Consider the following 57,671-nt stretch of genomic DNA (forward strand, 5'->3'; position numbering starts at 1 on the left):
GGGTTTGTTGGCTTTTGGGCAAATCCTTCTTAAATTTGTTCAAAAGCGATGGGAGTAGTTTTTCTTCTTTTTTCACACATTGATAACTACTACTGCCTCGCTTTTATTCCGTTTGTCCAGCAGTCAGATTTTATACATTGTCAAACTTCCTAGAAGAACACAAAAGCTCTTTTCTCTTATATACTATATATAATATATTATAGTATACACGTGAGAGTTTACTGTAACAACTGTAACACGCTTCATTTACAGATACTTACAACTGTAACACCTACTGTAACATACTGTAACAGGTCTCAGTATGAGCTCTTTATGTTATGGTAGAACATTGATGGTCTGTTACGGCATGGTGTAAATTGCTCTGGTTTAGGTAGGTGATTTTTGTCCCATATCTTTTGAGGATTTGTAAGAAGAGAACGCTGGTGCGAACATCCGTTTGGACTCACATTGAGTGTAATGCCCGTTACTTTCGTTATAGACACGGGGTAGACACCCACACCGACTTTCTAGTTTAGTCAAAGATCTCTTTTCCAGAAAAGATATGGGACAGAATATGTGGCTTGCTGGGTGGTTAGTACACAAGAATAGTTTTCCATGAGTTATGCGCATCAGCAAAACTGATCGGAATTGTGGTTAGAATAAAAATATTGTGAATAATATGTAATCTGCTTAAGAATGAGATAGAAGAGTTTGAGTTTTCCAGTGAGACCGCAGTGAACCATACACAAAAAAAGAAAATTTTTAAAAGTTGCTATATTCCTTTATGTAAGAGTGGAATGACTCTAGTTGCTAAATTGTTTAACTAGGTGTTTAGTTATGCGGGTCGAAAATGGGTAGCAGGAGGGAGGCCGTGTTTTCTTTTTGGGGTGTTCTATCGCTTTAAAGATAACTCCAGAGGACAGTCGTCTGACGGCTTTTAAACTGCCCATAGCAACGACATACAGGATACAGAACCAATACCACACCAATCCAGAACAGGTAGATAATGCTTAACGAAAACCCTACATTCGGAGGGATTCCGGCCATGTTTTTCTGAAAGTTAATCTCCTGCCAGGAAATACCCTGTACGAGCAAACAAACTACTGAGAGGCTATGAATCAGATAAAAGTGAATAACATAGTAGAACAAAGGTACCTTACCATATACTTTGAAAAAGTAAGTCCACCGAAACTCCTTGCCTTCCAATACGGATAATAAAAGAATGCCGGGTGCCAGGGTAATCAGGGTATATAACAGAGAAGGTGGATACTTGGTAACGTTAAAGAATGAAAGAATCGTAAATACTGTATCCTTCTGAATTTTCCATGGTGTAGGATCTCCATATACATTTAGAAACCGCAACAACATAAAGCTGACAATTGCGCCAATCCCGAGTTGAAGCAGAATCTTTTTTCGTGTTGCAGAAAGCACCTGTGGACGATACAACATTCCAAAACAATACCCTATGAGCAATATGCCCAGCCAGGATAAGAATGGGTAAAGAATTCCAAAATTGAAGTGTGGAGTTAGAGGCGTAAAGCTAAGCTGGTGTAGCAATGACCACAGAAAACTAGCCGGTGTTCCAGAAGGAAAAGATATGGGATCAAGTAGGTTATGCCCAACTACAATCAGAATGGCAAGTGCCAGTATCCATATAACAGGTAGAAATACCAGCCCACTCAAAATAATCATACTGATTCCAATAGCCCATATAACCTGTAAAACAATAGTTGAGAAAGTTATATCAAACCAAAGTCCAAAGTTTACAATTGTAATTTCTAGTATTATGAGCCATAATCCTCTGGTTAGAAGAAAAAGGCTCAGTTGTTTTTTGGTTTTCTTTAGTCCGTATAGATAGGCAGAAGTGCCTGCCAGAAAAACAAAAGTAGGAGCACACAGGTGAGTAATCCATCTCGTAAAGAACAAGATTGGAGTTGTTGTTGTCAGATTGGTGGGGTCTGTATAAAATCCATTCAACAACAGATATTCACGTGTATGATCCAATGCCATGATCACCATAACAATACCCCGTAGCACATCAAGACTACTGATCCGGGAAGTTGTGAGAGAGAGTACTTGTGATTGTGTCATGGATTGGATGGGTATATCAGAGACTCATCATGTCTTTAAAGCGAATAGCCTGCCGACGTGAGATCTCAATCTTCTCGCCACCTTTCAGTGTAACCAGCAAGCCACCGCTAAACCAGGGCTCAATTTTTTCGACCCACTGTAAATTAATGATATGTTTGCGGTTAGCACGAAAGAAGGAGTGAGGGTCCAGTTTTTCATCCAACGCATTCAATGATTTTAATATCAATGGCTTCTGGTCATCAAAGTGCAGTCTCACATAATTACCCATTGACTCAAACAGGCGTATCTTTCCTAGTTTTACAAACCAGCACTTTTCTCCGTCTTTCACAAATACCTGATCTTCCGCAGTGAGTAACTTAGCATTCTCCCGTTTAAATTCCTCATGGCGAATGTCTTCCTCCAGTCGGTTAATCGCTTCTGCCAGACGGTTAGGGTCAATAGGTTTTAACAGATAATCGAGAGCGTTGTATTCAAATGCCTTCAACGCATATTCATCATAGGCTGTGGTAAATATCACGTCAGGCACACTTCCTTCTATTTCCGTCAGCAATTCAAACCCTGTCTTACCTGGCATCTGAATATCAAGAAACAATAAATCCGGATGTAGTTTGTCTACCAGGTCCAGGGCTTCTTCTGCATTCGCGGCTTCTCCTATGATTTCAATTTTGGGAAAGTTTTCCAGTAAACGGCGTAATTCATTACGAGCTAAGCGTTCGTCATCAACAATAAGTGCTTTCATATTTGCGGTCATACAATTCAATAGTAAGTTTGGTGTCCTTAAGAGCAAATAACTTACTATTTGAAAATTATAAAGAGAAAATTCGTTATACGGAGGTATTTGTATGTAAACGGATATTATTTTTTACATAGAGATTTGTAAATTGGGCGCAAAATACCCTTATACTATTCGTAATATCTTTTCAAATCTAGGAAATATATGCCAAAAATAATTTTAGGACTTCTCTTTTTTACAGTTTGTCTGTTTGCACAGGCTCAGTCAAGTGGTTCAAAAGAAGAAACCGAAATCAAGCAAGTGATAGGACAACTATTTGATGGAATGCGCAAAGGAGATAGTGCCATGGTAAGAAGCGTGTTCTATTCAGGGGCACGCCTGCAAACAACCTATGTAGATAAGAAAACAGGCAAACCCGCTTTACGGGAAGAAAGTATCACTGATTTTGCCAAAGCTGTGGGTACACCACACAAAGAAGTCTGGGATGAAAGACTTTCCGGATATGATATCAAAGTAGATGATAACCTGGCCATTGCCTGGACTCCGTATGAGTTTTACCTGGATGGAAAATTTAGCCACAAAGGAGTGAATGTATTTCAGTTATTTAAATCTGAAAAAGGGTGGAAGGTGATAAGCATTGCAGATACAAGAAGGAAGTAAGTAGAGAATGGAGAGAATAGTAAAACAAAGACTTTGGTGGTTAGTTGCATGTTTAGTGTGGGGGTGTTATTGTGCTGTGTCTGCTCAAACGAGTGAGTATGAAAAGCGTATTCTGGAAGATCGAAAGACCAAAGACAAGAATTTTCGTAAAGGAAAAGATTCTCCCATTCCCAAAAAAGAGAGAAGTGATTTTACTGGATTAGTCTATTTTCCTATAGATTCGATGTATCGGGTACAGGCAAAGCTGGTTAGGGATACATTACAGAAGACTTTTGAAATGAAGACATCAACAACCCGATTGCCAGTGTATCGGGTATATGGGAAACTCGTTTTCAGAGTAAAGGGTGAAGAATGTGTGTTGACTGTGTACCAAAGTATGGATCTGTTGCGCAATCCAATGTATAAGGATTATTTGTTTGTTCCATTTACAGATCTCACCACAGACGAAAGTTCTTATGGCGCAGGTCGGTATATGGATATGCGTATTTCTGATAACGAGATGGTTTGGATTGATTTCAATAAATCCTATAATCCTTATTGTGCCTACAACAATCAATATTCCTGCCCAATTACTCCAGCCGAAAATAAACTTCCTGTAAGAATAGAGGCAGGCGAGAAAATTTACAAAGAACATTAAATAGCAATTTGAAGCAATAGAGTAGGAGAGAAGGCATCTTTGTAATACCTATTTCACTACTTGTTCACTAATAATTTAGACAACCTCTTAAACTTTTTGTAATTCTTTCCGATAAGGCGCAGACGATTGTGCTCCCATTCGGGTAACCGATATCGCAGACGCCTGACATGCATAGTGAATCGTTTCGGGTAGTGAATAGCCTTCTGCCAGAAATACACAAAGCACTCCATTAAAAATATCTCCGGCACCTGTTGTATCTATGGCGTCCACCTTAGGTGCTGGAATAAGTTGAGAGTCTGTTCCTGAATACCAGAAGGCTCCAGACGCTCCCATAGTAACAATGATATTCTTTACTCCTCTTTTATGAAGTATCTGGGCTGCTCGTTCCGCTGATGGAATATCGTTAACTGTTATGTTTGTTAACAAGCTTAACTCTGTTTCATTTGGAGTTAATAAATATAAATAATTGTAAATTTCTTTATGTAAACTATTTGCGGGAGCCGGATTTAGAATAACCTGAGCCCCTCGTGAGTTGCTTTGTTCAATAATATATTCAACAGTCGGAATCGGAATCTCCAGTTGTAACAGAACTACCGTATCCGAATCAATTAATTCAATAGCGGCAGAGACATCAGAAGGAGAGAGTGTAGCATTGGAGCCGGAAGCAACCACAATGGAGTTTTCCCCTTTGTTATCTACTGTGATTAACGCTACTCCGGACGGATGATCAGGATCAGTAAGGATATAGTCCGTAGTGATGCCTTCGGTTACAAATTGTTGCCTGGCTTGTTGTCCAAAGAGATCATTACCCACCTTGGCTATAAAGGTGACATTTCCACCCATACGAGCGGCAGCTACAGCCTGATTCGCTCCTTTGCCACCTGCATGCATTGTAAATTTACCACCTAGTATCGTTTCGCCTGGTAAGGGAAGATGCTCGGCCTGTATGACCATATCTGTATTGGAACTTCCAAAAACCAAAATCTTTTTCATTAATTATTATGTTAAGTAGTAACTAGTGGTGTACTTTTAGAGCCAATATAGCAAATATATAATCACATACTAAGATGAAAGCTGTAGTCATAACACAACCCGGAGGCCCTGATGTACTATCTGTGGTAAATCGTTCTATGCCAGAAGTTGGTGAAGGAGAAGTATTGGTGAAAGTACTGGCTGCTGGTATAAACAGACCAGATATTGCACAGCGTAAAGGATATTATCCGGCACCCGCAGGAGCACCCGTCGATATTCCAGGTTTGGAAATTGCCGGTATTGTAGAGTATACAGGAGGACAGGTGAGGCGTTTTAAGGTAGGAGATGTCGTATGTGCATTGGTAAGTGGTGGTGGATATGCCGAATATTGTATGGTACCCGAAGGACAATGTTTGCCCATTCCGGAAGGATTGAATTTTGTAGAGGCTGCTGCCTTACCTGAAACTTTCTTTACCGTTTGGAGCAATGTATTTGATAGAGGGAATCTCAAGCCAGGTGAAAGTTTACTGGTACATGGAGGATCAAGTGGCATAGGAACTACTGCCATACAAATGGCAACAGCTATGGGTAACACTGTGTATGTAACCGCAGGAACGGAAGAAAAATGTCTTTTTTGTGAAGAATTGGGAGCCGTGAAAGCTTTTAATTATAAAAAAGAAAGTTTTAAAGATCGTATTCTGGATAGCACTGAAGGAAAGGGTGTCGATGTAATTCTGGATATGATTGGAGGGAATTACACATCAGACAATCTGCAAGTACTTGCAGAGGATGGCCGATTAGTACTAATAAATGTAATGAATGGACGGGAGGCAACTATTGATCTGCTTGAAGTAATGAGACGGCGACTAACTATTACCGGATCAACATTGCGTAACCGGGATATAGCTTTTAAATCAGCCATTGCTCAAAACCTGGAGAAACATATATGGCCATTAATTTCTGCTGGAAAAATAAAACCCGTAATTTATCAGGAGTTTCCAGTTGAGGAGGTGAGTAAAGCCCATCTGTTAATGGAGAGCAGTGAACACATGGGTAAGATTGTACTCACATTTACCTAAGCAGAGTGATAATAAGGAGAGGTATCGTTATACATCAGGTAAATTTCAAATGCATTACAGAAATTTTGATTCTGAAAAAAGTCCTAATAATACATATGGTACTAAATAAGATTATCTATTTCTTTATAGGAGTTACTTTACTAAGTTGTAATTCGGAGGACTCTTCAGAGTGTAGAGACATAGTAGAACTTGAAGAAAATGAGGAAAAAGATTTCAAGTGGAAACATGATTATATGGTTGGAGGTCTTAAACGAAATGGAAACAAAATAAATATTGATATACTATGTTCTTGTAAAGATGGAGACCTAAATCTCTACAAGAAAAGAATCAATGACACTCTTAATCTATATGCTGACTTTGAATGTGGTTCTTATTTAAAGTCAGATGAATTTATGTACCGATATTGTTATCATAATCTAGATAGTTTGCTACCAATTAAAGTTGTCTATCCAAACAAACGTGTCTATCCAAAATGACATTCTGATAAAATATTAAGGGTATGTCGAATAGAGGAGATACCTTATCAGACTTAATAACATAAGGCAACTGCGATGGGTAGCACTGTATAACCTGATGCATAGTGAAATAAGAAGAGGTATAGTGTATAATAGGTGAATTTAAAAATGTTACTTAACATAATGTAAATTATTAAACTAAGATTTTTATCTTTTTGCTGGTATGCTTTTTTAACCGTAAAAAGAATATATAGGATGATGAAAAGAATAAGCATGCTTATGTAACTTTTTGATTAAAAGCGAGTTGTATGATGATTGGTGTTTTGTCATCTTTCGGAAAATAGTTACTAATCATTTTGATGGTGAGTTATGGAGAATCTTCAGTTTAATTTAGGCAGCCAGTCGACAAATCAGCATGTGTGTCAGTCTCAACGTGAAGGTGACTGGATTATTTTTACCTGTAGCAAATGTCCGGATTATGAACGACGTGTGAATTGGCGTACCGGTCAGATGTCTGTTAGACATGGTTTGTTGGATGTAGCTCATATTGGAACGCATTTACCCTCTGAGATTGCATATGCGCTCCGGCACATCAATTAATAGGACGGATTACCTATAGCAGACTCTAACAATTAGGTAATAGAGTTTATAGATTCAGTGACTTTAGTTGAGGAGGATAATCCGAAAAAATCAGTTTTGATAGTGAGCCATAATCAATAGTTAATCTGAACGCATTAACTAGCGGAATTCCTAGACTATCACATAGTATACTTCGGATAACTCCAGCATGGGTAATCACTATAACCTTGTCAAAGTCGTTTTGTTGAAGTTCTGTAATAAATTCTTTTACTCTGGTGTGTAGATCCTGAAAGCTTTCACCATTGGGTGGCTGTATTGTCACAAAGTCTTCCATCCATGGTGTTAGTTGTAGTTGAGGAATATCCTGCCATGGCGTATTTTCCCAGTCTCCAAAATTTACTTCCTGCAAACGAGTATCTACTTTGTATGTGGAAGTTATAGTTTCTGCCAATCTGGTACAACGTTGTGCAGGGCTGCTATAAACAGTGAATTGACCTGTAAGGGTAAGTTTAGAAATAATATTATCTTTTTCGTTTTCAAATGATGAAGCTAACCCAATATCTGATTGACCATAACACACTGATCTTGGGTTATGGACTTTGGTATGACGAATCAGAATGACTTCCATGATATTCCTGCAAAAAATAGGTAAATAGCGATCTCTGTTACTTGTTGGAGTGCCCCCAGACAATCCCCTGTATATCCCCCTATCCATTTTTGATAGTATCTTCCAATCCCTATTTTGATTAACAGGATAGGAATAGGAAGCAGCATAATATACAGGTTGGTAGTTTGATAGATATATAGTATAAAAGGTATAATAACCCACACAGATGCAAACAATACTTGCTTAGCTGATAATGGCCTGGCTATTGATGCAATCTTACTATCAGGAGTATTTCTTGCATAACTGTGTGTATACATCAGTGTAAGAGCCGTAAAACGGCTTAGTGTATGTGCCAGTATAAATATAAAGAACAGATGAACATATAAATTTGAAGCTTTGAAAGTATCAATCAACTGATCTACTAATGCGTATTTCAAGGTAAATAAACCTATCAGACCTATCACTCCATATACACCAACTCTACTATCCTTCATAATTTCCAGTATCTTTTCTTTTGTCCAGCCCCCTCCAAATCCATCACATACATCTGCAAACCCATCCTCATGCAATGCACCTGTAAGCAGAATGCCCAGTATAAGCGTTATAATCAGAGAAATAGATTCACTATAGACCAGATGAGAAACAAAAAATACAAGTATTGAAAATCCGGCAGTGATCCATCCTATAAAAGGAAAATATACTGAGGATTCTTTTTGTGCTTGCTCTGTATAGTTTATCCAGGAAGATACAGGTATTCTGGTGTAAAACATAACTGCGACCAATAGCAAATGCAGTTGTTTTTTCATTAATTTACTTTTATTTATTTATATAGTTAAATTTAGTTATCTGTTTTCTCTGTAGATACCCCGGCACTCTGGAAAGAAGCCATTTCATTCATAAAGTTGACGGAAGATTGAATAATAGGATATGCCAGTGCACAGCCCGTTCCTTCACCCAGCCGAAGATCCAGATTCAATATAGGCTCTGCTTTTAAATAGTCCAGCATAGCCTTATGGCCATGCTCCTCAGACTGATGACAAAATAAACAGTAATCCAGGATAGCCGGATAAAACTGGCAGGCACTTAGTAATGCAGCTGTAGCAATAAATCCATCAATGAGTAAACACATCTTATTTTCTGCTGCCTGGAGCATGGCTCCACACATCTGTGCTATCTCAAATCCGCCAAAGGTTGCTAGTGTTTCCAGTGGGTCTTTTATATCCGGATAGTGATTGACAGCCTTTTGAAGAACCTGTAACTTGTGTTGCATTTGTTCTGTATTCAGGCCAGTGCCTTTACCTACACATTCATTCAGAGGAAGATTTGTGAATTTATGCATTAGAACGGCTGCTGAAGATGTATTTCCGATACCCATTTCACCAAAGCCCACTATATTACATCCTTTCTGCAAAATTTGTTTTGTTATAGTTGATCCCATTTCAATTGCCAGATTACATTCATCAACAGTCATCGCTGGCTCCTTGGCAAAGTTGCGAGTCCCTTTTCCAATCTTCTGATGTATGAGTTTGGGTGTATTATAGACATCCGCATTAATCCCTGCATCAATCACTTTGAGTGCAATATCATGTTGTCTGCAAAATACATTAATAGCTGCTCCTTCCTGCAGGAAGTTTAGTACCATCTGGTGAGTCACTTCAGAGGGGTATTTACTCACATTCTCCTGAGTGATTCCATGATCTGCTGCAAATACAAGTATATGTGGGTTATTTAGTTCTGGGCTTAGTGTTTGTTGTATCAGACATACTCTGGAAACTATATTTTCCAGTTTACCTAATGATCCAATGGGTTTGGTTTTGTTATTTAATTTATCCTGAATTTGTGATATAATTCTTTTATCTGTATTATCTATTTTAAATTGTTTCATATCATTAATTTATATTTTGATATTCTTGTAGGAGCGTTATTTTACTTTTAATGGAATACCAGAAACCATAAGAGTGACCTGATCTGCCTGACGGGCTATGTATTGATTCGTCCAGCCCTGAAGCTCAACAAATCTTCTCGCACTCTCAGTTTGAGCGTGTACGCCCATACCTATTTCGTTAGATATAATAATCAGATGGGTATTGTTCTGTTTGAACAGGTGAGTTAATTCATCTTTTGCTTCCTGTAAGGATAAATGCAAATCGTACTGGTTATCTGTGTAAAAGTTAGTAAGCCATAACGTAACACAGTCTATTACTACAACCTTTTGAGATAGATCTAGTTTGCTGAGGTGTTTCTCTTCTTCCATGTTTTGCCATTCGGGACCCCTCTCCTGCTGATGGCGTTTAATCCTTTGCTCAAAACTTTCATCCCATTTTCGGGCTGTAGCGACATAAACAGGATTGGTAGATAGGCTTAACGCTAATTCTTGCGCATAGCGGCTTTTTCCGGAGCGTTCTCCTCCTGTTATAAAATATAACATAGTATGGGCTGACGTAGAATATTCAGCTGCAAGGTAAGATACATTTGGTAGTTAACGCAACTTCCTCATAGATTTAATGGTTGGGAGTATATTCTTCAAAGGTTTTATCTGTATAAAATACCAGTATTTTTTCTATCTTCTTTGTATTATTTATAGGAGATACAGTAGCTTGTGAAGGGATGGTGACAGAGGGAATAGATACAGGAGGCTCCTCTGTACTACTATTCTCTGTTATTGTATTGTTAAGAAGAGGAATGAACGGATTTGCTGAAAGAGGATTGATTGGGTTCGTTTGAGCAGAGGAAGTCTTTTCTATGCTTGCAGTGATTTCGGAGATGCCAATGGGTAATTTTGTTTCATCTAATATCCATTCGGTACCTAGTTCTGGAAAACGTCTGGCAATTTTTTGTATCATGTCCAGACTAGGTTTGTTTCGGCCTGCCAATATGTGTGAAATAATGGGACGTGGTACTCCTATCTCATCCGCAAAACGCGAAGGAGTAAGATTTTTCATATCCATAATTGCTTTTATAACATCATTCATACATACATCTGCATTTTAATTCTGCAAATATAGGTTTTTAAATATATACATGTAGTTTAAAAAAGGAAATAGATGTTAGGATAAAGCTGTTTTTAATTTTTCAACTATCTGATAGGCTGCAGGACAGATGAAAGTATTCTTAAGAGTAAGATCTAATATCTGATGGAACCGCTTACGGTCTGTATGAGGGTACTCCCGACAGGCTGCAGGCCTATGGTGATAGATAGAACAGGTATTATCTTCATTTAAAAAGGAACAAGGTGCCAGATTTAATACATAATCTCCATCTTCATCTATATGCAGATACGAATCAATAAACTGCTTAGGTTTTACTTTTAGAAATTTGGCTATCCTATCTATATCTCTATCATAAAATATAGGGCTGGTAGTTTTACAGCAGTTAGCACATTGTAAACAGTCTGTCACTTCAAACACTTCCTCATGGATTTCCTGTACTACTATATCTAAATTCCGGGGCGGTTGCTTTTTCCACTTCTGAAATAACTTTTTTGTGTCTTGTTCACTTTTCTTTGCTTGTAATTTCAGATTCTTAATAGTTTCGGATTCTAAATTATTGCTCATATCTGTGCTTATTCACTTTCGGTATATCATTGTAACTGTTTTCTGTATGGCTTTATATATACACTACAAAGGCAGTTAGTCCTTTTAGTATAGAATAGATTAGTATGATTCAGTCATCAATAGGTTGAACCATCAAAGAAATCTATTTAGTATAAATTTTCAAGTTTAGTGAGGGTATGATTGTGTTCCCACACTCAGGCTGAATGAATATTCAATTTTTTGCAAAGGTAGTAAGAGTTAGCTGATATAGCATTTTATCACTAATTGTTACATGTTTGTTTTCAGCGAATCTGGTAAGATGTAGACTCTAATATGACAAACATTCAGACCTTATATGGAGTTTTTCGTTCGAACTAACTGCGGTGTAGGCTTATGTTGTTTGTCTAAATCTGAGCCATGAGAGGAGTTGATGACTATTATTTTTTTGCCTGTTTGATGCACCTACTATATGGTGGATCATATTGTGAGGCAAGTCGTTAAATAGAGCATTATAATTGGTTCCGAATAAAGTTTTGAAAGCGCATACAGAAGGATGTTTCTACTTTGTTACAACACAAACGAATGGATCGAACATATATGTGTATTATGTTTCTGAGTTGTTTTATTTAAAAAATAATACCTCTTTTGAGTTGATTTTACTTCACAAACATACTTCAATGCAAAATATAGCTGTTATTGGTAGTGGAACTATGGGCAATGGGATTGCTCATGTCTTTGCCCAAAAAGGATTTCAGGTTTCCTTGATTGATATTTCTGAAAGTGCTCTTGCCCGTGGAATTCAGAATATTACTGTTAATCTCGATCGCCAGATAAAAAAAGGGCTTCTGACAGAGAGTGATAAAAACGAAACCCTGCAAAGAATTAAAACATTTACATCTGTGGCCGATGGCGTTGCCAATGCCGAACTAGTGGTTGAAGCTGCTTCAGAGAACATAGAAGTGAAACTCGAAATTTTCAGACAACTTGATAAACTAGCTCCTTCTGGAGCAATTCTGGCTACCAATACGTCATCTATTTCTATTACCAAAATTGGCTCCGTCACTCAGCGACCTGAACAGGTAATCGGAATGCACTTTATGAATCCTGTTCCAGTCATGAAACTGGTTGAAGTAATTCGCGGATATGCTACATCTAATGAGGTAACTGCCTCTATTATGGATATTTCGAGAGTATTGGATAAAGTACCGGTTGAAGTAAATGATTATCCTGGATTTGTATCAAATCGTATTCTGATGCCTATGATAAATGAAGCCATTGAAACTTTATTTGAAGGTGTGGCAGGAGTTGAAGAAATTGACACCGTAATGAAATTAGGTATGGCTCATCCTATGGGACCTTTACAACTAGCGGACTTTATTGGGTTGGATGTTTGTTTGGCCATTCTACGGGTTTTGCAAGAAGGATTTGGCAATCCTAAATATGCTCCATGTCCTTTGTTGGTTAACATGGTACAGGCTGGTCATTTAGGTAGTAAAACAGGAAAGGGATTTTATCTATGGTCTAAAGATAGTAAAGAGTTAGTAGTTGCTGATCGATTCCGGAAGTAACAAAAAAGGCCTTTGAGAAAAGGCCTTTTAATTTATACTGTATTATTTTATACACTTACATTATTTTCCCGTAGGGCATCATTGAGGGATGTTTTAAGATCTGTACTGGCTTTTCTGCGTCCGATAATAAGGGCACATGGAACCTGGTACTCCCCTGCCGGGAACTTTTTGGTATAACTGCCTGGTATAACAACCGCTCTTTCGGGTACTTCTCCCACGTAAGTAATGGGCTCTGGACCTGTTACATCAATAATTTTAGAACTGCCTGTTAGTGTGACCCCTGCTCCCAGTACTGCTTCTTTACGAACACGTGTTCCTTCCACTACAATACAACGAGAGCCTATAAATGCACCATCTTCAATAATTACAGGAGCTGCCTGAACAGGCTCAAGGACTCCCCCGATGCCCACTCCCCCACTTAAATGGACATTTTTACCTATTTGAGCACAACTTCCAACTGTAGCCCATGTATCAACCATCGTTCCTTCATCAACATATGCTCCAATATTTACGTAGGATGGCATTAGAATAACTCCTTTGCTGATATAGGCTCCATATCTGGCTACTGCCGGAGGTACTACACGAACACCTAATTCTTTGTAACCTCTTTTTAGCTCCATTTTGTCGTGATACTCATATGGACCAACTTCTATTTCTTTCATTTGTTGAAGTGGAAAGTAAAGAATAACTGCTTTTTTTACCCAGTCATTTACAATCCAGTTTCCACCTTCCAGAGGTTCTGCTACTCTACGAATACCTTTGTCGAGTTCTTCTATAATGGTTCTAATTGCTACTTGTGTTTCGTGTTGTTGGAGAAGTTCTCTGTTTAGCCAGGCACTTTCGATAAGTTGTTTGATTTCCATTTGATAAATTAGAGTTGATTCGTTTCAGAGAAGTAAAATATCTGCTTAACTTCCCGCAAAAATATAGCTTATCCTTAGATTCGCTTGTTTTTTAGTTTAGTTTTTACTGTTTAGTAAAATACTAAGCATTTAGTAAGTGATTATGACTATATGAAACTAGATACAACAAGAAGAATTGTGATTGGTTCTGTGTTGAGACCAGTAGATGATCATCGAATGTATGAAAAGCTGGGACTTGGGTTGTTAGCTTGTCACAAACATGAGATTCATATCGTAGGTTCTTTGGGAAAAAAGGGTGTTCGATCTAAAAACATAGCTTTTCATGAGTTATTTAATTTCGAACGTTTGTCTGGGCGGAGATTTTTGGCTCCTATATCTTTCTTTAGAAAGCTTATTCAACTAAAACCTGAGGTAGTTATAGTTAACTCTCCTGATATTCTGATAGTTAGCTGTGCTTACAAAATAATATTTGGTTCTTTATTGGTGTATGATGTACTGGAGAATTATTACGCAAACGTAATGTTCGCGAACACTTATAGAGCGTTCGTTAGGCATATTCTAGCTCATGGCGTTCGTTTTGTCGAACAGGTGACCCGCCCCTTCATTGATGAGTATTGGATTGCTGAGCGCGCCTATAAAGAAGAATTGCCTTTTGTAAGAAGTAAGTTTAGGATCATTGAAAACAAATTTGCTTTGGTTTCTGATGTGCTTGTTCGACCCCGCCGGGGTATCTATCGTCTCCTTTATTCTGGAACTATAGCTGAATCATATGGAATATTTAATGCTATAGCTTTAGTAAAGTACCTCCACTCAATAGACCCTCGTTTTGAGTTGACTATTGTTGGTTTTGCTGGCCAGTTATCTGTTCGGAAGCGATTAGTGGAAGAAGTATCTGGGTGTAATTTTATTTCTTTAGTTGGAATAGACCGCTATGTTGGGCATCAGGATATTATTAGATATATTCAAAATGCTGATATAGGTTTGTTGCCCTATCAGGTTAATCAGGCTACAGTAAACAGAATTCCTACTAAATTTTACGAGTATTTGGCTCTTTTGCTTCCTTTTGTTGTTGCTAAAGAGCCTTTTTGGGAGAAGGAACTCCTTCCCTATTCTTCTCAGGTTCGTTTTTATAACTTTTCACAAGTTTGTTATGATGGTTTTATAAGTTTATTAAGAGACTTATATATAAATACTAATACTATTAACTTTAGATCATCTTATTATACTACTATTTTTAGTAATTATAAGAAATTTTATTGCTAATATATTTAGCATAATTTTTCATTAAATTACTAATTTATATAGTAACTAAATACTAAACATATATACATGCGTACAGATACAATAGTAGCTTTATCAACAGCTCCCGGTATTTCTGCCATTGCAGTTATTCGTTTATCAGGGAAAGAAGCTATCACCATTACAAATTCACTATTTAAAGGGAAAGATCTTAGTCAACAACCTTCACACACAATCCATTATGGATCATTACAAGAAAATGGTGAAATTCTGGACGAAGTTCTGATATCAGTTTTCAAGGAACCGACATCCTTTACGAAAGAAAATATCATCGAAATTTCCTGTCATGGTTCAGAATTTATCATTCAAAAAATCATTAAAGCCCTTATAAGAAACGGAGCCAGATTAGCAGAAGCGGGAGAGTTTACCAAAAGAGCATTCATAAACGGTCAATTTGATTTAACGCAAGCAGAAGCAATCGCAGACCTTATTCATTCCGACTCAGAAGCCTCACATCATGCAGCATTAAATCAAATGCGAGGAGGTTTCTCAAAAAAAATAGCAGCGTTAAGAGAACAATTAATACACTTTGCCTCTCTAATTGAACTAGAATTAGACTTTGGTGAAGAAGATGTAGAATTTGCCAATAGAGACGATTTACAGAAGCTATTACAGGAGTTATTAGTAACAATAACTAAGCTTACCGATTCTTTTCAAATGGGTAATGCAATAAAAAATGGAGTTCCTACTGTTATAGCAGGAAAACCGAATGCAGGTAAATCAACCCTTCTAAATGCATTATTGAATGAGGAGAAAGCCATAGTTTCTGATATTCCAGGAACAACACGTGACTTTATAGAAGATGAAATACACATTGAAGGAATACGGTTCAGATTCATTGATACAGCCGGTTTACGTAACACGACAGATACAGTGGAAGCTATTGGAGTCCAAAGAACAAAGGAAAAGCTCAAGCAGGCCTCTATTATCATCTATTTATTTGATGTATCACAAACAACACAAGCCGATTTAGAAGAGGAACTAACAGAGATAAACGCTTTATCTATTCCATATTTGCTTGTAGGTAATAAAGCAGATCAGAAGCATAGTACGTTTACAATGCCAGTCCATTACATATCTGCCACTACAGGAGAGGGAATCGAAGAACTAAAACAACTTCTTACCAGGAGTATTCATACAAAAGCCTATAAAGCTTCAGATACGATTGTTACGAATCTACGCCATTACCAAAACCTTAAGCTTGCACAGGATTCTCTTTCACAAGCATTGTTAAGTCTCTCACAAGGGATTACAGGGGACTTGCTGGCAATGGATATCCGACAAGCTTTATTCTATTTAGGTCAGATAACAGGAGAGATTACAACTGATGATCTACTTTCCAATATATTTTCCAAGTTCTGTATTGGAAAGTAAGTCACCTAACTAGTCTCCTACTATTTTCTACAAAACCAAGTTTAAAGCCCTGAAAGGGGCTTTTTTCTTTCCTCTTAATAGTGAGATGTTTATATAAAAATATAAATTAACATCTTTAAACTATTAAAATTAATAAATATAAACAAATCATCTCAAGAAAATGATCCATTCTATCCTACTCTTCATTCAATTTTAAAATCTTTATTACCTATGGAAATGGAAGTTATTTCGTCTCTATTTTTTCAGCCTGTAGACTCCTTCCTTCCCAATAGCTTTCCTGTTACTCACCTCCTATTTTTTTATCAACATATACTACTTCAAAAAATTATCTATATATTGTTTACATACAGTATAAGGTAAAAACTAATATACCAAGTCCCTCTTTACATCCTTTAACTACCACATTATGGAATACATATACCGATAAAAATCACTTTACACTTACACTCATTAAGTGGACCGGTACAGGCGCCATCATCAGCATTAAGTTTGCTAAAACATCTCAAAATCAGAAGAAATCAGATTCAGATACAGAAATTTGAGGTAGGAAATAAGGTCAAGCTCATATATGATTGCGAAGCTTTCCCTTGTCCTGAAATGATTGTAAAAAACATTGAGAGTGATATAATTACCTGTATCTGGTTTGTAGATCCTACCCAGATTAAAGCAGCAGAATTTTCAATTGATCATTTGAAAAAAATTTGAGTGCCCTATAAAGGCAATCTCTGATCACACTGCATCACCAGCTATGTCTATCACTTTAAATTTTAAAAAATATGTGCTTTCGATAGAGAAACTCACACATTTTCCACTCAAGTAAAAATATAACCATAGAGGCAATAATTCCTGAAAATACAGAAGTGATACCTGAAATATGTCCAATCAGTCCTTCAACAATAACTTCTATATAGCCATTAAACCAGCGACTACCCACAATTTCAAAGAAGAGGTAAATAAACAGTGAGTTCATTCCAACAATCAGAAAGAAAGATATAAAACGTCTATGTTTTAATATATCAATCCACCAATACAAGAACGCCAGACCAATCAGGCAATATCCTCCAGATACACAAACAAATGAACTTGTCGCAATACGTTTAATAACAGGTGTAGTGGTATAATCTAATAGGATGCCAATACATAAAGCAATTACTCCACCTACAAGTATTTTTTTGATCTTGGTATGATCACTTTCAGTTGATAGCAAAACCCGACCAACCATTGCACCCCATAAAGTATGGACAGCTGTAGGAATGCAATTGATAGCAACCCATCCACCTGTGTTTATTTTATTCATCAAAAGCAAATCCACATAATTACCAAAGTTATGCTGATCCGTAAATGGTTGGTCAAAACCAGGTATGTTGGTAAACCGATACAGGAACTCTGTCAGCAGTAGGATAGCTGCACTCAACGCTAATTGATATATTACAGGCCATTGGATAACAAGGAAGGTTACAATAGTTGTAAATGACAATTGTGTTAATACATCCCACAACTCAAAGGACAAACCGGAAGGTCTGACAGCATAGTCCAGGACACCCCAGAAAAATAACCATCCGGATCTCTTTACAACTTTATAAAAAGAGGATTTCCATTTAATGCCTTTTCTTTGTTGAGCATCTATGGAAAAAGCAAGTGCTGTGCCTGCAATAAACATAAACCCTGGTTGAATCAAATCCCAAAATCGCAGTCCATGCCAGGGATGGTGAGTGAATTGCAGCATAAAATTGTGAAATAGCCCCTCAGATTGCCACTCCAGCAGATGATCAAACAAACGAGAGCCTTCCAACATAAGCAGGACCATAATAAATCCACGCATGAAGTCTAGTGAGAGCAGCCTTTGCTTTTCTTGTAAAGAGGTATCTATAGATAAATTTTCAGTACTAACCAATGTCATAACAGAACAGGGAGATTAAAGAGTCCCCTTGTAAGTTAGCCTAAATTTACACAAAACCAATCTACAACTGAATAGACCTCCTTTATAACTTGCGTGTTTCTATAATCCCTACATCAGCCAGAAATACATCCCACATTTTCTTTCCTTGTCCTTCTACTACTTTTTCGTACAACTTTAATATAACCGTTATATTACGTTGTGTGATGTCACCATAAACTACTTTTCCATCTACAAAGCCCTTAAAAGTCTGTACAAATGATACCACCCCATAATAGTTTCCATCCGGACCTTTAATGAATTCAGAGGCATATCCGATATCAGCATACGATACATCCACTTCCTGGTAATCTGCGCCCTTTAATTTCAGTCGCTTCAGGTAGTCTTTAATTTTGTACTTGTTTTTTGATCCAGTATTTACATTTGAAACCTCAACTCGGACATCTGCATTGACAAACAAGGTAAATGCCAAATCAATGGTTGAGTTGGATTGGTCGGCTGGTGTACGAGGATCTACAATAGTGGCAATGTATCTCCCAAACTCGTCGACCTTTGAAATAGCCTTCTGCCGAAAGCTTTCAAACTCCTCTGGACCACCAGGAAAAGCCATCTCATCATGGATGTCTGTTGTGGTAGTTCGGGTAGACTCTCCTTTATTGGCATTAGCCTCTTCTTTCAGATGTATATTTTGGCCTACTCCAGTCAGCTGATCAATCTGAGTCTTAGCCATTCGAATAGGAACAGTGGCCTGTGCCGGATTGACACCAAATTCATGGTGTCCATCTTTATACAATATAACGGCTACATCTTCCCGTGAAATTTTTTCTTCTTTTCCCTTTTTGGCATCTAGTTTCTGAAAACGAACATCTTTCTTTCCCAAAGAAACATTCTCACATTCTATCACACTGTTATCCATCTTCACAAGAATGTCATGTGATTTGTGAGTGGGTGGATTTAGAAAACCTGTTATCTCGGATTTTCCATCTTTTATTGGGAAGGTAATTACATTTCCATTCTGGTTAAATGCTACCAAAACATCTGTTACATCAATAGAATAAGCAGGGCCTGGATTTTTAGGCATTGCATATTTAATTTTGTCACCATCAAGTCCGGTAATCTTCCCAGTAATCACAGAACCATTACTAGTATAAATCACATCCTGAGAAAAAGCACATGTAACTATAAAGCAAAAGCTCCATAAAGTTACGCAGATACATCTGCCCATAAGTATATAAGTAGTTTGTCAAATTGATACAATCTTAAAATAACTAACTGGTTCCTAAACTGTTAGTGTATCTAGCCCTCCTACTCGTAACCATTCATTGGGTAGAAAGTGAAATTATTGTATACTTTTAACCTCTCAAACTGTTAACTAAACTATCCCATCGTATTCAAATCATGAGAAACCAATTCATTTTTTTTAGCTTATTACTCATCCTCATAATCCTTGATGCCTGGCTTCTGGCACATCCCAACCTTCTGGGAAAAATAGGTGTATGGATATATAAATACTCGTATCTCAAAACATTCCCCAGGGCTTTAGGTACAGTAGTGCTTCTCTCCTCTTTGACCTTACTCCTAACCTGGCTGATCAAACATTATTTTTCTTTGGGTACAGCCAAATTTATAATGGGAATACTATTGGCGGGTACGACCTATATACTGATTCAGACCATAGTTCAGTTTTCGGGGGGAACGTATGCACATACAGGTGCTGGGTTTAAAACCGGAGCTATTCTATTACCCTTTATTCTTATTATCATCGTAGTGAAAAACCTTGTAGAAGTATTCTTACAAAAAGAATCTTCGGATAGTGGCAGGGATGGTTTAAAAACTTTACCAGAAGAATAATCCACAGGAAATTTGGAATTTAGTTTATAAAAAAGAATATCTTTCCGAACTTTATTGAACTGGTACAAATTCTCTTTGAAATAAATCGTTTCTTTTTACTCAGAATCACTATGAAACAGGAACTTATCCGCGAATTGTTTGAAAAGTTTGAAGCAGCAAGCAGGGAAATCCATGGTATTGAATGCTGGAGCGCACGGGAGTTACAGGAACTATTTGGATATAAAGACTGGAATATATTCTTAAAAACAGTAGAAAAGGCAAAAAATGCGTGTGAAAACTCAGGTGAATTAGTCACAAACCATTTTGTTAATGTGGAGCGAACTACCACAAACGAAAATGGTGAAACTATTCCATTTGAAGATATTGCCCTAACCCGATATGGTTGTTATCTGGTAACCCAGAATGGAGATTCGAGCAAAAGCGAAATTGCCTTTGCACAAACGTACTATGCAGTCCAGACCCGTAAACAGGAAATTATAGAACAACGGTTACTGGATATTTCGAGAGTTGCGGCACGGGATAAACTTTCCAAATCCGAGAAAAAGCTTTCAGGCATCTTATATGAAAGAAATGTGGATGATAAAGGCTTTTCCAATATTCGATCTGAAGGTGATAAAGCATTTTTTGGAGGGTATAGTACTCAGGAAATGAAGAAAAAGCTAAATGTCCCGGATAACAGGCCTTTGGCAGACTTTCTTCCTACCTTAACTATTAAGGCAAAAGACTTTGCCATTGAGCTAACAAGTTACAATGTCGTAGAGAAAGATTTACATGGTGAAAATGATATTGTAAAAGAACATGTTGATAACAATCAGGCTATTCGCAAAATGCTGGAAGAAAGAGGGATTACTCCAGAAAGCCTTCCCGCCGCCGAAGATGTCAAGAAAGTAAAACGTAAGCTCGAAAATGAAAATAAAAAGGTGCTGAAAGAAGTAAAGAAAATGAATACTCAAAAGAAGAAATAATCAAAATCCCCGCCAAATGGTGGGGATTTTGATTTATATACGATTCTACTTTGCCCTTTTGCCTCACTACTCCCTACTGTTACCAACCACCGGTTTCCTCCTCTACAATAAATCCTGGGTATTTCTTCATTATAAAACGGGAAAAATACGGTAAATAAAGGGTAAAAACACCCTGTATATCTTATTAAGTAAAATAATTATTTATTTCTAAATTGTTGCATGTTTACATATAGTCAGTTTCATTAATTAAAGACTAATAACCGTCTTCTAATGAGCCACTTATCAACAAAACCAGCCCCTATAACAGTATGATTCTCTGTAACCACCCTCATCTTCACGTTTATGCTATCTACAAAATTCCGGCCTGCAAAAGCCAGCCTGGGAGTTGAATATGAAGTCACCCCACTTAGAGAACCAGTGTCTAGTATTCCAAATGTGTTTCAGTTTAAAACCTGGACTCATTTTCTAATTAACAGGGAAATTTGCTGTTACTTTCTGATAAACCACGCCCAAAGTAAAATTATATGTGCAGGCGGAAGTATTGAGAAGGTAACAGGCTATCATGAAACACTATATACCGACCTGCCTTTTACTCACTTTCTGAATTTTGTCCATCCGGATGACCTGTATGCCTTACGGACACTGCAGGCTTTACAGAAAGAAATGTCTCAGAACTTATCTCAAACAAGAAAAATCAATGGTTGTAGCAGTTTTTCATTCAGGTTTAAGAAAAACAATGAATCTTTTATCCAGATGCTCCGACAAGACATTGTGCTACAATTAGATGTAACAGGAAATCCAGAATATGGTATCTGGTTTATATCAGACATATCACACCTTAAGTCTGACAACCGGGTAACAGCCACTATGACCGATGAAAATGGAGATCAAAAAATATTGACCCTTCCTGAAAAATCTCTTATGCAAGAAAACATTCGTCTCAGTAATCGTGAAAAAGAGATTATTTATTTAGTAGCCCAGGGATTGAGCAGTAAACAAATTGCCTGTCGCCTCAACCTTTCATTCCACACCGTTACTACACATAAACGCAATATATTCGAAAAGACAAGTAGTCCTAATTCTAATGCGCTTATACAATTTGCTATTCGTAAAGGTATAATCTGAAACAATAGAATGCTTTAAAGATCCAATAGTAAAATAACCAACTGATTTTCAATCTCACAAAAAAATACACCTCTTCCAGCTATGTTTTAACAATTGTAGCACCAAAGCTCCAATTTGTATAATTAAAAGGTAACCTTTCATTATTACAACAGTTTCTACGTTCTTTTTTTTAGCTACAGGTAGTGATTTGTATGGTTTTAATTGCATAAGATATTGTTTTTTGCCTTACATTTGGCATGTCAACAGTCTTGTTAGCCGTATATTTTCCATACAAATTGTTTTTCTTTTTAACTGCTTAGCTAAATACATTTATGTCAAACGTTGCAGAATTACACGTGAACGGCAGCACTTACCAACTCCCTGTAGTGGAAGGCTCCGAACACGAAAAAGCTCTGGATATTCAGAAACTCCGCGACCAAAGTGGATTTATTACGTTGGATAGTGGCTATAAAAATACAGGAGCTACTAAAAGTGCGATTACATTTCTGGATGGCGAGGAAGGAATTCTTCGGTATCGTGGATATCCTATTGAACAATTAGCCGAGCAATCTTCATTTCTGGAAGTAGCTTATCTGCTTATTTATGGTGAACTTCCCACCCAAAAAGAACTTGAGTCATTCACTAATGAGATCAAAGTTCATACACTAGTAAACGAAGATATGCGTAAGATCTTCGATGGATTTCCGGTAAATGCTCACCCAATGGGAATTTTATCAGCATTGGTTTGTTCTTTGACTGCGTTTTATCCGGAATCTATGGGAAGTGTCACAGCGGAACAAGAACGGCTTTCGATTGTACGGCTTATGGCAAAGTTACCAACTATTGCTGCATGGGCTTACAAAAACCATATGGGACATCCTGTTAACTATCCTCAAAACCGGTTAAGCTATTGTGCAAACTTTATGCATATGATGTTTGCATTACCTGTAGAAGAGTATGTAGTTAATCCTGTAATTGAAGACGCATTAAACACACTTTTAATTCTTCATGCAGATCACGAACAAAACTGTTCTACTTCTACAGTACGTTTAGTGGGTTCGTCTCATGCAAGTCTATATTCTTCTATTTCTGCAGGTATCAATGCATTGTGGGGACCATTACATGGGGGTGCTAACCAGGAAGTAATTGAAATGCTGGAAGAGATTAAAGCAGATGGTGGCGATGTTAAAAAATATGTTGAAATGGCAAAAAATGCCAAGACAACAGGTTTCCGTCTATTTGGTTTCGGGCACAGAGTTTACAAAAACTTTGATCCAAGAGCTAAAATAATTAAAAAGGCTGCAGACAAAGTATTAAGTTCATTGGGTATCAATGATCCGGTTTTGGAAATTGCCAAACAGTTGGAAGAAGCAGCTTTAACAGATCCATACTTTGTTGAGCGCAAGTTGTATCCGAATGTTGATTTCTATTCTGGAATCATTTATCGTGCGTTGGGTATCCCAACCAACATGTTTACTGTTATGTTTGCGTTAGGCCGCTTACCGGGCTGGATTGCTCAATGGAAAGAAATGCGTGAAACCAAAGAACCAATAGGACGTCCACGTCAGGTGTATGTAGGTCATCCCAAGCGCGATTACCTTGACATCAACAGAAGATCAGCTAAATAATGCGATCATAAAACTAAAAACCTATAGAATACGTTACCTATAAAAAAGCGTAATAAGAGATCTCTTATTACGCTTTTTTATATTACAGGATTTTCATTTTACTTATTCTGCTATGGACTCGCTTGTAAAATCTGCTTCGACTGATATCCGCTCTCTAACTATTAATCAGGAAATACTTCTGTTTGATGGAGTCTGTAATCTATGCAATGGAGCTGTACAGTTTATTCTGGATCATGAAAAACCTAACTCACACCTTACATTCACCTCTCTTCAATCCCAAACAGGACAAACGTTACTTCAAAAATTCAATCTGTCGACACAACAATTTGATTCCCTGGTGTTAGTGGTTGGCGAACGATTTTATACTGAATCCACAGCGGCTCTTAAGCTGGCCCGAAAACTAAAGGGAATCTGGTCCTGGCTTTACTGGTTAATTATAATTCCTAAACCTATACGCGACTGGGGATACACACTAATTGCCAGAAACCGATACAAATGGTTCGGACAAAAGGAAAGCTGTATGATACCTACGCCTGAATTAAAAGCTCGTTTTCTGGACTAATACCTAATCATTTAGTTCAATCTTATTTAAATGGCTATTTTTGCGTCCGTAGCCAAAATAAATAATCAACCCTAAAAGAAGCCATCCGATAGCCAACTGCTTTGATAAAGCACTCAATTGCCAGATTAATATCGTATTTAGGATCAATCCCAAAGGAGCTATTATATTGATGGCTGGAACTCTGAACGGACGTTCACGCTCTGGCTCACGTTTACGTAATAACCAGACAGCGATACATACAATGGCAAAGGCGAACAAAGTACCAAAACTGGTCATTTCTCCTAATACATCAATGGGTGTTAAAGCAGCAACCAAAGAAACTATCAAACCTACCAGTAAGGTGCTTTTCCAGGGAGTTTTGAATCTGGGATGAATCGAATGAAAAAACGAAGGCAATAAACCATCTTTAGACATACTAAGAAAAACCCGGGTTTGACCAAGCATCATAACCAACATCACAGAAATCAATCCGGCTGTGGCAGCAAATGTAATAATATACACAGCCCATGTTTGCCCAACTTTATCAAAAGCATAGGCTACTGGTGCCTTTAACGCTTCTCCCACTATTTCCTTGTAGTTGATCATTCCAGTCAGGACAATGGAAACCAGCAGGTAAAGAACTGTGCAAAAGATTAAGGATACAATGATAGCAAAAGGAATATCTTTCCTGGGATTAACCGCTTCGCTTGCCTGAGTTGAAACCGCATCAAAACCTATGTAGGCAAAGAAGATAGCCGATGCACCACTTACTATACCTCCCCAACCATAGGCCTGACGTGGTGTACCATCTTCCCCATTAATAATGGAAGCCTCTGGGACAAATGGATGCCAGTTGCTGGGAACAACATAAAATATACCTACTATAATGACAAAAAGAACAGCAGTAACCTTCAAAACCACAATCAGATTGTTAGCTCCGGCAGCTTCTTTAATTCCTTTCACCAGAATATAGGTCACAACCCATACAATCAACAAAGCGGGTAAGTTCAGGGCAAACATCGGTTTTTCCAGTCCTGCCTGCTGAGCATATATATTGGCTGAAAAAGGATCATTCCGTAACCAAAACGGAATGTCAAACCCAAGAAGGTGAACGAGTTTTACAAAATAGCCAGACCAGCTCACAGCCACTGTCATAGCACCCATAGCATATTCAAGTACCAGGCCCCACCCAATAACCCAGGCAAATAGTTCGCCAACAGTCCCATAAGCATAGGCATAGGCAGAACCCTCAACTGGCAGCATGGAGGCAAATTCACTGTAACATAGAGCTGCAAACACACAGCCAATGCCTGCAATCACAAACGATAGAGCCAATGCAGGACCTGCATGATAGTGTGCCGCGGTTCCTGTAAAAACGAAGATACCTCCTCCAATTACAGCACCTATACCAATTGCCGTCAAGCTCCATTTGCCTAAAACTTTTCGTAACTCATTTTTCTTTATATCCTGTTCAAACAGATACAAAGGTTTCTTTCGAAAGAAACTTTTCTGTTGGGATGTTGAGACTTCTGTTTTCATACTATTTCTGAGGTAGGGTTTATAAATGGTATCCTGGATAATGTTGGTTATGACCAGGCAACTACACTCAAAAAACGTTATTGATTCCAATTAGAACACAGAAACAGAAGGGAAACCCTAGGGAAAACATCAGATTTCACACTTCCTGTACACGATTTGTATACACTGCTTCTTCACTACTAAGGCTGATTTTGCCTACATTGCTGCCGTTTTTGTCCGTAAGTCTGTAGCCTTTGCAACAATATGAATCGGACATTATCCAACAAGGACACCTACAACCGGTGATTTCCTACTGTTGGCTTTTTTAACCATTCTAACATAACTGATTCATCCACCTGATTTCATGTCATTGATCACAAACAACTCATTGTATGCTTTGCTGCAATCCGACTCCCTGGAAAACATCCATCAGGGACTAGCCCAAGCCAAATCCCAGAAAATAGGCATCCGTTCCTGGCTCAATGACGCCAAGCTGATTTATAAGTGGGTTTACCCGGAAAAGAAGCCCCAGGATACAGCCCAACTACTGCTAGAACTGAATACCACTCAAACTCTGGATCTGTTTGACAAAAAGAAAGCCGTCGTTCCGCCACAACTGCAAATGCTTGCCCGGCTGGTCACGCTAAACCTGAGCCACAACCGAATCCGTGTCCTTCCGCCCGAGATCGGAAAGCTATCGGCACTGCAGGAACTGTCGGTGGACAACAACCAACTGGCCGAATTGCCAGAGCAAATTGCAAACCTGACCCAGCTCCGAAGCCTGAGCGCTTCGCTGAACCAACTCGTATCCGTCCCTGAACAAATCGGAAACCTAACCCGGCTGCAGGAACTAGAGCTATCGTGTAACCAATTACGCCACCTGCCCCCGCAAATCGGAGAACTCACCGAACTGAACACCTTACAGCTGATCCGCAACCAGTTGGAAAGCCTGCCAGAAACGATTGGCAAGCTGCAAAACCTGACTTTGCTTCAAGTGTTTGAGAATAAACTTACCAGCTTGCCCACTAGCATCGGCAAGCTGACCAAACTGAACACCTTGCATCTGTTCGAAAACCAGTTGGAAAGCCTGCCAGAAACGATTGGTAAGCTGACTGGACTAACTAAGCTTGGGCTTTCGTCAAACAATCTGGAAAAACTACCAGAGGAAATCGGACAGCTCACCCGCCTGACATCGCTGTCGGTGTGGCGGAATCGGTTAACCGAACTACCCTCCACATTGTTCAGTCTGCCCTTGCTGACAGAACTAAGCCTAGGCTATAACCGGATACGTGTCCTTCCGCCCGAGATCGGAAAGCTATCGGCATTGCAGAAACTGTCGGTGGACAACAACCAACTGACCGAATTGCCAGAGCAAATTGCAAACCTGAGTCAGTTGCAGGAACTAGATCTTTCAGGCAATCCGTTCGGTGACTTCCCCTGGATCGGCAAACTGACCCAGCTCCATTCACTGAGTGCCTCTCAAAGTGGGATTACCCAACTACCACTGGAAATCGGTAATTTGACCCAACTCACTACCTTGACGCTGAATTTGAACCAACTCAAACGACTACCACCCGAAATCGGCCAGCTAACCCAGCTAGAGAACCTGTATCTTTCGCGGAACCAGCTGAGCGAACTGCCGCCGGAAATCAGCCGGTTGCAATCGTTGAAGGCCCTTTTTCTGTCAGGTAACCCGATCAGCCCAAAAACGAAGGCTCAGTTGCACACATGGCTGCCTGGCTGCAAAATACACATCTAACCCCATACCCGATCTGACCAACCGACTCCAGACAAACGAGGAGAAAGTTGGTCTAACTTTGTGGGCATGAATCCAACACAGGTATGAATAGTTTAGAAGTTAATACCTCTTTTTCCCCTAGTTCAATATATACTTGATCGGCCGTATACCCTAGCACAGTATTTCTAAGTTTAGCAACCAAAGGCTATTACTATTTTATTTGGCTTTTTTCCTGATAGTTTTCAGTAGATTTGGACAAATACACTAAATGCCTATTTTTTATTGACACATTACCTATCTGTTGGTTTGACATTATAACGCCTTATGCCTGTTGTTAAAGTAAAAGAACTACCTGCTTACTATCACCTGCTGGATACTATCTGGCAAAAAAAATTCCATGTCTCTTTACGAGAGGATAAGAACCTCATTGAAAACAGAAAACAATTTCGTCAATACATTGCAAACAACTATGGGTTATATACCGGCGAGTTTGATTCCAAAAGATTCGAAGATATTTTTAATGGCATCCGAAACACAGAATATTTTCCGGATGCTATTGCTGAAAGCTCTGTTCCAATCAGTAATTATCCTGGCATTGAATTATTAGAAGCCTACTGCTGTGAATATTATCAAATGCCTGTTGGTGGACTATCCGAATTTAAAGAAGGAGCCAAAAGTGGACGTACCTGGCACAAATTCCTTTCAGATTATTATACCATTCACCCATCTGCCACCAAACACTCAGAGCTTACACCCAAAGAATTTGTCCTTTTTGGGATTAACTTTTGTTCGATAAGGCAGGTGCTACTTCTTGCACTTTCAACTCTAAGTCTGGTCTTTGTGATAGGAGTAGTTCTATATTTTTGTATACAGGGTGGATATCTTTCTTTTTTGTCACCACCTGACCAAATCATAGAGACTCATCAGAAGGGATACTATCTTAGCCTTTCTATTGCCTCACTGATTCAAAGCCTGATCATTCTGGTATTGATTATGATTTACTATTATGATGAAGACCTGGGAGGAAAAAAGTATGTAGACAATCTAGCAAGCAGTATCATAAAGACGACACTGGAGCAGTTTCAGAGTGGGTGGATTGGAATATGGATTAGTTTGTTTTTTCTTTATTTATGGTTTGCCCTCAAATGGAGTATAGAGTCAGGCATGTTAGGAGATATAGAAATAGCTCAGTTACAAGGCAATGCAGCCGTTCTTGACAATCTTAAAAACCATTATCTTCAATTCAAAGGAATATCCTGGATTGTTGCAGACTTGCTGAATCTGATTGGCCCGGTCTTATACTTTTATCTTTATTTTATTCTGGATACCGAAAGTATAGCAACAGAACAACATCCTTCTCGTAATCAATTCTTTCTGTCGGTTATGAAAGTAATTCTGATCGTATCTGTTCTTTTGTTTATACTATCTCTATGCGACAGATTAGTATATCTGGGAGACTTTCAAAATCTGCCTACCCTGATCTATTCATTATTTACCTCAATTGCCATGTCTATGTTTTTTGGCAAACTCAGTTCACATTTCTTCAATACATCACCATCTGCCAGAGTTTTCTTTATTCCTCTATTTTATCTATATGCAGCCTTACAGGCTGTGTATGGTATGCTGGGCTTTAAGAATGTACATATTTCTGTTTCATTAATTACGATGGTATTTGTATTAAAGATCATCTTGTTCTTTTATATCAGCAAGCTTATTACCAAAAGAAAGGTTGATATGTACCTAACCAAGATACTAGATCGGGAATGATACGATCCAAGCAATTGATATGAATTAAGCAGTTTAGCTTAATTATCCAAAAACATAACACACATGAAACGGATAACGCTATCCAGGATAATGAAAAATTAATTTGGATAATAACTTAAAACAACTCGATTCTGGCACATTGTTATTGCAGACTCTAACGTATTGACACACTAGATAAACTTTTTGCATCTATCTGGATAAATAAATTGAGTTCAAAACTACCAGGTGTCCACCACCTCGCCTGGCATTGTTGAGGACTGCTAGACCTCCCCTATTACCCTCTTTGCGCATAGTTCACTGCATCCCGTTTTTTAGCAAGGGCAAAGCAGCCAAGCCAATCAGCGAGGTGTTTGCGGTTAACTCCAATCACTTTTCATTTTGATAAGAGTTCCGATCGTTTTCCATTTTGTGCAGAATTCAAGGCAAGCAGAGTCGTGCGCATAACTCACGGCACGGGAAGCCTTGCGCTTTATTCACGGCAAAACTTTTTTTGAGCGGAACTCACTGCAACACTTTGCTTGCATAGAACTATGCACAAGGATTGTCTGAATCACGGATGTCACAGATTAAAAAGATAGCATTATGGGCGATTGGCGGCGTACTTACAATATCGGATATATCTCAAACCAGGTTTGTGGTAAGCTAGGCACACTCATGAGGCAGTCACGACCACACCAAAGGCAGATATGGTGTAGGTGAAACACAGAGGGGCATTTTGGAGGGCAATTGATTTTGTTTGGTTTAGAGGATGTATCCCCTATCCACGATTCAGATAATTGTGTTTTTAGCACTTCAAACTGTACTTTCTCTCTTTTGGGGTAAGACGGGGTAGGATGTGGGTAATATCTGGGGTAAGATTAAGTACCTGACAATGAGGCGGGGTAAGAGAGGTAAGATTCTCTCTATATTATATATATAAATATTATATTCTATTTATAGTATATATAGCTCTCTGTTTCCTCTTTTTTCTTTATCTTCTGGAAGTGTTTCAGGCCAAAAAAACGACCCATCTCACCCCGTCTCATTGTCAGGTAGTTACATCTATCCCCAATCCTTCCCCTATCTTTCCACGTTTACCCCGCTTCTTGTAGAAAGCATCTTTCCTTGACCCAATACCCATAGCGTTTGGTTTTATTACTTCACTGGATAGCTTTAGGCCACGTAAGAATTGCTTCTGTAATCTATGTCCTTACTGCTTCACAAGATCCCTCCAAAATCACCTATTCAACCTTTTGTGGCAGGATTTTGTGGGAGGAGTCTTTTTAACAAGCTCAGAAGCCCTTAAGAAGACCTCAGACAGGCTTCCAGGCATTGAGTACATAGGCATCATTCCAGAAGGTCCATTCCATTCTACAGGAGAACCTGAAAACCTCCTGCATTTGGGCTCTGAGGCTATCTGTTGTTTGAGCTGCCAAAGTATTGGTAATTTCCAGCATTTGGGTAACCAGGGTATCAAATTCATCTCCGGCATAGGTATCAATCCATTGCTGATAAGGATTAGGAGTAGCAGCATGTTTCAGTATATACTTTCCCACTTCCCGGTAAATCCAGAAACAAGGCAATACGGCGGCCACTCCAACTTCCAATGGCTGAATAGCAGTAGTGGATACTAAGAAATGAGTATAGGCAAAGCACCCAGGCATCTTTTCTGGAGCCCCTGTAATGTTATATAAACGAAAATAATTTTCGTGTAAGGCTTTTTCTACGATTACTGCCCCCTGAGCAAACTGAAGGAATTGTAACATGTGCGACTGATCAGTAGCTTTAACAGCCAATAGAGCTAAAGCTTTGCCAAAATCAGCCAGATACAGAGCATCCTGCTGGATATAATACCGAAACTTCTCCTCTGGCAAAAAACCATCGGATAACTCTCGGATAAAATCATCATTAATTATAAAATTATAAATATCCAGATTATTATTCCAAAGACTTTCCGAAAAAGTACTCATATAAAACTAAGAGAATAAAAGAGTTTACTATGAAGCATGTGAGAGAACTTCAATAGCTAAAAATTGTTTTATGTCCAGTATGAAAAGAAATGATGCACCGGACCATGTCCTGATCCGAGTGTATATTCAGCACCCGCTTTCAATGCATTTGTCAGATATTCCTTAGCTGCAACAACAGCCTCAGATACAGATAATCCGTTTGCCAGCCCAGCTGCAATCGCAGACGAAAGAGTACAGCCCGTCCCATGAGAATTAACAGTATGGACACGTTCCGAGGTAAGCGTGCTTAACTGGTCAGTTTGTGCATGATATAAAATATCAACACTTTCATTGCCTTCCAGATGTCCGCCTTTCAATAAAATATATCCCTGAGTTAACTGAGCCAGTTCAATAACCGACTCTTTCATTTCTGTTATATTCTGAATATTCTTACCTGTCAATACAGCAGCTTCGGGTAAGTTAGGAGTAATAACAGTTGCGATAGGAAGTAAATATCTTTTTAGGCTTTCAATCGCCTCATCCTGTAGTAGCTTGTCACCACTTTTAGCAACCATAACAGGGTCCAGCACAATATTTCTAACTCGGTATCCCTGTAACGTTTCGGCAATCGCTTCAATAATATCGGCACGATGAATCATTCCTATTTTCACAGCATCTGTACCAATATCTGTCAAAACGGCTTCCAGTTGTGCAACAACAAAATCAGCAGATACAGAAGAGATAGCACTTACTGATTGGGTATTTTGAGCAGTTAATGCAGTGATAACAGACATCCCATAACACCCCAATGCAGCAAACGTTTTCAAATCAGCCTGAATGCCTGCACCTCCTCCACTGTCTGAACCAGCAATTGTCAATACACGTTTATAGCTTTTCATGCGTTTTCGATAAGTTGAATTAAAGTTCGTGTTGCATCATACGGAGACGCGGTTCCACAAATGGCAGAGACAACGGCAACTCCAGTTACTCCCGTTTGGATAACTTGTTGAATATTTGTCTGATTAATCCCCCCAATAGCGTATGTACTATGTTTGGTTTGTGTACACAAACTTCTTAACCCCTCAACACCAAGTTCAGAAGTTGTGTCCAGTTTTGTAGTTGTCGAAAAGATAGACGCAATCCCTACATAATCTACATCCAGAGCATTGGCAGTAGTTAGCTCAGGCAGATTGTTAACAGACAAACCAATAATTTTTGTATAACCCATTAGCTGTCTTGCCTGGGTATAAGACATATCCTCTTGTCCAATATGTACCCCATCTGCATCAACCGCCACAGCAACCTCTACTCGATCATTGATGATCAGTTTAGCATTATACATTCGGGTAATAGCCAACACCTTATGAGCCAAGGCAATAAAATCTTCTGTTGACAAATCTTTTTCCCGTAACTGAACCCAATTTACACCAGCCTTACACGCTTGCTCGACCACATATTCAACATTGTGTCCTGCCTGTTGACAAATAAGACTATCTGTCACTAAATATAATTTTGACATACTTTATTCTCCCCTGGCTATACTATAATAGTACCCAAATAGTAAGTTAACATAATAATTGATATAACCACAGGAATACACTTCCCTATTTATGAGGTAACTTGCAAACGATACAGAATATCGTCTCCTGTTAACTTATACAGCGTATCCAAGAAATTAACCTGAAGACTGCCAGGATATGGATTTTTCTCTGCTGCAATTTCCCCACTTATTCCCATAACAGCCATTGCATGAGCAGCAGCTTCAAAGTAATTTGGATTAATAGCGACAAATGCCCCAATCAATGCAGTAGCAGTGCATCCCATTCCAGTCACCTTAGACATAAGGGGATGTCCGTTTGCAATGGATACTATATTATCCTGATATATAATAAAATCGGTGGCCCCACTGATAACAACTGTAGAGTTATACTTCTTGCTTAAAAAATAAGCAGCATTCAGAGCAGCTTCAGACCCATAAATACTATCCACGCCCTTTGTTTGAGCATCCAGTCCGGCTAGAGCCATTATCTCTGAAGCGTTTCCACGAATGACAGAAGGTGGTGTATCTTGGATTAATTGAGTGCTGACTTGATTCCGATAAGACGTAGCCCCCACTCCTACCGGATCAAATACAATGGGCTTATTCAGTTTATGTGCCTGTTTCATTGCCAATTCCATTCCACCCACAAAATTGGCATCCAGTGTACCTATATTAACAACCAATGCCTGTGAAATGGAAACAAACTCTTCCACTTCTTCTGTTGCATGCACCATCGCTGGAGATGCACCTATTGCCAGTAAAGCATTGGCAGTAGTATTCATAACCACAAAGTTGGTAATATTATGTATTAAAGGTTGGGCAGACCGAATGGCCTGGATATCACGCCAGATTTGATGCGGATTGAGTTGCATGTTATTCCGTTTATTTGTCCAAAATAACAACTCAGGGGATGACAAAACCGCATCCAACTTTTTCCTACGACCGTATGAACGGTATCAGGTTGTGAGGGTTTGATCTCAGTCAGTAAAAATACTGACACCCCTAAAGTTGACAATGCCAAAAGTAAGTGAAACGAATGGAAATACAAATATTTCCTCAGATCATATCACAATTCAATAGAATGAGGAAGGGCTATTCGTAAAAATGTAGGTAGGATTGTCTGATAAGTAAATGCTATTTTATCCGGATCTGCCAGATAACGTATCATTTCATGATACTTATCAATTCCATAGTTGGCAATAATAATCTCTCTTTTATCTTTTGTATCCAGGTGACGCAACATACCAGCCGCATCAATCTCAGGGTGAAATTGCGTTCCAAAGAAAGCTTCATCGAAACGAATAGCCATTACAGCCCGCTCCAGATCAATAAGAGGTCTTAGCTTTTCATAACAGAGAATCTGCCCACCCCACTCTTTCAGTTTTATTTCATTAATCTGTGTTACTTGCCAGTCTCGGCTATCTACTACCCAAAATGGATCATCCAGATTTTCAAAGTATAATTCCTGAAGTCCATGAACAGTACGATGCACAGGAAAAATACCGAAGGCATGTGATTTACGCTGAGTGAGAACACCTAATTCAAAATATCGACAGAAAATCTGAAAGGAATGGCTTATCAGAAAAACGTATTTTTTATGTTCAGGAAATCTTCTGTTGTAATCACGAAGGTTATTCATCAATTCAAAAAACAAAAGCTCCCATTCTGTCCCTTCACTTTCAACAGGACTACCTGGACCACCTGTAGAAATATACAGATCATAACTCAGATCAGGTATTTCGTTTTTCTGTCTTACATCAAAAATAGTAAAAGAAACATCTACAGTAGTAGTTTGAGCAAAAGATAACATTAATTCTTTTATACACCGTATTCCTTCATTGGCTGATCCATCATACAAATCCAGAATAGCAATTCTCATATCTTTCATTATTTTTTACTTACTATAGAATATTATCAAGACAGAACTATTTGCAATTAAACACATAGCCAGAAAAAAAGCGTCTCAAAAACGACAAAAATATAACATAAGTACAACTATTCCATGTAAATAACGATTCTATTTGTATAACACTGTATCGAAAATCTTTACATCCTAACGAATCCTATTATTATCCATTACTTATCCATATATTATCCAAAAAATCAATCAAATCAACACTTAACATAATTATAACTATAACCACAGAAAAAGTTTTCACGTGAAAAGCCTTAAATAAACCAATAAACTAGTAATCAATAGCTTACAGCGAATACACGTTGTACCGACACAACATAAAACCCTAGCAGAGTTATTATAGAAATGTGCAGAGTTATTATAGAAATGTAGAGATGGCAGACAAAGTAACTAATGAAATATCGCTACCAGTTAATGAGTACACTGGTAGCCAAAACATAGAAGACTCTATGAAAACTTGCAAGTCCTACTTCTCCAAAAACAAGATTTTTTTGAGGCAGCGTTTACTATTTTTTCAGGAAATTCACCATCTGTTTACTCCAGATAAATCAAATAATAAATAAAAATAATACAATAAAAAAGTAATATAAACAAACAAAACAAAAAATATACGACTGAAAAACAAATACTTATCTATTCATATCAATTACTCATGTTTACATATATAGTCATTATACAACTAAAGAAAAGTAAACGGCCATAAATTACATTTCAATTGCTACCCGTATCAATACTTGTAATTATCATACATAGTAGTAAATTCGGACTTGTAAAAATTCATTTGCATACTGGCCTATAAAGTTGCGTGGTTGTACCTCGGACTATATCCAACCAGCATAGAAACAATTAATTTACTATACGATGAAATATGACATTCTTGTTGTAGGAGGAGGAATTGTAGGATTAGCTACAGCACTTCGTCTAAAGAAAAACAAACCTGACCTAAAAATTATTCTTCTTGAAAAAGAAAAGCAATTAGCCAAACATCAGACAGGTAATAATAGTGGGGTGATCCATTCGGGCATCTACTATAAACCTGGTAGTCTAAAAGCCACTAATTGTATCAATGGGTACAATGAACTACTTGAGTTCTGCAGAGAGAATGATATAAAATTTGACCTGTGTGGCAAGATTATAGTAGCAACAAGCCAGGAAGAACTTCCTGCACTGGAAAATATCTATAATCGCGGTATTCAAAACGGACTTACAGATATCCGAAAAATTTCACAGGAAGAGATTCGGGAACATGAACCACACTGTAGTGGCATTTCAGGAATCTGGGTTCCTTACACAGGCATCATTGACTATACAGACGTATCTTATAAATATGCAGAAGTTTTCAAAAAGCTAGGAGGCGAAATTCTGCATGAACAAAAAGTACTGGATATTAAACCTGGAAGCACTTCAACAGAAGTAATTACAGATAAACAAACCTTTGAGACTAAGTTGGTTATCAACTGTGCTGGCCTATTCTCTGACAAGATTGCAGCTCTCACTCACAAAAATATCAATGTCCGGATTATCCCCTTCCGAGGAGAGTATTACGAAATAAAGAAAGAGAAAGAATACCTGGTGAAAGGACTTATCTATCCCGTTCCTGATCCTAATTTCCCATTTCTGGGTGTTCACTTCACACGTATGGTCAAAGGTGGAGTTGAAGCTGGTCCAAATGCTGTATTTTCGTTTAAACGGGAAGGATATAAAAAAACAGACTTTAACTGGAGTGATTTTTCAGAGTCAATTGCATGGCCAGGATTCCGTAAGGTAGCAGCCAAATACTGGCGTACCGGTTTGGGAGAATATTACCGTTCTTTTTCCAAAGCAGCTTTTACAAAAGCACTCCAAAAACTTATCCCTGAAATTCAGGAAAATGATCTCATTCCAGGAAATGCTGGAGTACGGGCACAAGCTTGCGACCGAACAGGTGGTTTGATCGATGATTTCATGATTTTAGAAGATAAGCATATCATAAATGTTTGTAATGCTCCCTCTCCTGCTGCCACGTCCTCTCTTTCGATAGGAAAAACAGTCGCAGAAATGGCTTTGCAACGGTTTAATTCTGAGAAAAAAGAAATCGTCCTTAATTAATATACTATTGGTTACTGTACTAGTAAAATCTTTTCCTCTAGCTGTGAAGTTGGTAAGTAGAAGATTAGGGGAATTGTACGACTTTTTTTGAATTTATTTTAGTTTTTTTCATAAACCCCTACCTCATCTTTACAACTATTCCCTTATGAAAGCAGTTATTTTTGCTGGTGGATTTGGTACTCGTATCAGCGAAGAAAGTGGTATCCGTCCAAAACCTATGGTTGAAATTGGTGGCAAACCTATTCTTTGGCACATTCTTAAAATTTATTCACACCATGGAATTAATGATTTTGTAATTTGCTGCGGATACAAGCAACATATTATAAAAGATTATTTTGCAGATTATTATCTGTTAAACTCTGATGTTACCTTTGACCTGCGTACCAATACTATGTCTATCCATAGAACTCCCAAAGAGTCATGGAAGGTTACATTAGTAGATACAGGAGAAGACACAATGACAGGAGGTCGTTTGAAACGGGTGGAGGAATATGTAGGTAATAGTAGTTTTTGCCTTACCTATGGTGATGGTGTAAGTAATGTAAATATCACTGAACTGGTTGAATATCATAAGAAAGGAAACAAACTAGCTACATTAACAGCTGTTCAGCAACCTGGTCGTTTTGGTGCATTTACACTAACAGATGAAGACACCTCTATTCACTCATTTAAAGAAAAACCAACAGGTGATGGTGGTGCTCCGTGGATCAATGGAGGTTTCTTTGTATTGGAACCCGGCATCTTTAAGTATCTGAAAGATGATACAACAATCTGGGAACGTGAGCCTATGGAAAAATTAGCAGAAGATGGTCAACTGCAAGCTTATCGCCACACAGGTTTCTGGCAACCAATGGACACCCTCCGTGATAAAGTTGTACTGGAAGAAATGTGGCATCAGAAGAAAGCACCTTGGAAAGTGTGGCAATAGTTGTCTATTATATATATAGCAATTCATAATACCTGTTCAATCATTCAAATTTTACTAACAATCTACTTTACATGAAAATCCTCATTACTGGAAATATGGGCTATGTAGGTCCTGGAGTAGTAGCACATCTACGTAGTGTATTTCCTCAAGCGACATTGATTGGATATGATATGGCATACTTTGCCAATTGTTTAACCAATGCCGATTTCCTACCTGAAAGCAAACTGGATGAACAATTATTTGGTGATATCCGTAACGTTCCGGCTTCTATTCTGGAAGGTGTAGATGCGGTTGTCCATTTGGCAGCAGTTTCTAACGATCCAATGGGCAACAAATATGAAGAGGTAACGATTGATGTAAACCATAAATCGAGCATTGCGCTGGCTGAAAAAGCAAAAGCAGCAGGTGTTAAATCATTTATATTTGCATCTAGTTGCAGTGTATATGGTGCAGGTGGAGAAGGTGCGAAAACAGAAGATTCTGAATTAAATCCGTTAACAGCCTATGCTCGTTCTAAAATATTCACAGAACGCGATCTTAAACCGCTGGCAGACAGTAACTTTACAATTACATGTCTACGTTTTGCGACAGCATGTGGTATGAGTAACCGTCTTCGTTTGGACTTAGTTTTAAATGATTTTGTTGCAGGTGCTGTAACTTCTAAACAAATCACGATACTAAGTGATGGTACACCATGGAGACCATTGATTAACGTAAAAGATATGGCAATTGCTATTGAATGGGCAATTGAACGTCCAGCTTCTAATGGAGGTGAATTTTTAGCAATTAATACAGGCAGTAATGTCTGGAATTATCAGGTAAAAGAAATTGCAGAAGCAGTAGCACAGATTATACCAGGTACACAGGTATCGATAAACCAGGAAGCACCTCCAGACAAACGTTCTTATCGTGTAAACTTTGATTTGTACGCAAAGCTGGCACCTAATCACCAGGTAAAAAGAACATTGATAGACACCATTGAGGAACTGAAAGAAAATCTGGAAGCAATGGGCTTTGCAGATGGCAACTTCCGTAACTCTCAACTAATGCGCTTAAAAGTACTGAACACACTCCAGGACAAGCAATTAATTGACAGTCAACTTGTCTGGGCAAAATAATTAGTGACACCATAGGGAGTTTTATATTTCTCAGATGTAAAACTCCCTGTATCTGTACTCTAAAGCAAACCAACCTATAAACCAACTTACGCAGCTAATGATATTCACAGAAACAGAACTTAAAGGGGCCTTTATTTTAGAAATTAAGAAATTAGAGGACGAACGTGGTTTTTTTGGCCGTTCATGGTGTAAACGCGAAATGGAAGAACATGGACTGAACGGTAATGTAGTACAAACCAATGTTTCCTATAATAAAGTAAAAGGTACTTTTCGGGGAATGCACTTTCAACGGGCTCCTCATCAGGAAACAAAACTGGTACGTTGTACAAAAGGAGCTATTCTGGATGTGATTATCGATCTTCGTCCGGCCTCCCCTACCTACAAAAAGTGGATTGCAGTTGAGCTAACTGAGAAAAACCACAAAATGCTATATGTACCTGAAGACTTTGCACATGGTTTTGTAACTTTAGAAGATGAGACAGAAGTAACATATCAGGTTACTCAATTCTACACTCCTGGTGCTGAAGGAGGTCTTCGCTGGAATGATCCGGCGTTTGGCATCCAACTGCCTATAACTCCAACAGTTATTTCGGCCAAAGATGCAGCTTGGGCTGATTATACTGAAGCGCTTTTAACACCTGTAGGCTAAATCAGTGGGTCTTTAAGAAATCAAGTGTAATGTCTTAACCATAAAATTCTCTGTATGATTATTGTTGATAGTGCATTAGAAAAAAGACATAGCGAAGGAAATCCTATTCGGGTGGCTATGGTAGGTGCCGGATTTATGGCCAGAGGTATTGCGTTGCAAATCTGCCAGTTTGTAAAAGGAATGGAGCTGGTAGCTATTTCCAACCGTACATTGGAAACTGCCAAACGAGCTTATCGTGAGGCAGGAATTGCTGAATCTGATATTGTAGAAGTAGGTACTACTGCACAGTTGGAAGAAGCAATATCCCGTAAAAAGTTTTCAGTAACAGACAACCCATTTCTTTTATGTGAAGCAGGTCAGGTAGATGCGGTGATGGAAGTTACTGGTCATATTGAATACGGTGCCAGGGTTGTAATGCATGCTATCAAAAACGGCAAGCATGTCATTTTGATGAATGCGGAAGTTGATGGAACAATCGGTTCCATCCTGAAAACGTATGCAGACAAAGCAGGTGTTGTTTATACAGTAGCAGATGGAGATCAGCCAGGTGTAATCATGAACCTTTACCGGTTTGTAAAAGGAATTGGTGTGCGTCCGGTACTTTTGGGTAATATCAAAGGATTACATGATCCATACCGCAATCCTACAACACAAAAAGGATTTGCAGAAAAATGGGGACAAAATCCTGCCATGGTAACCTCATTTGCAGATGGAACCAAAATCTCTTACGAACAAGCTTGTGTTGCCAATGCAACAGGAATGAAAGTCGGCAAACGTGGTATGTTTGGCCCAACAATGGAAGCAGGAACTCCAATTGAGAAAACAACCAAACTATTCCCTGAATTATATGATCTGGATGAGTGGCTGGCTGGTCCTGGAATTGTAGATTATGTAGTGGGTGCAGCTCCGGGTCCGGGTGTTTTTGTTTTGGGTACACACGAACACCCAACCATGCGTCATTACCTGAATTTGTACAAGTTAGGAGAAGGACCACTTTACTGCTTCTATACTCCATATCACTTGTGCCATTTTGAAATTCACAATACAGTGGCACGGGCTGTACTTTTCAATGATGCAAATCTTGCTCCTATTGGCACACCAACAGTAGAAGTTGTAACTACAGCTAAAATAGATTTGAAATCTGGAGAAAAGTTAGATGGACTAGGAGAATATATGACGTATGGCTTAGCTGAAAATTATGATATAGCTCGTGCGGAAAATCTATTGCCGATTGGTCTTGCAGAAGGTGCTATTTTGAAAACAGACCTTCCAAAAGATAAGGTTCTTACTTTTGATGATGTGATTTTACCAGAAGGTTTACTGAGCGTTGAACTTTACAAAGAACAACTAGCCAAGTTCCCTCCTGCTTCTATCAAAGTAACAGCATAGAATATAGATTACTTTTTATAAAACGGATGTGCAACTTATACTAAGGGCACATCCGTTTTTTTATTGACATCTACTGGATATTATGTTTCGCTTTGTATTGATCAATCAATGCAACCTCCTGTGGGTATAATTTCTGAACAGCATACACCTTTACATTGGTAATTGTCATCTCATCCAACACATCCACAACATTCTGATAAGATGCCTGGTCTGTTGGTTTGATAATAAAGATGGCATCTTTGTGGATTGCAGCTCCTTTCTTGACCATTTCCAGCGCTAGTTTGCGCAAACCGCTGGCAGAGTAATCTGTTTTAAAAACCTGAGGATCCTCTGCTCCCTGATAGTAGTATAACTGATTATTTTTATCCAAAACCAAAGTGGTGGTAACTCTCTCTGAAGTTTCCACCGGATCTTCTGATTTTTCAGGCATAGTCAAGTTCATTAAAGTTGGCTTTGAAAGAGTAGTAGTTAACATAAAAAAAGTTACAAGTAAAAAAGCCAGATCAACCATTGGAGTCATATCAATCCGAACGGATTTCATACGGGAATTTTTAGTACTGGATATCTCTGCCATAAAATTGTGAATTAATAGTGAGTAAGTATTTCAAATACATTCTACAGCATGGATGCAAAAAAATAGTCATTTCCATAAATAGTTTTATTTTTTCTTTTTGTTGAGGAAGTATAGAAAAAAAATATCTATTCATGCATTATTTGTCGAATATTTGACCGAACAGTCGATAAAAAAGGCCCACGCGTATAATAGGGCTGAAAAAGTCTAGTATTTATCTTTTCTTTGTTAAGCGTTGGCATCAAGAAACGCTTTTTTAGTCATTTTGCTTTAGAGGCTAAAATAGAAAAGACGCAGATATCTTATCTGCGTCTTTTTTTTATTCCTTGAAAGTTATTTTTTAGAACTCCCCCATCAAAATACCTATTTTGTGGTATTGACAAGTTCCAAACAGAATATCAACTTTGATTTCATCCTCAGTTCTTTGAGACCAGCCCATTCAATAATTCCAATATTCTAAACTATTTAACATTTTATCCATCATGGCAAACAATACCATTGGAACGTTCATTTCACCTACACAAGCTGCCTCTAATCTTTTGGCTTTTTTCAATGACAATAAACTGGATCCTAACAACCCAACAGTTGTTAGCGGACATATTCTTGGGCTAACAAAAATAAAAGAATTCTTGCAAAAAATTGAGGATTATAATGCAGCCAATCCTGCACTTCCTATTGATGGAGTACGTACATATCAAGCCAGGTCAGTACAAACTATTAATGGAAGTCCTCAAACTGTTGATGATATTTTTCTAATGCCTATCTTATCAGATGGTACAGATTTATATCCTGTATATCCAGAAACAACAGCCGCTAAAGTAACCGCAACAGGTGATGATGGCGTAATATTAGGAAACAGTCGCCCCTGCCCCAATCTTTGTGGAGGAGGTGCATAATTTTTTCTTTCTGACTCTGGCAAGCTTGTCAGAGTCAGAATTGATATTATAGAAGAACAACTATCGATTCCTATGATTTCTCATTTATTAAATATAAGCCTGAAGACAGTTTCTATTTGGATTGCCAATCTGTCGGATATATCTGATCTTTTTCCGGTTATAGTAATAATTCTGGTAGGAAGAAAAATAATTCCTCTGTTTGGATTAGGATTTTTTTTTTAATTTCTTCAGCCTTAAAACTTTTTACTCTCATTACAGCAGAATTTACCATCAACAATATGCCCGTATATCATCTGCTGGCTTTCATCGAACTTGTATTCTTACCTTTCTTTTATTACAAACTTTTATCTGCAAAACCTATCTATCTGTATGGACTTGGTGTATTGATACTATTTAATTTTTTACATACTCTACTCACAGGTGACTTGTATAAATTTAATCAGGTAGCCTGGTCTATAAATGCACTGGTATTTATAATACTTGGTTTTGTCTATTATTATCAACTGTATGAACAGTCCGAACCTATCCTGGTAGAAAAACATCCCATGTTTTTTATCAATGCGGGTATCCTTGTCTATGCATCAGGTTCTTTTTTTACGTATCTTTTAGGATGGGAAATCCTTTCCAAAGAAGCTTCTGGCATCTTTCATAACGCATGGATTATTCAATCTTTCTCAAATGTGACAAAAAATATAATTATAGCCTACGGTCTATGGCTCAGCAGACAAATGTAACCGATTTTTTAATTCTTATTATTGGCACTCTTACAACTGTACTCACTGTATCAGGGGTTATATTTTTTGCTTTTATATTTCAACGTAAACTTTATCGGAAGCAAGCTGAATTCCGGGAAATTGAAAAATTACTAAAAAAAGAAGAACTACAATCTGCCTATGCTCTCATTGAAGGCAGAGAATCTGAGAGAAAGCGAATTGCAGAAGATCTACATGATAATCTGGGTAGCCTTTTAGCCACTCTCAAGATATATATTGATACTTTAAGAAACCAAGAAGTCAAACATGAAGAAAAACAACTTCTTACCAACGACCAATCTGACATTTATTCTATTTCCCTATATAAAGATAATCGGACAACACTTATTCAGAAAATACACTCACTGGTAGAAGCGGCAGCGCGTGAAACCAGAAGAATCTCCCATGATCTTGACTCTGGTTTACTCCAATATGGAGGATTTCAGGCAGCTATTGAACAATTGGTTGAAGCCATTAATAATTCGCAAAAACTCTTCATTGAAACTGTAATTGATATTACAGATCCATTAGATGATGAATTAAGTTTAAATATATATCGTATCATTCAGGAATTATTTGCCAACACACTCAAACATGCACATGCAACAAAAGTCCGGATTGAAATCACACAAATACCCAGAGAATATATAAGTATCATTTTTGAAGATAATGGTAAAGGTTTCAATAGCGAGCAAGTAAAAAAAGGAATAGGTTTACAACATATTTACTCTCGTGTGGAACGATTTTATGGGCATGTAACCATTGACTCCTCTTCTGAATTTGGTAGTACCTTTATCATTGAAATCCCTTTCAATCATCCTTTTTCCGTTTAATACCAAAAGTATTAAAAATAAGATACATACGGGTAAAATTAGTCCTAAAAAGACTACGATAATTGCCACATTTATTTGTATATTTCATACTGCCTACATATCACTTCAGTTCGTGTCTCTGGCAGATATACCATATATATCTGCATAACAGTCGATTCTAAATTTCCTCATCCACTCCAGACTTACAATAAAGTTCACATTGTTCTTCAAATTAAAAGTAGTTCCTACATTCAAAATTTGAGTTAATCCGGGCTAGTTAGTAAAAATATTTCGTAAAGTTGTATTTTATATACTGACAAGCTTGCATAAATCTATGAAATAATGTAATATACTCTAACAGAACTATCCTCATACAAAATCAATTTATCACACCACTTGTCTATGAAAATCTGTTTAGCTGATGATCATCCTATATTGATAGACTCTCTGGTAGGTCTACTTGAATCAACAGGCATTCACCAGGTAGTTGGCAAAGCATATCATGGCGAGGAGTTGCTTCAGTTATTACCTGTTGTAAAGCCTGATATAGTTATTGTTGACATTAACATGCCAGGAATGAATGGAATAACATGCAGTAAATGGATCAAGAAAAATTACCCCAGCATCAAAATAGTGATTCTGACTATGTACAACAGCAGGTCACTTATTAATCAATTAGTTGAAATTGGTATAGATGGGTGTCTTTTAAAAAGTGGTAATAGTCAGGAGTTGTTAAATGCTATAGATCGGTTGCAGATCAATAAGTCTTATTTTGATACAATCGGAGATTTTAAAGCAGAAGTAAGAATGGAAGCAGAACCAGACTCACATGCGTTTCGCCTTAGTGACCGCGAAATCGAAATAGTTCGTCTTATTGCACTTGGATCAACCAGTTCTGCTATTTCTGAAAAATTATTTATATCTGAGCATACAGTAAAAACACATCGAAAAAATATCTTCAAAAAGCTGGATATTAGTAATGTAAGTCAGCTTACTCGCTATGCAATGGAACTGGGTATATTATCTTAAAAGATGTCAAAGAATAAATACTTATCTATACCCAATCTCACATTCACCCGAATTCATATTATCAGCATTTTTAATCTGTAAGCCATGATAAAATACAGAAGGCTTTTCTGAATCTAAATCCCATTTGCCATCTTTAACTAATGCATCTTCCAATGCCTTGTAATCTTCTGAACTGATAGTAATACAAGTGGCGTTCAGGATATCTGTACTGGAAGTCCACTTATCCTGTATCATTTTTTTGATTTGATCAATATATGTCTTTGGATGTACTGCTTCGGGAGTATCGATAAAATCGTTAATTGAGATCTGCTCGTTTGTCATATGGAAAAAGTTTTGGCTGGTCAAATATAAAATCTTTTTTATTGAAAATGCATATAGTCTTTTCTTTGTTAAACAATTCCCATTCATCTGAAATGAACGGGGATTTTTTCTGAAAAGATTTTGTTATTCTTTTAAAGAAAGGAAAATCTATCCATGGAAAAAAAAGTAATAAATGTTGATTTTGTAGTTGATAATCCAAATTTGTATCGCATAGCATGGAAATCCAGGACAACAAATTTTTATGGATGTGGTATGTATGCTTGTACCAAAGAAGATGCACTCAATTCTGTTAGGGAATTAAACAAGATCTATCCAGATAGCCATCATTGGGTTGAACAAAATCCTCGCCTCAACTAATCAGTCATTTAAGATCGAACCAAGTTTCAAAAAGACTCCACACACTATACTTGTGTGTGGAGTCTTTTTGATTTGTATATGTTTGAAATTATAAAATCTATTCAGGAAGCAATCTTACTATTTTCTTTTTAAGATTTTGATATTTCATTGTTTGTTCCTCTGTACCATCTCCAATTGTAATAACAGGAGGAAAAACTCTTTCATTTTTAATATCAATTTCAATAGAGATGTTGATCTGTGTATTGGTTTCTCCTTGTTCATAAAGGAGTTCCTGAATTTCATTAAGAGGTTGCCTATATTGAGATTTAACAGTCTGCTGGTACTGTTCTATTTTCCAGGTTGGTTGCCCTATAGTATTATATAATTTAAACTGTACATCCATTCTACTTATTCTTTTGCTTTTTTCTCTAATTCATCTGTCTCATCTTTGTCTTTACGTACCCGCTTTTTTATCTTTTTAATATCATGTATCACACTACCTAGGTCTCCTTCTATCTTTTCCAGACGAGCCTCTATCCTACTTTGTTTATCAATGATAAAATCCAGTTTATCAATAAGGGTAGACAATTGATCTTCAGTCATAAGCAGTGTGGTATAAATTAAAGAAAGAAACTCAAATATAATTTTTTACTTCATTTCATCCAAAATCAAATGAATATGAATTTACTACCAATAAAATAAAATCAGTTCCTTACAAGAGACTAACTTCTCCCAAAACATAAAATATCTGCCAGATTGTTAAATTCTATTTAATAATCTGGCAGGCAGGAAGGCATTCTGTTAGCCACGTTGAAAGCTCTGCAGGTATTTCAATTCCTTCCATATTGAAGTAGGTCATACGGGTAAGATTGCAAACCTCAGCAGGGATTTTATGTAATGGATTATTACTAATATAAAGTGATTCAAGATGTATCAAATTTCCAATTTCCAGAGGAAGAGATTCTAATTTATTATTAAACACTAATAATTCCCTTAGATTAGTCAAATTACCAATCTCAACAGGAAGAGATTGTAATAAATTATTAAAAGCAGCTAGCTCTGTAAGATAGGTAAGATTACCAATTTCTCCTGGTAGAAAAATTAATTGATTGTCTGACAAAGAAAGTATTGAGAGTTGTCTACACTCCCCTATCTGAGGTGGTATCGAGTGTAGGCGGTTTAAACTCAGCAAAAGTCTATTTAGTTTAGCAAGGTTCCCTATGAAAGCAGGAAGAGAAGTCAGTTGATTGTTGTATAAATGTAGTTCCTGAAGATTAACCAGATTTCCCACTTCGTCTGGTATTGCTTGGAGTTGGTTTCTGGTTAGGTCAAGCCAGGTGAGATTGATACAATTACCAATTTCTTTCGGTACTTTTACTAGTTGATTTGAACTAACCAAAAGCTTTTGCAAATTTAAACAATTTCCAATCTCTACAGGAAGAGAGGTTAATTGGTTAAGAGATACATTTAACTCTTCAAGCCTTTTAAGACAACCTATTTCAGACGGCAACTGACTTATTTGATTCCCCTTAAGAAATAGCTTTCTAAGATTGAACAGATATTTAATCTGGCTGGGGATCTCTCTTAAGTGGTATCCTGCAAGATCTATTTCTTCAATACAATGGATATCTAGTAGTCTTTGCAGAAACCAAGTATCATCAAATGTATCTACTTGAGGAGTGGATTGATTATTGGTTTCCAGCCAGGCAAACACTATAGATATATCCTTTTTAATATTCCCAAAAGTGAGATTTAAAGATTTGGCAATCTCAAGTCCAAGTACAATGTTTTCTTCATCTCCTGAAAGAAGTAACTCCAGTACTTTCTCTTCGTTAGTAGGTTCTGTTAACATAATAATTTTTCTAAGGACTTTCTTAATTGGGATCAGCATGACTGAGTCATCAACTATTGTATCTTACATTATGTGGAAGATTAATTGGGTTACAATCATGAACAATAACAAAGATGGTGTAAACTTTTGATTGTACAGGAGGCTAAAGAAGGAACAAATAAAAAGCCGCTCTAAATAAAATATTTAGAGCGGCCTAAAGTCGGGGTGGTGTGATTCGAACACACGACCTCCACATCCCAAATGTGGCGCGATAACCGGGCTACGCTACACCCCGAAACTATGATTTTTCCAATTCAACCAGCGGAGAGAGAGGGATTCGAACCCTCGGTACGCTTTAACACGTACGACAGTTTAGCAAACTGCTCCTTTCGGCCTCTCAGGCATCTCTCCGAAATAGCCTGTAAAGATAAGCCTTTTAATTAAAAAAATCCTCTCTTCCTTTATTTATTAGAAGAAATAAGCCACTCAAGGAAAAAATAGAGTGGCTTATCAAAGTCGGGGTGGTGTGATTCGAACACACGACCTCCACATCCCAAATGTGGCGCGATAACCGGGCTACGCTACACCCCGAAACTATGATTTTTCCAATTCAACCAGCGGAGAGAGAGGGATTCGAACCCTCGGTACGCTTTAACACGTACGACAGTTTAGCAAACTGCTCCTTTCGGCCTCTCAGGCATCTCTCCGAAATGGTCTGCAAAGATAAAGAAAACATTTTCACTTCCGCAAACGTTTCACAATAAAAACCATAAAAAAAGCCCAAAAGCAAATACTAATCACCTGAAAGTCAGGAAAATATTTTTTTAACTTTTTTTCTACTTCATAAAAATCGGTTAATTAGAATACCTTTGCAGACAAGAATACGTTCTTACTTTAAAAATTTATATACTTCATGAACTGGTATTATGAGATTACCTGGTGGGAATATGGGCTCATTGGACTTTTCATATTTTTCTATATTTTATACGTAATCAGAACCACCCGCAAGGCCAAACAAATGCACAGTTCAACAAGTGGTCTGGCAGCCAAGGCTATGATTCGCTTCATTTATTTTAGTCTACTTATGATTGGGTTGCTGGGTCCAACCTTTGGCACTCTTCGTAAAGAAGTTAAAGCCGTTGGAAGAGATATTTACCTGGTTGTAGATCTTTCAAAATCAATGGATGCAACAGATATTGCACCATCACGTCTTGAAAGAGTAAAATATGAATTAACTCGCTGGCTTCCCAACTTCTCATCAGATCGTATCGGGTTGATCATTTTCTCAAATGAAGCATTTGTTCAATGTCCCTTAACCTATGACCAGAATGCATTACGATTATTTATTGAAACATTACGGACAGATCTTGTAACTCAAAGCAGCACAGATCTGGCAGCAGCACTCAATCTGGCATTAAAACAACATCAGGACAAAAAAAATACATCAACCCAAAAACAGGCTAAAATTATTATTCTCATCACCGACGGGGAAGATTTTGGAGAAGAGGCCGAACAGGTAGCTCACAAAATTGAGGAAGATGGACTAAAATTATTTATGCTGGGTGTTGGAACCAAAACAGGAGGAAAAATACCAACAACACATGGTTTTAAACAAACTCCAGGAGGAAAAACAGTAATCACAAAACTTGAAGCTGAGCATCTGCAATTATTGGCACAACATGCAAATGGACAATACTTTGAGTTAAGTCGTATACAGAATGACATTCCGGCTTTAACCTCTACCGTTTCTAAAGTTGAAGGACATTTACAAGACACCCGTAAAATTGATATCTCCTCTAATAAATACTACTATTTCTTAATTTGTGCCTTGATGTTATTAGTTATCGACATTATGATTGCAGTCACTACTATACATTTATAAAGATATTTTTCGTTTTTTTGTATCGGTGATCAGTGCCATATTTCGCCAACTGTTTAAATTATGGTTTTTTCTCCCAAATTCTGGCTTATTGTATTTGCAGTTTCCTGGCTTCCGAACTGGAATATTCTCAGTAAATCAGGTGAAATACGTGAATATAAATATCAAGCCAATCTAGCTTTCCAGCAGGGAAACTATGAAGAAGCACTCATATTTTACAAACATCTGTATGAAATTTTAAATGTGGGAGAAGAAGAAGTATTGGTAAACCTGGCCCATTGTTATTTCATTCAGAAAAAGCAAAAGCAAGCAACCGCATTATATCAAATAGCCAGTCAATCACCTCATCCAGCTGTTAAATCGCTCGCATGGCAGCAATTAGGTGTACTTGCTTACAACACCAAAAGATATGACTGGGCCTCTACCTGTTTTCGCAACTCATTAAAATCAAATCCAAGAAATGAAGATGCCAGGTATAATTATGAATTAACGGAGAAACTCAGACGGCAGAACAAGCCCAAAACAAATCCTCAATCAGCCCCTGCACCAAAGCCACCTGATCCTCCCAAACCAGAATGGGAAGACAACGAAAACAATGCCGAAAGTGCCAATAACAGTCAGGTAGAACAAGATCCTTATGCCGAAACGGGTATGTCCAAAGAACAAGCAGATATACTGCTGGAAGCAATGAAGGACGCAGAGAAACAGTACATTCAACAACAAAAAAAGCAAGGCAAGAAAGCCAGCAACAATGCCAGACCTGATTGGTAAATTATTGCATCACGAAAATAAGGTTATCATTTCACATTTCTATCAATATTGTCTAGGTTTGTATCCGTAAAATACATTATAACTATATAGATTTTATTGTATTTAAAAATCATCAACAAGCTTATTCTATGAAAGAAGTATATATAGTTTCAGCAGTTAGAACTCCAATAGGTAGCTTTGGCGGGGTTTTATCCCCTTTTTCGGCCACTCAACTTGGATCATTTGCCATTAAAGGCGCTCTTGAAAAAGCTGGAATAGCCCCCAATCAGGTTCAGGAGGTTTTTATGGGGAATGTTATTTCTGCTAATCTGGGTCAGGCCCCGGCACGTCAGGCAGCAATCTTTGCAGGACTTTCTCCGGAAACTGTTTGTACAACCATAAATAAAGTATGTGCGTCCGGTACAAAGGCGGTTATGTTCGCTGCGCAAAGTATTATGTTGGGCATCAACGACATTGTTGTTGCGGGAGGCATGGAAAGTATGACCAATGTGCCATACTATATTGAAAAAGCCCGATTTGGATATAAATACGGAGATGGAAAGCTTATCGACGGTTTACAAAAAGATGGACTTTGGGAAGTATACCACAACTATGCAATGGGTAATGCGGCAGATATGATGGCTCGGGAATTAAATATTAGCAGAGAGACACAAGATGCCTATGCTATACAATCATATAAAAGAGCAGCAGAAGCAACACAGAAAGGATATTTTAAAGAAGAAATTATCCCTGTAGCTGTACCGCAAAAAGGCAAAGAACCTATTCTGATCAATGAAGACGAAGAATATAAGAATGTAAATTTTGAAAAGATTCCGTCCTTAAAGCCTGCATTCTCTTCTGAGGGTACAGTGACTGCGGCTAATGCATCTACAATCAATGATGGAGCTGCAGCTTTGGTTCTACTAAGTAAAGAAAAGGCAACAGAGTTAGGAGTAAAACCTATTGCACGCATTTTGGGATTTGCTGATGCGGAACAATCGCCTGAATGGTTTACAACTTCTCCATCACTGGCGATTCCCAAAGCACTGAAAGTATCCGGTATAACGGAGAAAGATGTTGATTATTATGAAATCAATGAAGCATTTTCAGCAGTTGCACTCTGTAATATGCAAAAACTACATATTGCTCCTGAACAGATTAATATTTTTGGAGGAGCTGTTTCGCTTGGTCATCCGCTAGGTTGCTCAGGAGCAAGGATTCTGGTTACTCTTTCCAATGTATTGCAGCAAAAAAATGCCAATATTGGTGTTGTTGGTATCTGTAATGGTGGTGGTGGTGCATCAGCTATGGTTATAGAGAAACTATAAAGCTATCTCTGTCAATCGTTACAGAAGGTGAGCCATGAATCTTTTGCTTATCAGAACAAATTAAAAATCTTACAATTTCGAACATCCTTTATGTACGCATTAAAAGAAACCCACTTTCAATTTAAAAATCAAACAGACTTTTATCGTGGTAAAGTACGCGATGTCTACTATTTTAATGATAAAATGGTTGTTGTTGCTACTGATCGTATATCAGCCTTTGATGTAATTTTGCCACACCCTATTCCATACAAGGGACAAGTATTGAATCAGATTGCTGCACTTTTCTTGCAAAAAACGTCTGATATTCTCCCTAACTGGCTACAATCTGTTCCCGACCCTAATGTAAGTGTTGGATTACGATGTGAGCCTTTTGCAGTAGAGATGGTTGTAAGAGGATATCTGGCAGGTCATGCTTGGCGCGAATATAAGTCAGGAAAGCGTGTCCTCTGTGGAGTTTCGTTACCGGAAGGATTAAAAGAAAATGATAAGCTTCCCTCTCCTATTATCACACCAACGACCAAAGCAAAAGAAGGTCATGATGAGGATATCTCCAGAGAAGAAATCATAAAACGAGAGATAGTATCAGAGAGCGATTATACTCAACTTGAAAAATACGCATTAGCTTTATTTGAGAGAGGAACACAAATCGCAGCAGAGAGAGGTTTGATTCTGGTAGATACCAAGTACGAATTTGGAAAAATAGATGAAACTATTTACCTGATTGACGAGGTTCATACACCTGACTCTTCGCGCTACTTCTATGCAGATGGCTACTCAGAACGTCAGCATTCAGGAGAATCGCAAAAACAACTTTCGAAGGAATTTGTTCGTGAATGGCTGATTGCCAATGGATTTCAAGGCAAAGAAGGACAAACTGTTCCTGCCATGTCTGATACCTGGATACAAACCATAACAGACAGGTATGTAGAACTATTTGAAAGAATGACAGGTCAGACGTTCGACCGCATTTCTACAGATGGTATTGAAAGCAGAATAGAAGCTCACATAAATAGTGTAATCAGTGAATTCTAAATGATTTTTATATTATTCCGAAATGTGTTAATTTGCATGATAAATCCTAGTAAAGTTCGACTGATAGCTAAAGCAATCTCTTTTTGATTGGACGTTGCTTGTCCTGCTCTCAATCAAAACCCAATCGAATTCCAATGAAATTCACGCTAGATAAACAGGAAAAATATGTATTGATTCAGTTGCATGAAAGCAAACTTGATGCAACCCTGACCCCTTTGTTGAAAACAGAACTTGTAACGTTCAATGCAGAAGGATATAAAAATATTATTCTGGACTTGTCTGAAACCAAATACATGGATTCGTCAGGACTAAGTGCAGTACTTACAGGCAATCGTCTCTGCAAAGAATCTGAAGGATTATTTGTATTGACAGGACTTTCTGACCATGTACAAAAACTCATTAAGATTTCTCAACTGGAAAGTGTACTCCATATACTTCCAACCACTCCGGAGGCAGTTGACGCAGTCTTCTTTCATGAGTTAGAAAGTGAATTTGGTAAAGAAGAAACTGAATAAATTCCAGATTATAAATGATTGCCTGTTTTGTTTACAGGCAATCATCCTTTGTTTTTTCTGAGCAACTTTTATTCAGCACTGCATTGGCTTTTACATTAAAAATATTAGGTAGCAGTTCTGCAACTCCTGCCTTTGGCCGATATCCCACCTCGCAGCTTTTACAGGTCGAACAAGATTATTTTCTGATAGACTGTGGTGAAGGAACACAGTTCCAATTACTAAAATATCAGTGTAAAATCAATCGTATCAACCATATAGTCATCAGCCATTTACATGGAGATCATTTTTATGGGCTGGTTGGTTTGTTAGCTACCATGAATCTCAATGGTCGCACCGAAGATCTACATTTATATGGTCCCCCTCACCTCTCTGATGTCATTACAAGCCAATTCCGCTGTTCTGAAACCTGGCTTATCTATACAGTTCATTTCCATGTGTTAGACCCTGTCCAACAGGTTATATATGAAAATGATGTAATGACCGTTTCTACCATTCCACTTAATCATGGTATTCCCTGCACAGGTTTTTTATTTCAGGAAAAAACACGTAAACGCAGAATCAAAAAAGAAGCATTGCCAGAATACATTTCTCCACATCAGATTAAACGTCTGAAAGAAGGAAAAGATCTTTTTGATGAGAACGGAACACTCCTCCATCATAACTCAGATCTTACACTTTCACCCAGAAAGTCACTTAGTTATGCATATTGCTCTGATACAGCATATTATGAACCTATTTTAGAACAGATCCATAATGTCGATCTTTTGTATCATGAGGCTACCTTTATGAATTCAGAAGCAGAAAGAGCCTTAAAAACACATCATAGTACAACACATGATGCAGCTCAGATAGCTAAGCTTGCTAATGCAGACAAACTTCTGATAGGACATTTTTCAGCGCGCTACAAAGACTTATTGCCATTACTTGAAGAAGCTCGAAGTATTTTTCCCAACACACAACTTGCAACAGAAGGCACTACTATATCTTTGGCTGATTAAAACATTTTAGTATTTTTAGTGTTAGTAAGTTAGTGTTTCCCACTTACTACAGTTATTATTATTTAACCTATCTTCTGATCCTTGAATACCATTACCCAAATTCAGCCTGACACACAAAAAAAACAAAATCTCTTTATGGTACTGAGTGGCATTTTTCTTACAAATGCCATTATCTCAGAAATCATTGGAGCAAAGATGTTTTCACTGGAAGCCGTCTTTGGTTTTCCTCCTGCTCAAATTCCGATTGGAAGTTTCAAACAGGATTTTAATCTTCCAGCAGGAGCACTCCCCTGGCCTATTGTATTTATCACCTCAGATATCATCAATGAATATTTTGGACCGAAAGGCGTAAGACGGATTAGTTATCTGGGAGCGATTCTTATTACCTATGGGTTTCTTATTATTTTTGTCTCAACCCATTTACCACCTGCGCAATTCTGGTTGGATGTCAATAAAGGAGATAATAACTTTGATATCAATTTTGCCTTCTCAAAGATTTTTCGTCAGGGTCTCAATATTATTGTAGGATCTATAACTGCTTTTTTATTAAGTCAACTTCTGGATGCCTATGTCTTCCAATACCTAAGAAATATCACAGGGAGTAAAAGAATCTGGTTGCGGGCAACAGGATCTACTATAATCTCACAGTTAATAGATAGTTATGTAGTTATTTTTATTGCATTCTATGTATTTGGTAACTGGTCTTTTGCACAGGTTTTATCAACTGGTGTGAATAGTTATTTATATAAGGTAAGCATGGCATTATTGCTTACACCAGTATTATATATTGCTCATATAATTATTGACAAATATTTATACTCTAAATCTGAAGGCTAAATCAGCAGCTTTGAAGGAGACTCATCTAAAATGTATGTACAACCATCCTTCAAAGCTGAATTTTTGCTTACACATAGTTCGCTGCAAAACATCTTCAGAAAAAGTAAGGCAGGCCCTCTGACCAATGAAGATCATGCATAATATTCACAGCAATTTTTGTTTTGAGCATAACTCCAATCACTTTCTATTTTGACTGGAACTCTGATCATTTTTTCAATTTGAGCATAACTCACAGTAGCTTTATTTCGATCTTAATTTTGATCACGTTGGATGAATGTATAGAAAAATGCGCACCTACCCATTTTTACAGTGAATTAAATGTAAAAGTAAGACTCATCCTGACTCAAGTACACATTCTTAAACAAATAACTCTCTAGTTATAGTGCAGGATAACTTCTGTGTAAAACCAAACACAAGAATTAAGCTCTATGAAGAGATCTTCTCCAGTTATCACATATAATAGCAGTTGCAATTGCTACATTTAGAGACTCAGCACTCCCAAAGCGAGGAATATTGATTTTTTTCGCTATAACAGGTTCCAATTCCGGTCTAATCCCATGTGCTTCATTTCCCATAACAATAACACCTGAGGAAGTGAAATCTGTCTCATACACAGACTTTCCTTCAAGAAACGCACCATAAGAGATAATATCTGATTTATACTCATTCAAATAATTAACCAAATTACAGTAATATAATTGTGTTCGGGTAAATGAGCCCATTGTGGCACTTATTGTTTTTGGATTATAAAAATCCACGGTATCTTCTGAGCAAATTAACTTTTTAATACCATACCAATCTGCTATTCGGATAATAGTACCAAGATTGCCAGGGTCCTGGATTCCATCCAAGGCAAGAAGCATTTCATTAGATTTTGGGAGGAGTATCTGATTAGGTTTCATTTCTGCCACAGCTAATGCAGCATTATTACTCTGAAAAGTCCCTAGTTTCTCCAACTCTTCTTCACTCACAACTTCAACGGCAAAGTTTTTGCTCCTCAATATTTCTGAGTTTTCATCTTTAAATCGTGCAGTTACTAAAACAATTGTTACTTTGTAATCGGATTGTATTAATTCCAGAACACTCTTTCCACCTTCCGTCACAAAAGATTGTTCAAGTTTGCGGTATTTTTTTACTTGCAGAGATTTAATCAATTTTGTCCATTTTTGAGAAAGCATAAAAATCTATTTGTTTATCATTTTGCAATTACGAGCTTCGAAAATAGTATTTTCTGTTATAAATTCGGTATCCAGAACTGGGTATCATCTGCTTGTTTTGATATCGCCTTTATGGCTATTTATTCTACCAGGGTGTGTCTCGCAGGAAAAAGTTATTAAACCTGGTCAGTCCTTGTTGTATAGTCAACATATAAAGGGTAATACGAAAGTATCAGCAACAGAACTAGAGTCTTTTTACAAACAGAGAGCCAACCGAAGATGGCTCAACTTACCCATTTATCCTTATTTATATTTATATCGGTTAGGTTTGAGAACCTATGATCAGGCAAAAGTAGAAAAAGAAATCAATGAGGAACAGGATAGATATACGCAAAAAGTAAGAGCTGCAGGAACAGATTCTATCGAAATTACCCGAATCGAAAGAAAACATGAGAAAAGATTAAACCGTCTCAATCGGCAACTCATTGAAGGAAACTGGCTTATGCGTAAAGGAGAGCCTCCGGTTGCATTTGACTCAACATTAGCGAGAAAAACAACAGAGCAAATGCAAAATTACCTTCAAAGCAAAGGGTTTTTTAGAAGCAATGTATACCTTGAATATACTACTGATACCCTTCAACGTTCCAGAGTCACCTATTCTATTGTAGAAAATCAACGATATTTTATTAGAAAAGCAATCTGGGTTACAACAAATGTAAAAATAGACAGCTTGCTGAATGCAAATGCACCAAAAACTTATATAAAAATTAATGAAGGATACGATGGTGATAAAGTTCTTGCCGAAAGAGACAGAATAGATAAACTACTGAAAGATAACGGATACTATAGCTTTAGCAAACAATATATCAAGGTTGTTCTGGATACTATTCCAGATTCGACTCAAAACATAGACTCAACTTTACGAAATAATTATATCTTTCTCAAAACTATTATTAACAATCCACCTGATGGCTCTACACATAAAGTATATGTAGTTGATGATGTATACTTTACAGAAGATGCAGCCACCAGAGGCAGAGGGCAAAGAGATACAATTTTATTTAATGGAATTCATTACCTGTCCAGAAATCATCGTTTCTCCAGAAAAATAGTAAATAGTAAAATCTTAATTCGACCACACACTCCATATAGTCAACAAAAATCCATTGAAACACAACAATTGTTTGGTAATCTGGATATTTTCAAATTCGCCAATATTTATTACGATACAACCGGAGGTAAATTCAATGCACGGATTTATGCCAGTCCGTTAGATAGATTTTCCTATTCTGTAGAAGCTGGTGGAACAGTAACTCTTGCCAATGGCTATCCAGGTCCATTTGGTAGTACTATATTTAAAGTCAGAAATATCTTTGGAGGACTGGAGGTATTTGAACTTCGAGCAACAGGTAGTGTTGAAGGGGTGGCTGGCTTTATTAGTGAAGGCAACAATAGTATATTGAGCAGTCAGCAATTGAGTCTTACCTCTTCACTGACCTTTCCACAAATACTGATACCAGGAAAGATCAAGTATTTTTTTAGTCCTTATTTACCACAGACGAGAGTATCTGTTGGTTATAATCTAACCAATCGCCCGGATTTTCGCCGATATGGGTTTAAAGGAACATTCAGTT

At 37.7% G+C, this 57,671-nt stretch carries 56 protein-coding genes, 4 tRNA genes and 1 riboswitch (1 of these 61 running past the window's edge); of the genes, 32 read left to right on the plus strand and 28 right to left on the minus strand.

Annotated features, from left to right (window positions below; all coding sequences use genetic code 11):
• Positions 1-879: 879 nt before the first annotated feature.
• Positions 880-2,070, minus strand: a complete 1,191-nt coding sequence (locus tag QNI15_RS33900) for a DUF1624 domain-containing protein (protein ID WP_314036295.1) — start codon at positions 2,068-2,070, stop codon at positions 880-882.
• Positions 2,071-2,086: 16 nt separating this feature from the next.
• Positions 2,087-2,809 (minus strand): LytR/AlgR family response regulator transcription factor, encoded by a 723-nt coding sequence (locus QNI15_RS33905; protein WP_313984656.1) that lies wholly within the window; start codon positions 2,807-2,809, stop codon positions 2,087-2,089.
• A gap of 198 nt (positions 2,810-3,007) precedes the next feature.
• On the opposite strand from QNI15_RS33905, the gene QNI15_RS33910 reads away from it, so the two are divergent.
• Together QNI15_RS33910 and QNI15_RS33915 are read left to right on the plus strand one after the other, a co-directional pair.
• Positions 3,008-3,463: a nuclear transport factor 2 family protein gene (locus QNI15_RS33910; RefSeq protein ID WP_314036297.1), complete on the plus strand. Its 456-nt coding sequence runs from the start codon at positions 3,008-3,010 to the stop codon at positions 3,461-3,463.
• A gap of 76 nt (positions 3,464-3,539) precedes the next feature.
• Positions 3,540-4,100 (plus strand): DUF1684 domain-containing protein, encoded by a 561-nt coding sequence (locus QNI15_RS33915; protein WP_314036298.1) that lies wholly within the window; start codon positions 3,540-3,542, stop codon positions 4,098-4,100.
• Positions 4,101-4,187: 87 nt separating this feature from the next.
• Here QNI15_RS33915 and rbsK read toward each other — a convergent pair whose 3' ends face one another.
• Positions 4,188-5,093, minus strand: a complete 906-nt coding sequence (gene rbsK / locus QNI15_RS33920; protein ID WP_314036300.1) for a ribokinase — start codon at positions 5,091-5,093, stop codon at positions 4,188-4,190.
• Between the two features lie 74 nt (positions 5,094-5,167).
• On the opposite strand from rbsK, the gene QNI15_RS33925 reads away from it, so the two are divergent.
• Complete coding sequence (locus tag QNI15_RS33925; RefSeq protein WP_314036302.1) at positions 5,168-6,151, plus strand: NAD(P)H-quinone oxidoreductase; 984 nt, start codon at positions 5,168-5,170, stop codon at positions 6,149-6,151.
• Between the two features lie 824 nt (positions 6,152-6,975).
• Complete coding sequence (locus QNI15_RS33930; RefSeq protein ID WP_313984643.1) at positions 6,976-7,206, plus strand: hypothetical protein; 231 nt, start codon at positions 6,976-6,978, stop codon at positions 7,204-7,206.
• A gap of 46 nt (positions 7,207-7,252) precedes the next feature.
• Here QNI15_RS33930 and cobC read toward each other — a convergent pair whose 3' ends face one another.
• From cobC to QNI15_RS33960, 6 genes are all read right to left on the minus strand, one after another.
• Positions 7,253-7,813 (minus strand): alpha-ribazole phosphatase, encoded by a 561-nt coding sequence (gene cobC, locus QNI15_RS33935; protein WP_313993235.1) that lies wholly within the window; start codon positions 7,811-7,813, stop codon positions 7,253-7,255.
• Complete coding sequence (locus QNI15_RS33940) at positions 7,798-8,598, minus strand: adenosylcobinamide-GDP ribazoletransferase (protein ID WP_313993233.1); 801 nt, start codon at positions 8,596-8,598, stop codon at positions 7,798-7,800. Before QNI15_RS33940 ends, cobC begins: the two co-directional genes overlap by 16 nt.
• 32 nt (positions 8,599-8,630) lie before the next feature.
• A complete protein-coding gene (gene cobT / locus QNI15_RS33945; RefSeq protein WP_314036304.1) occupies positions 8,631-9,677 on the minus strand; it encodes a nicotinate-nucleotide--dimethylbenzimidazole phosphoribosyltransferase in 1,047 nt (348 codons plus the stop codon).
• A gap of 36 nt (positions 9,678-9,713) precedes the next feature.
• Positions 9,714-10,220: a bifunctional adenosylcobinamide kinase/adenosylcobinamide-phosphate guanylyltransferase gene (gene cobU, locus QNI15_RS33950; protein WP_313993228.1), complete on the minus strand. Its 507-nt coding sequence runs from the start codon at positions 10,218-10,220 to the stop codon at positions 9,714-9,716.
• A 73-nt stretch (positions 10,221-10,293) separates the two neighbouring features.
• A complete protein-coding gene (locus tag QNI15_RS33955) occupies positions 10,294-10,764 on the minus strand; it encodes a helix-turn-helix transcriptional regulator (RefSeq protein WP_313993225.1) in 471 nt (156 codons plus the stop codon).
• A 75-nt stretch (positions 10,765-10,839) separates the two neighbouring features.
• Positions 10,840-11,346, minus strand: coding sequence for a YkgJ family cysteine cluster protein (locus QNI15_RS33960; protein WP_313984626.1), 507 nt, complete (start codon positions 11,344-11,346; stop codon positions 10,840-10,842).
• Between the two features lie 656 nt (positions 11,347-12,002).
• On the opposite strand from QNI15_RS33960, the gene QNI15_RS33965 reads away from it, so the two are divergent.
• Positions 12,003-12,893: a 3-hydroxybutyryl-CoA dehydrogenase gene (locus QNI15_RS33965; RefSeq protein WP_313993222.1), complete on the plus strand. Its 891-nt coding sequence runs from the start codon at positions 12,003-12,005 to the stop codon at positions 12,891-12,893.
• Positions 12,894-12,940: 47 nt separating this feature from the next.
• On the opposite strand, the gene QNI15_RS33970 is transcribed toward QNI15_RS33965, so the two are convergent.
• Positions 12,941-13,756, minus strand: coding sequence for a 2,3,4,5-tetrahydropyridine-2,6-dicarboxylate N-succinyltransferase (locus tag QNI15_RS33970; RefSeq protein ID WP_313993219.1), 816 nt, complete (start codon positions 13,754-13,756; stop codon positions 12,941-12,943).
• 150 nt (positions 13,757-13,906) lie between these two features.
• Here QNI15_RS33970 and QNI15_RS33975 point away from each other — a divergent pair, with 150 nt between their 5' ends.
• Both QNI15_RS33975 and mnmE read left to right on the plus strand, forming a co-directional pair.
• Complete coding sequence (locus QNI15_RS33975) at positions 13,907-15,019, plus strand: glycosyltransferase (protein ID WP_314036306.1); 1,113 nt, start codon at positions 13,907-13,909, stop codon at positions 15,017-15,019.
• A 66-nt stretch (positions 15,020-15,085) separates the two neighbouring features.
• The gene (gene mnmE / locus QNI15_RS33980) at positions 15,086-16,429 is read left to right on the plus strand and encodes a tRNA uridine-5-carboxymethylaminomethyl(34) synthesis GTPase MnmE (RefSeq protein ID WP_314036308.1); all 1,344 of its coding nucleotides are present in this window, start codon (positions 15,086-15,088) and stop codon (positions 16,427-16,429) included.
• 760 nt (positions 16,430-17,189) lie between these two features.
• On the opposite strand, the gene QNI15_RS33985 is transcribed toward mnmE, so the two are convergent.
• Positions 17,190-18,329, minus strand: coding sequence for an acyltransferase family protein (locus QNI15_RS33985; protein WP_313993208.1), 1,140 nt, complete (start codon positions 18,327-18,329; stop codon positions 17,190-17,192).
• An 82-nt stretch (positions 18,330-18,411) separates the two neighbouring features.
• The gene (locus QNI15_RS33990) at positions 18,412-19,482 is read right to left on the minus strand and encodes a hypothetical protein (RefSeq protein ID WP_314036310.1); all 1,071 of its coding nucleotides are present in this window, start codon (positions 19,480-19,482) and stop codon (positions 18,412-18,414) included.
• Between the two features lie 242 nt (positions 19,483-19,724).
• Between QNI15_RS33990 and QNI15_RS33995 the strand changes: the two genes are divergently transcribed.
• From QNI15_RS33995 to QNI15_RS34015, 5 genes are all read left to right on the plus strand, one after another.
• Entirely contained in the window at positions 19,725-20,177 is a 453-nt protein-coding gene (locus tag QNI15_RS33995; protein WP_313993203.1) for a hypothetical protein, read from the plus strand.
• A gap of 110 nt (positions 20,178-20,287) precedes the next feature.
• Positions 20,288-21,142 (plus strand): DNA damage-inducible protein D, encoded by an 855-nt coding sequence (gene dinD, locus QNI15_RS34000; protein ID WP_313984605.1) that lies wholly within the window; start codon positions 20,288-20,290, stop codon positions 21,140-21,142.
• 342 nt (positions 21,143-21,484) lie between these two features.
• Entirely contained in the window at positions 21,485-22,267 is a 783-nt protein-coding gene (locus tag QNI15_RS34005) for a response regulator transcription factor (protein ID WP_313993200.1), read from the plus strand.
• 311 nt (positions 22,268-22,578) lie between these two features.
• Positions 22,579-23,874 (plus strand): citrate synthase, encoded by a 1,296-nt coding sequence (locus tag QNI15_RS34010; protein ID WP_313993196.1) that lies wholly within the window; start codon positions 22,579-22,581, stop codon positions 23,872-23,874.
• Between the two features lie 112 nt (positions 23,875-23,986).
• Positions 23,987-24,436 carry a thiol-disulfide oxidoreductase DCC family protein gene (locus QNI15_RS34015; protein ID WP_313993193.1) on the plus strand — a complete coding sequence of 150 codons (450 nt, stop codon included), beginning with the start codon at positions 23,987-23,989 and terminating at the stop codon, positions 24,434-24,436.
• A 3-nt stretch (positions 24,437-24,439) separates the two neighbouring features.
• Here the strand turns inward: QNI15_RS34015 and QNI15_RS34020 are convergent, their stop codons facing one another.
• The gene (locus QNI15_RS34020; protein WP_313993190.1) at positions 24,440-25,954 is read right to left on the minus strand and encodes an APC family permease; all 1,515 of its coding nucleotides are present in this window, start codon (positions 25,952-25,954) and stop codon (positions 24,440-24,442) included.
• A 343-nt stretch (positions 25,955-26,297) separates the two neighbouring features.
• Between QNI15_RS34020 and QNI15_RS34025 the strand changes: the two genes are divergently transcribed.
• Complete coding sequence (locus QNI15_RS34025) at positions 26,298-27,692, plus strand: leucine-rich repeat domain-containing protein (RefSeq protein WP_314036312.1); 1,395 nt, start codon at positions 26,298-26,300, stop codon at positions 27,690-27,692.
• A 303-nt stretch (positions 27,693-27,995) separates the two neighbouring features.
• Complete coding sequence (locus QNI15_RS34030; RefSeq protein ID WP_314036314.1) at positions 27,996-29,438, plus strand: hypothetical protein; 1,443 nt, start codon at positions 27,996-27,998, stop codon at positions 29,436-29,438.
• Positions 29,439-30,730: 1,292 nt separating this feature from the next.
• On the opposite strand, the gene tenA is transcribed toward QNI15_RS34030, so the two are convergent.
• The 5 genes from tenA to QNI15_RS34055 form a co-directional block, all read right to left on the minus strand.
• Positions 30,731-31,387: a thiaminase II gene (gene tenA, locus QNI15_RS34035; protein ID WP_314036316.1), complete on the minus strand. Its 657-nt coding sequence runs from the start codon at positions 31,385-31,387 to the stop codon at positions 30,731-30,733.
• 68 nt (positions 31,388-31,455) lie between these two features.
• A complete protein-coding gene (thiD, locus tag QNI15_RS34040; RefSeq protein WP_314036318.1) occupies positions 31,456-32,265 on the minus strand; it encodes a bifunctional hydroxymethylpyrimidine kinase/phosphomethylpyrimidine kinase in 810 nt (269 codons plus the stop codon).
• Positions 32,262-32,885: a thiamine phosphate synthase gene (thiE, locus tag QNI15_RS34045; protein WP_314036319.1), complete on the minus strand. Its 624-nt coding sequence runs from the start codon at positions 32,883-32,885 to the stop codon at positions 32,262-32,264. Before thiE ends, thiD begins: the two co-directional genes overlap by 4 nt.
• 89 nt (positions 32,886-32,974) lie before the next feature.
• Positions 32,975-33,778, minus strand: a complete 804-nt coding sequence (thiM, locus tag QNI15_RS34050) for a hydroxyethylthiazole kinase (RefSeq protein WP_314036320.1) — start codon at positions 33,776-33,778, stop codon at positions 32,975-32,977.
• A gap of 44 nt (positions 33,779-33,822) precedes the next feature.
• A riboswitch (TPP riboswitch) is annotated at positions 33,823-33,920 on the minus strand.
• Positions 33,921-33,972: 52 nt separating this feature from the next.
• Entirely contained in the window at positions 33,973-34,785 is an 813-nt protein-coding gene (locus QNI15_RS34055; RefSeq protein WP_313984580.1) for a glutamine amidotransferase-related protein, read from the minus strand.
• A gap of 897 nt (positions 34,786-35,682) precedes the next feature.
• Between QNI15_RS34055 and lhgO the strand changes: the two genes are divergently transcribed.
• The 5 genes from lhgO to QNI15_RS34080 all read left to right on the plus strand — a co-directional run bounded on the left by lhgO (position 35,683) and on the right by QNI15_RS34080 (position 40,993).
• On the plus strand, positions 35,683-36,909 hold the full coding sequence (gene lhgO, locus QNI15_RS34060) for an L-2-hydroxyglutarate oxidase (protein ID WP_314036321.1): 1,227 nt from the start codon (positions 35,683-35,685) through the stop codon (positions 36,907-36,909).
• 145 nt (positions 36,910-37,054) lie between these two features.
• Positions 37,055-37,837 (plus strand): glucose-1-phosphate cytidylyltransferase, encoded by a 783-nt coding sequence (gene rfbF / locus QNI15_RS34065; protein WP_313984576.1) that lies wholly within the window; start codon positions 37,055-37,057, stop codon positions 37,835-37,837.
• Positions 37,838-37,908: 71 nt separating this feature from the next.
• On the plus strand, positions 37,909-38,955 hold the full coding sequence (locus tag QNI15_RS34070; RefSeq protein ID WP_313984575.1) for an NAD-dependent epimerase/dehydratase family protein: 1,047 nt from the start codon (positions 37,909-37,911) through the stop codon (positions 38,953-38,955).
• Positions 38,956-39,052: 97 nt separating this feature from the next.
• Positions 39,053-39,604: a dTDP-4-dehydrorhamnose 3,5-epimerase gene (rfbC, locus tag QNI15_RS34075; RefSeq protein WP_313993169.1), complete on the plus strand. Its 552-nt coding sequence runs from the start codon at positions 39,053-39,055 to the stop codon at positions 39,602-39,604.
• Positions 39,605-39,658: 54 nt separating this feature from the next.
• Complete coding sequence (locus tag QNI15_RS34080) at positions 39,659-40,993, plus strand: NAD(P)H-dependent oxidoreductase (RefSeq protein WP_313993166.1); 1,335 nt, start codon at positions 39,659-39,661, stop codon at positions 40,991-40,993.
• 70 nt (positions 40,994-41,063) lie between these two features.
• Here the strand turns inward: QNI15_RS34080 and QNI15_RS34085 are convergent, their stop codons facing one another.
• The gene (locus QNI15_RS34085; protein ID WP_313993163.1) at positions 41,064-41,567 is read right to left on the minus strand and encodes an ExbD/TolR family protein; all 504 of its coding nucleotides are present in this window, start codon (positions 41,565-41,567) and stop codon (positions 41,064-41,066) included.
• A 479-nt stretch (positions 41,568-42,046) separates the two neighbouring features.
• On the opposite strand from QNI15_RS34085, the gene QNI15_RS34090 reads away from it, so the two are divergent.
• The 4 genes from QNI15_RS34090 to QNI15_RS34105 all read left to right on the plus strand — a co-directional run bounded on the left by QNI15_RS34090 (position 42,047) and on the right by QNI15_RS34105 (position 45,053).
• Positions 42,047-42,460, plus strand: a complete 414-nt coding sequence (locus tag QNI15_RS34090) for a hypothetical protein (protein ID WP_313993161.1) — start codon at positions 42,047-42,049, stop codon at positions 42,458-42,460.
• A gap of 278 nt (positions 42,461-42,738) precedes the next feature.
• Entirely contained in the window at positions 42,739-43,194 is a 456-nt protein-coding gene (locus QNI15_RS34095) for a hypothetical protein (RefSeq protein WP_313993158.1), read from the plus strand.
• A complete protein-coding gene (locus tag QNI15_RS34100; RefSeq protein WP_313993155.1) occupies positions 43,173-44,045 on the plus strand; it encodes a sensor histidine kinase in 873 nt (290 codons plus the stop codon). The genes QNI15_RS34095 and QNI15_RS34100 overlap by 22 nt, the downstream gene beginning before the upstream one ends.
• Positions 44,046-44,426: 381 nt before the next feature.
• Positions 44,427-45,053: a response regulator transcription factor gene (locus QNI15_RS34105; RefSeq protein WP_314036322.1), complete on the plus strand. Its 627-nt coding sequence runs from the start codon at positions 44,427-44,429 to the stop codon at positions 45,051-45,053.
• 21 nt (positions 45,054-45,074) lie between these two features.
• On the opposite strand, the gene QNI15_RS34110 is transcribed toward QNI15_RS34105, so the two are convergent.
• Complete coding sequence (locus QNI15_RS34110; protein WP_313984554.1) at positions 45,075-45,374, minus strand: hypothetical protein; 300 nt, start codon at positions 45,372-45,374, stop codon at positions 45,075-45,077.
• Positions 45,375-45,527: 153 nt separating this feature from the next.
• Here QNI15_RS34110 and QNI15_RS34115 point away from each other — a divergent pair, with 153 nt between their 5' ends.
• Entirely contained in the window at positions 45,528-45,731 is a 204-nt protein-coding gene (locus QNI15_RS34115; RefSeq protein WP_313984551.1) for a hypothetical protein, read from the plus strand.
• A gap of 97 nt (positions 45,732-45,828) precedes the next feature.
• Here the strand turns inward: QNI15_RS34115 and QNI15_RS34120 are convergent, their stop codons facing one another.
• The 7 genes from QNI15_RS34120 to QNI15_RS34150 form a co-directional block, all read right to left on the minus strand.
• Positions 45,829-46,113 (minus strand): hypothetical protein, encoded by a 285-nt coding sequence (locus QNI15_RS34120; RefSeq protein ID WP_313993150.1) that lies wholly within the window; start codon positions 46,111-46,113, stop codon positions 45,829-45,831.
• A gap of 5 nt (positions 46,114-46,118) precedes the next feature.
• Positions 46,119-46,313: a hypothetical protein gene (locus tag QNI15_RS34125; protein ID WP_313993148.1), complete on the minus strand. Its 195-nt coding sequence runs from the start codon at positions 46,311-46,313 to the stop codon at positions 46,119-46,121.
• Positions 46,314-46,476: 163 nt separating this feature from the next.
• Complete coding sequence (locus tag QNI15_RS34130) at positions 46,477-47,562, minus strand: leucine-rich repeat domain-containing protein (RefSeq protein WP_314036324.1); 1,086 nt, start codon at positions 47,560-47,562, stop codon at positions 46,477-46,479.
• Positions 47,563-47,761: 199 nt separating this feature from the next.
• Positions 47,762-47,836, minus strand: a tRNA-Pro gene (locus tag QNI15_RS34135).
• A 27-nt stretch (positions 47,837-47,863) separates the two neighbouring features.
• Positions 47,864-47,952, minus strand: a tRNA-Ser gene (locus QNI15_RS34140).
• A 105-nt stretch (positions 47,953-48,057) separates the two neighbouring features.
• Positions 48,058-48,132 (minus strand) — tRNA-Pro (locus QNI15_RS34145).
• Between the two features lie 27 nt (positions 48,133-48,159).
• A tRNA-Ser gene (locus QNI15_RS34150) sits at positions 48,160-48,248 on the minus strand.
• 206 nt (positions 48,249-48,454) lie between these two features.
• On the opposite strand from QNI15_RS34150, the gene QNI15_RS34155 reads away from it, so the two are divergent.
• The 7 genes from QNI15_RS34155 (at position 48,455) to QNI15_RS34185 (ending at position 54,880) form a co-directional block, all read left to right on the plus strand.
• Positions 48,455-49,423, plus strand: coding sequence for a VWA domain-containing protein (locus QNI15_RS34155; RefSeq protein ID WP_313993142.1), 969 nt, complete (start codon positions 48,455-48,457; stop codon positions 49,421-49,423).
• A 60-nt stretch (positions 49,424-49,483) separates the two neighbouring features.
• A complete protein-coding gene (locus tag QNI15_RS34160) occupies positions 49,484-50,191 on the plus strand; it encodes a hypothetical protein (protein ID WP_313984537.1) in 708 nt (235 codons plus the stop codon).
• Positions 50,192-50,319: 128 nt separating this feature from the next.
• Positions 50,320-51,498, plus strand: a complete 1,179-nt coding sequence (locus QNI15_RS34165; RefSeq protein ID WP_313993139.1) for an acetyl-CoA C-acyltransferase — start codon at positions 50,320-50,322, stop codon at positions 51,496-51,498.
• Between the two features lie 90 nt (positions 51,499-51,588).
• Positions 51,589-52,530 carry a phosphoribosylaminoimidazolesuccinocarboxamide synthase gene (locus tag QNI15_RS34170; protein ID WP_314036326.1) on the plus strand — a complete coding sequence of 314 codons (942 nt, stop codon included), beginning with the start codon at positions 51,589-51,591 and terminating at the stop codon, positions 52,528-52,530.
• A 134-nt stretch (positions 52,531-52,664) separates the two neighbouring features.
• Positions 52,665-53,045: an STAS domain-containing protein gene (locus QNI15_RS34175; RefSeq protein WP_313984530.1), complete on the plus strand. Its 381-nt coding sequence runs from the start codon at positions 52,665-52,667 to the stop codon at positions 53,043-53,045.
• A gap of 14 nt (positions 53,046-53,059) precedes the next feature.
• A complete protein-coding gene (locus tag QNI15_RS34180; RefSeq protein ID WP_314036328.1) occupies positions 53,060-54,043 on the plus strand; it encodes a ribonuclease Z in 984 nt (327 codons plus the stop codon).
• Between the two features lie 135 nt (positions 54,044-54,178).
• On the plus strand, positions 54,179-54,880 hold the full coding sequence (locus tag QNI15_RS34185; RefSeq protein ID WP_313985165.1) for a queuosine precursor transporter: 702 nt from the start codon (positions 54,179-54,181) through the stop codon (positions 54,878-54,880).
• Positions 54,881-55,299: 419 nt separating this feature from the next.
• Here the strand turns inward: QNI15_RS34185 and QNI15_RS34190 are convergent, their stop codons facing one another.
• Complete coding sequence (locus QNI15_RS34190) at positions 55,300-56,058, minus strand: RNA methyltransferase (RefSeq protein ID WP_313993131.1); 759 nt, start codon at positions 56,056-56,058, stop codon at positions 55,300-55,302.
• A gap of 97 nt (positions 56,059-56,155) precedes the next feature.
• Between QNI15_RS34190 and tamL the strand changes: the two genes are divergently transcribed.
• Positions 56,156-57,671 carry the 5' portion of a translocation and assembly module lipoprotein TamL gene (tamL, locus tag QNI15_RS34195; RefSeq protein WP_314036330.1) on the plus strand. Its footprint extends 953 nt past the window's final position, so 1,516 of the gene's 2,469 nt are visible here — the first part of the coding sequence; the start codon lies at positions 56,156-56,158; its stop codon lies off the right edge, out of view.

Source organism: Xanthocytophaga flava (assembly GCF_030068545.1).
Taxonomy (GTDB): domain Bacteria; phylum Bacteroidota; class Bacteroidia; order Cytophagales; family 172606-1; genus Xanthocytophaga; species Xanthocytophaga flava.

Coding starts and splice junctions, on each gene's coding strand:
- QNI15_RS34110 (WP_313984554.1), bottom strand. CDS start 45,374: ATGACAAACGAGCAGATCTCAATTAACGATTTTATCGATACTCCCGAA.
- QNI15_RS34070 (WP_313984575.1), top strand. CDS start 37,909: ATGAAAATCCTCATTACTGGAAATATGGGCTATGTAGGTCCTGGAGTA.
- QNI15_RS33925 (WP_314036302.1), top strand. CDS start 5,168: ATGAAAGCTGTAGTCATAACACAACCCGGAGGCCCTGATGTACTATCT.
- rbsK (WP_314036300.1), bottom strand. CDS start 5,093: ATGAAAAAGATTTTGGTTTTTGGAAGTTCCAATACAGATATGGTCATA.
- thiD (WP_314036318.1), bottom strand. CDS start 32,265: ATGAAAAGCTATAAACGTGTATTGACAATTGCTGGTTCAGACAGTGGA.
- QNI15_RS34160 (WP_313984537.1), top strand. CDS start 49,484: ATGGTTTTTTCTCCCAAATTCTGGCTTATTGTATTTGCAGTTTCCTGG.
- dinD (WP_313984605.1), top strand. CDS start 20,288: ATGAAACAGGAACTTATCCGCGAATTGTTTGAAAAGTTTGAAGCAGCA.
- QNI15_RS34015 (WP_313993193.1), top strand. CDS start 23,987: ATGGACTCGCTTGTAAAATCTGCTTCGACTGATATCCGCTCTCTAACT.
- QNI15_RS34170 (WP_314036326.1), top strand. CDS start 51,589: ATGTACGCATTAAAAGAAACCCACTTTCAATTTAAAAATCAAACAGAC.
- QNI15_RS34030 (WP_314036314.1), top strand. CDS start 27,996: ATGCCTGTTGTTAAAGTAAAAGAACTACCTGCTTACTATCACCTGCTG.
- QNI15_RS34190 (WP_313993131.1), bottom strand. CDS start 56,058: ATGCTTTCTCAAAAATGGACAAAATTGATTAAATCTCTGCAAGTAAAA.
- QNI15_RS33985 (WP_313993208.1), bottom strand. CDS start 18,329: ATGACATTGGTTAGTACTGAAAATTTATCTATAGATACCTCTTTACAA.
- cobC (WP_313993235.1), bottom strand. CDS start 7,813: ATGGAAGTCATTCTGATTCGTCATACCAAAGTCCATAACCCAAGATCA.
- QNI15_RS33960 (WP_313984626.1), bottom strand. CDS start 11,346: ATGAGCAATAATTTAGAATCCGAAACTATTAAGAATCTGAAATTACAA.
- QNI15_RS33955 (WP_313993225.1), bottom strand. CDS start 10,764: ATGAATGATGTTATAAAAGCAATTATGGATATGAAAAATCTTACTCCT.
- QNI15_RS34120 (WP_313993150.1), bottom strand. CDS start 46,113: ATGGATGTACAGTTTAAATTATATAATACTATAGGGCAACCAACCTGG.
- QNI15_RS33975 (WP_314036306.1), top strand. CDS start 13,907: ATGAAACTAGATACAACAAGAAGAATTGTGATTGGTTCTGTGTTGAGA.
- QNI15_RS34090 (WP_313993161.1), top strand. CDS start 42,047: ATGGCAAACAATACCATTGGAACGTTCATTTCACCTACACAAGCTGCC.
- QNI15_RS34005 (WP_313993200.1), top strand. CDS start 21,485: ATGCTATCTACAAAATTCCGGCCTGCAAAAGCCAGCCTGGGAGTTGAA.
- QNI15_RS33940 (WP_313993233.1), bottom strand. CDS start 8,598: ATGAAAAAACAACTGCATTTGCTATTGGTCGCAGTTATGTTTTACACC.
- QNI15_RS33965 (WP_313993222.1), top strand. CDS start 12,003: ATGCAAAATATAGCTGTTATTGGTAGTGGAACTATGGGCAATGGGATT.
- QNI15_RS34055 (WP_313984580.1), bottom strand. CDS start 34,785: ATGAGAATTGCTATTCTGGATTTGTATGATGGATCAGCCAATGAAGGA.
- lhgO (WP_314036321.1), top strand. CDS start 35,683: ATGAAATATGACATTCTTGTTGTAGGAGGAGGAATTGTAGGATTAGCT.
- cobT (WP_314036304.1), bottom strand. CDS start 9,677: ATGAAACAATTTAAAATAGATAATACAGATAAAAGAATTATATCACAA.
- QNI15_RS34180 (WP_314036328.1), top strand. CDS start 53,060: ATGATTGCCTGTTTTGTTTACAGGCAATCATCCTTTGTTTTTTCTGAG.
- QNI15_RS34115 (WP_313984551.1), top strand. CDS start 45,528: ATGGAAAAAAAAGTAATAAATGTTGATTTTGTAGTTGATAATCCAAAT.
- tenA (WP_314036316.1), bottom strand. CDS start 31,387: ATGAGTACTTTTTCGGAAAGTCTTTGGAATAATAATCTGGATATTTAT.
- QNI15_RS33900 (WP_314036295.1), bottom strand. CDS start 2,070: ATGACACAATCACAAGTACTCTCTCTCACAACTTCCCGGATCAGTAGT.
- QNI15_RS33905 (WP_313984656.1), bottom strand. CDS start 2,809: ATGAAAGCACTTATTGTTGATGACGAACGCTTAGCTCGTAATGAATTA.
- QNI15_RS33910 (WP_314036297.1), top strand. CDS start 3,008: ATGCCAAAAATAATTTTAGGACTTCTCTTTTTTACAGTTTGTCTGTTT.
- rfbF (WP_313984576.1), top strand. CDS start 37,055: ATGAAAGCAGTTATTTTTGCTGGTGGATTTGGTACTCGTATCAGCGAA.
- cobU (WP_313993228.1), bottom strand. CDS start 10,220: ATGTTATATTTTATAACAGGAGGAGAACGCTCCGGAAAAAGCCGCTAT.
- thiE (WP_314036319.1), bottom strand. CDS start 32,885: ATGTCAAAATTATATTTAGTGACAGATAGTCTTATTTGTCAACAGGCA.
- QNI15_RS34085 (WP_313993163.1), bottom strand. CDS start 41,567: ATGGCAGAGATATCCAGTACTAAAAATTCCCGTATGAAATCCGTTCGG.
- QNI15_RS34100 (WP_313993155.1), top strand. CDS start 43,173: ATGGCTCAGCAGACAAATGTAACCGATTTTTTAATTCTTATTATTGGC.
- QNI15_RS33970 (WP_313993219.1), bottom strand. CDS start 13,756: ATGGAAATCAAACAACTTATCGAAAGTGCCTGGCTAAACAGAGAACTT.
- mnmE (WP_314036308.1), top strand. CDS start 15,086: ATGCGTACAGATACAATAGTAGCTTTATCAACAGCTCCCGGTATTTCT.
- QNI15_RS34025 (WP_314036312.1), top strand. CDS start 26,298: ATGTCATTGATCACAAACAACTCATTGTATGCTTTGCTGCAATCCGAC.
- QNI15_RS33995 (WP_313993203.1), top strand. CDS start 19,725: ATGAGAAACCAATTCATTTTTTTTAGCTTATTACTCATCCTCATAATC.
- QNI15_RS34125 (WP_313993148.1), bottom strand. CDS start 46,313: ATGACTGAAGATCAATTGTCTACCCTTATTGATAAACTGGATTTTATC.
- QNI15_RS34095 (WP_313993158.1), top strand. CDS start 42,739: ATGCCCGTATATCATCTGCTGGCTTTCATCGAACTTGTATTCTTACCT.
- rfbC (WP_313993169.1), top strand. CDS start 39,053: ATGATATTCACAGAAACAGAACTTAAAGGGGCCTTTATTTTAGAAATT.
- QNI15_RS34175 (WP_313984530.1), top strand. CDS start 52,665: ATGAAATTCACGCTAGATAAACAGGAAAAATATGTATTGATTCAGTTG.
- QNI15_RS34080 (WP_313993166.1), top strand. CDS start 39,659: ATGATTATTGTTGATAGTGCATTAGAAAAAAGACATAGCGAAGGAAAT.
- QNI15_RS34105 (WP_314036322.1), top strand. CDS start 44,427: ATGAAAATCTGTTTAGCTGATGATCATCCTATATTGATAGACTCTCTG.
- QNI15_RS34130 (WP_314036324.1), bottom strand. CDS start 47,562: ATGTTAACAGAACCTACTAACGAAGAGAAAGTACTGGAGTTACTTCTT.
- QNI15_RS34010 (WP_313993196.1), top strand. CDS start 22,579: ATGTCAAACGTTGCAGAATTACACGTGAACGGCAGCACTTACCAACTC.
- QNI15_RS34155 (WP_313993142.1), top strand. CDS start 48,455: ATGAACTGGTATTATGAGATTACCTGGTGGGAATATGGGCTCATTGGA.
- thiM (WP_314036320.1), bottom strand. CDS start 33,778: ATGCAACTCAATCCGCATCAAATCTGGCGTGATATCCAGGCCATTCGG.
- QNI15_RS33930 (WP_313984643.1), top strand. CDS start 6,976: ATGGAGAATCTTCAGTTTAATTTAGGCAGCCAGTCGACAAATCAGCAT.
- QNI15_RS34020 (WP_313993190.1), bottom strand. CDS start 25,954: ATGAAAACAGAAGTCTCAACATCCCAACAGAAAAGTTTCTTTCGAAAG.
- QNI15_RS34165 (WP_313993139.1), top strand. CDS start 50,320: ATGAAAGAAGTATATATAGTTTCAGCAGTTAGAACTCCAATAGGTAGC.
- QNI15_RS34185 (WP_313985165.1), top strand. CDS start 54,179: ATGGTACTGAGTGGCATTTTTCTTACAAATGCCATTATCTCAGAAATC.